Genomic DNA, 48613 nt, shown 5'->3' on the forward strand with positions numbered 1-48613 from the left:
GCGCAGTCGGCGGCGCGGCGCAGTCGGCGGCGCGGCGCAGTCGGCGGCGCGGCGCAGTCGGCGGCGCGGCGCAGTCGGCGGCGCGGCGCAGTCGGCGGGGCGGCGACCGCGGTGCTCGACCACGAGGGCCGGTACATCGCAGAGCGCGATGCGAGGGGATGCGCGCCTGCGAGATCGACGGGTCCGCAGCCACGGCCGGGGTCAACGCCGGAAGCCTCCCCCGGAGTCGATGACCTCACCCGTGATCCGTACGCGGTGCCGGACCGTGGAGCCCGAGCGGTCCTTGACGACCTCCAGCTGGGAGGGAATCCGCGCCTTGAGGTCGGGGACATGGCTGACGATGCCGACGCTGCGGTCGCGTTCGCGCAGTGAGTCCAGGACGTCCAGCACCTCGTCCAGGGTCTGTTCGTCCAGGCTTCCGAACCCCTCGTCGATGAAGAGGGTGTCCAGCCGGGTGCCGCCCGCCTCGTCGGTGACGACATCGGCGAGGCCGAGCGCCAGCGCGAGCGAGGCGAAGAAGGTCTCGCCGCCGGAGAGGCTGGAGGTGTCCCGTTCGCGGCCGGTCCAGGCGTCGATGACGTGCAGCCCCAGGCCGGAGCGCCGGGCGCCGCCGGCCCGTTCGTCGGAGTGGACGAGGGTGTAGCGGCCGGCGGACATCCGGTGCAGCCGGGCCGTGGCGGCGGCCGCGACCTGTTCGAGCCGGGCGGCGAGGACATATGACTCCAGACGCATCCGCCGCTCGTTCTCGGAGGACGTGCCGGAGGCGAGTGCGGCCAGGCGGGCGATGCGGGCGTGGGCGGCGCGCAGCGGGGCCAGTGCGCGGGCGTCGGCGTCGGCGCGGGCGGAGAGCCGGTCGAGCTCGGCGCAGCGTTCCCGGGCGGTGGCGTGGGTGGCCGACGCCGTGCGCAGTCGTGCCGCCGCGGCCTGGTGCGCGGTCTCGGCGCCGGCCGGGTCCGCGGGCGGCTGCGCCGCGGCGGCGGAGGCCTCGGGGTCGGCCAACTCCGCTTCCACCGCGGCGGATTCGGCTTGCCATTCGTCGAGCCGCTGTTGCAGCACCCGCCATTCGCCGTCCCGCAGCAGTGCCTCAGCGGCGGCCTGCGGGGTGTCGAATCCGGCGCGATGTGCGGCGTCGGAGAGTCCGGCGCCGGCGTCCTTGAGCCGCTGGGCGCAGGCGTCCGCCGTACGGGCCGCCTCCGCCGCCGCGGTGAGCAGGGCGATCTGCCGCTCCAGCCGCGCGGCCCGGTCGGCCACGCTCGGACAGTCGCCCCGCGCCCGGGTCAGCTCCTCCTCCAGGGCGGCCCGTTCGCGGTCCAGCGCCGCACGATGGGAGGTGCGGGCAGCGGCCCGGCGCTCGGCCTGCTGCTGCTCGTCGCGGCGCCGTTCGTATGCGTGCTCGGCGCGTCCGAGCGCCTCGCGGGCGGCCTGGAGGCCGGCGCCGAGCGCCTGGGCGCGGGCGAAGCCGGCCCGCAACTCCTCCGCCTGCGTGGCGAGTTCGGCGGCCGGGGTGTCCCCTGCCGTGGCGGCCGCGGCGGCCAGCGCCTCTTTGCCGGACTGCCAGCGGACCTCCGCCTGCTGCCGGGCCTCCTCGGCCTGGCGGTGGGCCTCCCGGGCGGCTTCCTCTGCCGTCCGGTCGACATGGTCCGCGTCGGCACGGGCCGGGTCGGGGTGCTCGGTCGCGCCGCACACCGCGCACGCCTGCCCCTCGCACAGCCCGTCCGCCAGCTCGGCGGCGATCCCGCGCAGCCGGCGGTCCTTGAGATCGAGCCAGTGCTCATGGGCGGCTGCGGACCGCTCCCGGGCGGCGAGCAGTTCCCCTTCCGCCGACCGCACCCCGGCATCCAGCCGGTCGCGTCGACGGGCCGCTTCCCAGCGTTCGGCGGCCGGTTCGATCCGGGCGCCGAGCTGTTCGGCCCGGCCGGCGGCTTCCTGCGCCGTCTCGATCCGCCGCTGGTGGGCGCGCTGGGTCTCCCCCCAGGTGGCGAGCCACTCGGCGGCGTCCAGCAGCGTCTGCTCATCGGCGCGCGCCTCACGGTCGAGGCCGGCCCGCTCCCGGCCGATGTCGGCGGCTCGCCGCTCGGCCCGCCGGGCCGCCCCGAGGGAGCCCAGCTCTTCCCTCAGCTCCCCCTCCCGGGCGGCGAGTTGATCGCTCTCGGCGTCGGCGAGGGCGGACGGCAGCGGGCTTCTGTGCCGACGCTCGGCGCGCTGCGCGGCGTCGAGTTCGTGCCAGGCGGCGTCGCGCAGCGCGAGTGCGGGCGCGACCTCCGCTGCCGACCGGGCCCGCTCCAGCCTCTCGCGGGTACGCTCCCGCTCGTCGGCGCGGTCCGCGAGCCGGGCGGCCCGCCGCCGGGCGTCCGCGTACCGCTGCTGGAGCCGGTCCCGCTCACGGGCCTCTTCCCACCGCCCGGCCGCCCGGTGCTCCGCGGTCTCGGCGGACTGCGCCGCGGACCGCGCCACCGCCAGCCGTTCCCGTGCGCTCACCCGGGCGACGGCCGCCCTGACCAGTACCGCCTCGGCGAAGCCCGGCTCGCCGGGGCCCGGTGTGGCGGGGTCCTGCGCGGCGGCGGTACGGCCCGGCGCGGCCTGCCCGCCTCGTCCGCCGCCCTCCACGGACCCGGCCTGACCCGGCACCGTCGCCCTCATCGCGGCCACCGCCGTGACGCGGCCGCGTCCACCGGCCGGCGCGCCCGCCACCGGCCCGCTCCGGTCCGGCGCCGGCACCGACGGATCGGTGAGATCGGCGCTCTCACCGGCCGCCTGCGCCATCCGGTGCGCCAGCGCCAGCAGTCGTTCGTCGCCTGCCGTGACCGTGTCCGCGGCGGCCTTCCGGCGCGCATTGAGCTGCTCTTCGAGGGCGGCGAACCGCCGGGTGTCGAAGAGCCGCCCCAGCAGCCGGGAGCGAGCCTCCGCATCGGCGCGCAGAAAGCGCGCGAAGTCGCCCTGCGGCAGCAGCACCACCTGGCAGAACTGCTCCTTGCTCATACCGAGCAGCTGGCCGATCTCCTCACCGATCTCCTGGTGCGAGCGGCTCAGCGCCTTCCAGTGGCCGGCCGAGCCGTCCACCGGCCCGTCGCCGTCCGCCGCTCCCCCATTGCCGTCTGCCGCTCCCCCGCCGCCGGACCCCGCCGGGACGAATTCCCGCAGCCTGCTCTGCGCCTTCTCCTTCGTCGTGCCGCTGCCCCGCTTCTTGGGGCGCGGCTGCTCGGGGAGCCGGGTGATCTCCAACCGCCGTTCGCCGACGGTCAGTTCGAGGACCACCTCGGTGAGGGTCAGCGGATCGGCCAGGTCGCTGCGCAGCGCCTGACCGCTTAGCCGCGCCCCGGGAACCGACCCGTACAGCGCAAAGCACACCGCGTCCAGGACCGAGGTCTTGCCCGCGCCCGTCGGGCCGTGCAGCAGGAACAGGCCGTCGCGCGAGAGCCGGTCGAAGTCGATGGTCTGGGAGCCGCCGAAGGGCCCGAAGGCGGTGAGGGAGAGCCGGTGCAGCCTCAACGCGCCACCTCGGCCGCCATCTCGTCGACGCGCACCTCGTCGATCGCCGAGCGCAGCTCGGCGCGCTCCTGCTCATCGGCCACCCGGCCGGACCGTACGTGTTCCACGAAATCCTCGGCGATCTCCTGGTCGCTGCGCCCGCGCAACCGCTGTGCATAGGAGGCCAGCGAACGGGTGGGCCCCTCGTCCGGGTCGAAGACGAGGCTGACGATGTGCGGGAAGCGCCGGGCGAGCCGGGCCATGGGCTCGTGCGGGCGGACGGTGTCGGTGAGCGTCACCTCGACCCAGGACTCCTCGTGCCGGGCCGGCTCCGGGTCCTCCAGCACCTGTTCCAGCGGTCCCCGGATACGGGCCAGCGGCCGCGGCACCGGGCAGTCCACCCGCTCCGCGCGCACGGCGCCCTCCGCGTCGAGATCGACGATCCAGGAAGACTTGCGGTGCGCGGCCTCGGAGAAGGAGTAGGCGAGCGGCGAGCCGGAGTAGCGGACCCGCTCGGTCAGGGCCTGACAGCCGTGCAGATGCCCGAGGGCGACGTAGTCCACGCCGTCGAACACGGCCGCGGGGACGGAGTCGACCCCGCCGACGGAGATATCGCGCTCGCTGTCGCTGACCGCACCCCCGGTGACAAAGGCATGCGCCAGCACCACGGAGCGGGTCCCGGCCGGCCGGCCGGCGAGGTCGGCCCGTACCCGCTCCATCGCCGCGCCCAGCACCTCCGCATGGCCGGCACGCCGTGCGCCGAGGGTGTCGCGCACCATGGCGGGTTCGAGGTACGGCAGCCCGTAGAGCGCGACCGGGCCGTGGTCATCGGCGAGCAGCACCGGGGTGCCGCACCCGGACGGGTCGGTACGGAGATGGATTCCGGCCCGCTCCATCAGTCCGGACCCGACGCCCAGCCGGCGGGCCGAGTCATGGTTGCCGGAGATCATCACGGCCGGGACGCCGAGACCGGCGAGCCGGTGCAGCGCGTCGTCGAAGAGCTCGACGGCGGCGAGCGGCGGCACCGCACGGTCATAGACATCGCCGGCGACCAGCACCGCGTCGATGTCCCGGGCGCGCACCGTCTCGACGAGATGATCGAGGAACGCACGCTGCGCGGAGAGCAGGCTCACCCGGTGGAAGGACCGCCCCAGATGCCAGTCGGATGTGTGCAGAAATCTCACCTAGCGGCTCCGACCTGCATGTTTTCCCCTCAGAGAGCCCTCGAACCTGCACCGGTACAACCGGGTCGGATACCCGGTCCCCGCCTGAGCGGTGGCCGACCGCACTCCGCCCGTCCCGGGCCCTCATTCTTGCACCCGCATCCGGGGCAGATGTGCGGGGAAGCCACTTCGCACCGAACGGCGCGGGACGGTCTCAGCCGTCCCCGGCGGCCCCTACCGTGTCCCCGGTTCCCGGTTCCCCCACATGCACGCCGGCTCGCCCGGTGTCCGGATCCGCGCCGTGCAGATACTCCTCGCTGATCCGTTTCGGCCCGAACGGCCACTCCTTTTCGTAACGGGCCCATGCGAGGAAGGCCACCACGCCCGCCCCGACCCACGCCAGCGACCATTCGACGGGGTCCCTGCCAGGTGAGTTGCGGTCCGCGAAGCCGTAGATCACCAGCCAGCCGGCCAGTGCCACGACGCTCGGCAGCGGATAGAGCCACATCCGGTACGGGCGGCGCAGTCCCGGCTGGCGGCGGCGCAGCACGGTCACCGCGGCGACCTGGGCCAGCGACTGCACGATCACCATGACGGTGGTCAGCAGCTGGATGATGGTGGCCAGGTCGGTGTGCCGTCCGATGAGGAAGCCCGCGGCCATCACGGCTCCCATGGTCAGCAGGCCCAGTACGGGGAAGCGGTGACGAGGGTGGAGCGTGCCGTACGGGCGGAAGAAGACCCGGTCGCGGGCGGCGTCGTAGGGGACCCGGGAGCCGCCGAGGAGGCCGGTGAAGACGGAGGCCACTGCGGTGACGAGGATGAGCACGGTGACGGTGTCGGCGGCGCCCGTGCCCCAGGCCTTTTCCAGTACGGCGGAGGCAACGGAGGAGGACGCCGTGGAGTGCGGGTCAAGCATGTCCTGCCAGTTCACCGTGCCCAGGGTGCCGATCTGCAGGAGCAGATAGATCGTCATGATGCCGAGGATCGAGGTGATGACGGCGCGGGGGATGGTGCGGCCGGGCTGTCGGACCTCGGCGCTCATGTACGCGATGGTGTTGTAGCCGAGGTAGTCGTAGATGCCGATCGTCAGGCCGGCCGCGAAACCGGCCCAGAAATGACTGGCCGTCAGCTCGAAGGCATGGGCGGGGTAGGTGAAGGCGCGCTGGGGGCTGAAGTGGGTGAAGGCGGCGGCGATGACCAGGACGACGGAGGCGATCATCACCGTCCACAGGACGACGGTGAGCTTGGCGATGTTCTCCACCCGCCGCCACAGCAGCACGATGATGCCCGCGGTGACGACGAGGCCGACGAGGTCGCCCTGCCCCGGGCTCATGTCCGGCCACAGATAGCCGAGATACTGCACAAAGCCGATCACGCCGGTGGACATCCCCAGCGGGATGAAGAGCATGGCCGTCCAGACGAACAGAAACGGCATCAGCTTGCCGGTCCGGTACTGGAACGCCTGCCGCAGATAGACATAGCTGCCGCCGGCGCCGGGCAGCGACGCCCCCAGCTCGGCCCAGATCAGTCCGTCGGCGAGCGCCAGGACCGCACCCGCGAGAAACCCGGTCACGGCTTGCGGTCCGCCGAACGCAGCGACCATCAGCGGGATGGTCACAAAGGGCCCGATGCCACACATCTGACTCATGTTGATGGCGGTGGCCTGGAACAGACCGATCCGGCGGACGAATCCCACGCGCTCATCGGGAAGTTCAGGCATGGGGAAGCCCTTTCTCGTGCCGGCCCGCGCACCGGTTTCGCGGCCTGTTCCCGCCGCGCCACAGGCTGACACGATCCGCGCCCCGGCGCACCGGTCCGCACCGAACTTTCCGTCCCCCGGTGCCGGCCTCGCCCCCCGTCGCCGAAACCGGCCCCTCCGCCGGAATGGCCCCGTCGGCGCCCCGGCCCCTCACCCGGCCGGCGCCCCCGGAACACACCGGCCGCCCAGCCGCTCAGAGCTCCCCGTACGCCTCGCCGCCGAGCTCCAGCCTCGCCGTGCCGGCGGTGGTGTCCGCGAGCCAGGCACGGAAGGCCTCCAGATCGGCTTCCGGCAGCCCGACCTCGATGCACACCTCCGCCCCGTAGGTCACCTCCCGCACCGCCCGTCCCGTCGTGCGCAGATCGTTCTCCACCCGGCCCGCGCGCCGGTGGTCGACGGTGACCGTCACCAGGCGGAAGCGCCGCCGGGTGACCGTGCCCAGGGTGTCCAGCGCCTCGCCGACGACACCGCCGTACGCACGGATGAGGCCGCCCGCGCCCAGCTTGACGCCGCCGAAGTAGCGGGTGACGACGGCGACGACATAGCGGACCTCACGGCGCACCAACATCTGCAGCATCGGTACGCCGGCGGTACCGCCCGGCTCGCCGTCGTCGCCGGCCTTCTGGATGCCACCGTCGGCGCCCAGCACATAAGCGAAGCAGTGGTGTCGCGCGGTGGGGTGCTCCTTGCGGATGCGCGCGATGAAGCCCTGGGCCTCGGCCTCGGTCGCGACGGGCGCGAGCGCGCAGAGGAAGCGGGACTTGTTGATTTCGATCTCGTGGACGCCCTCGCGCGCGAGCGTGCGGTACTGCTCCTGCATCGGACCAGCCTATGCGGCCCCTGTGACAAGCGGACACCGGCCGCTCCCCCGGACTGCGCCGCGCTGAGGTGTCCGCCGTAAGGGCGCGGGTGTCCGCCGTACGGGCGCAGTCCGCACGGCCAGGCGGCGTACCCACCCCGTCCGCACGGTGCGTCGGTGAGACGTCCGCCCCGCCCGTGGGCACTGTGAGGTCAGTGCGAGAGCCTCGTGTTCCGGGGCCCCGCTCGTACGTGTAGGAACGGCGGGTTTGCGGAGGGCGGCATGGAAGAGAGCACACAGTCGGCGATGACGGCGGGAGTTCCCGTGACGGGCGAGGAGATGCCCGAGCCCCCGCCGGAGGTCATCGAGGCGGCACGCACGGCACCCGACCACTGGCTGGCCATGGTGGATCTGACCTGGCGGGAAGAGGGGCCACCACCCCTCTGGGCACTGATCGGGCAATGGCGCTCGGACGCCACGGGCGAGATCGTGGAGTGGCGGGACAACCCGGAGTACCGGCCGTCGCCCCAGATGCTGGACTGGGCGGAGCCGGCCGATGCGGTCGACAGCGCGATCCAGCTCGCCGCGACCGGTTACGGACCGGGAGAGGCCGTCTCCGAGGCGCTGGCGCGCGCGGAGGTCTCCGTACTGGTCACCGCGACCGGTACGCCGCTGGCCGCCGCCTCGCCCGAGGGCACCCCGGTGATCCCCGTCTACACCTCGCAGAGCTACCTCGAATCGGTGGGCCGTCTGCTGTACGACCGGCGGCCGGTGGCCGAACTCGTCGAGCAGCTGCCGCCGGGCCATGCGCTGTACCTCAACCCGACCGGCCCGGTGAGCATGCTGGTGGACACCGAGGAGCTGCGCGCGACGCTGGCCGGGTCGTCCAAAACGGCGGACGAGCCGCGGGAGGCGGCCGTGCCCGTGGCGCCGCGCCCGGGTACCGGCGCCGGCGGGGCCGAGCCGGTGGGCAGCGGCCGGGGCATCGGCAAGCCGGCCCGCGCCGCGAAGGGCAGTACCGCCGTCGGGGCCGGGCTGGCCGGCAGCGGAATGGCCCGCGGCGCGAACTGAGCCGCCGGCCCCGAGGACCCGCCCCGCCCGTCTTCCCCTTCGGGCGGGGCGTCTGCCGTGCGGCGCGCCCACCGGTGCACGCCGCACGGCCTTGTCGTCTCCCGCGGCGGGAATCTCCGGGGCGCACCGTCCGTTGACCGCACAAGTCCCTTCCCTTCGCAGGAGGCAGTGCGTGTACGGCGACACCGGCACCATCCGCAGGATCCTCACCGAGCTCGGCGACACCTGGGCCGTCGTGGGCCTGTCCCACAACGAGCAGCGCGCGGCGTACGGCGTCGCGGAGGTGCTGCAGCGCTACGGCAAGCGGATCGTGCCGGTGCATCCGAAGGCCGAGACGGTCCACGGTGAGCAGGGGTATCCCTCCCTGGCCGCGATTCCCTTCCCCGTCGATGTGGCGGATGTGTTCGTCAACAGCGAGCATGCGGGCGCCATCGCCGATGAGGCCGTGGCGGTCGGGGCGAAGGCCGTCTGGTTCCAGCTCGGGGTGGTCGACGAGGCGGCCTGGGACCGGGTGCACGACTCCGGGCTCGACATGGTGATGGATCGCTGTCCGGCCATTGAGATTCCCCGTCTGGGCTGAGCGGCGGGTGCATGGACGTCCGGGCACGGTCGTCGCCCGAGCCGCTCGGGCGTTGCGCGGGTGGTGCGCCGAGCGGGGCGTGACCCGGGTCGGTCTGCCTGCCTGCCTGCCTGCCTGCCACCGACGGTGCCGAACCGCCGTACCGCAGCCCGGGTTTCACGGAGCACTCCACAGCGCTCTCGCTGAATCTGCGGTCCGGCGCGTTCGTCCCGTAGGGCCCGGCCGACGAGCTACGGCCCGACCGCCGTCCACCGTCCGCCGGACCGGCTCTAAGCGATACCCAGCCCGTCCAGGACCGTGGCACCGGGCAGTTCGGCCAGTGCCTTGCCCGGCACGATGAGCTTGCCGCGGCGGCTGCCGCTGCCGATCAGGGCGTAGGGGATATCGGCGGCGGCGGCATCCACCAGCAGTGGCCAGCCGGCGGGCAGGCCGATCGGGGTGATCCCGCCGTACTCCATCCCGCTGTCGCCGACCGCCTTGTCCATCGGCGCGAACGAGGCCTTGCGGGCTCCCAGTTGACGCCGCACCGCACCATTGACGTCGACGCGGGTGTGGGAGAGGACGACGCAGGCGGCCAGGGTGACGTCGCCGCCGCGCTTGCCGGCCACCACCACACAGTTCGCCGACTGGTCCAGGAGCCAGGGCCCGTAGCGCTCGACGAGCAGGGCGGTGTCCGCGATGGCCGGGTCCGTGTCGACATAGCGCAGCTCCCCGACCGGTACGGATCCGCTCCAGGCGCGGATCGCGGCGGCCACCGGCCCGGTCAGCAGGTCCAGGCACTCGGCAGCGGGGCGGACCTCGTCAAAGGCATCCATCGGCACGGGCATGACGCCAAGTTAACAGTCGCGCCGGAGGGGCGGCGGACCGTCTCAGCGGGCGAGCGGGATGATCACCGACATGGTCATCTCGACCGGTTCCCCACCGTCGTTGCGGTAGCCGTGCGCGACCTTCGCCTCGAAGGACGCCGAGGCCCCGGCGGGCACCGTGTGCTCCTCGTCGTCCACGACCAGCGTCAGCGTGCCGGACCGGACATGGAGCAGCTCCACGGTGCCGGGCGGATGCGGGTCGGAGGTGCTGCTGTCGCCGGGCATCAGCCGCCAGTCCCACAGTTCGTACGGCCCGGGTGCCTCGGCGCCCACCAGGAGCGTGGTGAAGCTGCCGGCCTCGGTGGACCACAGGCGGACCGCCTCACTCGGCGCCACGATGCGTACCTGCGGCCCCTGCTCGTAGTCGAGGAGCGTGGTGATGCTGACGCCGAGCGCGTCGGCGATCTTGACAGTGGTCCCCACGCTCGGATTTGTCCGGGCCTGCTCAATCTGGATGATCATTCCACGGCTGACCCCGGCACGGGCCGCCAGCGCATCGAGGGTGAAGCCGCGCTCGGCGCGCCAGTGCTTGAGGTTGCGGGCGAGCGACTGCGTGAGCTGGTCGAGGTCCGTCACGGTCCGTCCAAGTCGATGGGCAATATATTGAATGCCGCGATGCAGTCTGTTGCACTACGGTGTGGTGTACTTCAGCGTCCGGTTCACTGTACTGCGAGGTTTCACCATGACAGCGGTCTTCGCCTTGGCCACCAGTCTTCTGTGGGGGCTCGCCGACTTCGGCGGCGGACTGCTCACCCGACGCCTGCAGGCACTGACCGTGGTGGTCGTCTCGCAGACGCTGGCCGCCGTGGCGCTGGGCGCCGTCGTGCTGGCCACCGGCGGCTGGCGGGAGGCCGGACCGCAACTGTGGTTCGCGGTCGGGGCGGGCGTCGTGGGTCCCGCCGCCATGCTCTGCTTCTACCGTGCGCTGGCGCTCGGGCCGATGGGCGTGGTCTCCCCGCTCGCCTCGGTCGGCACCGTCCTCGTACCGCTCGGCGTCGGGATCGTGGCGGGCGAGCGGCCGGGGCTGCTGCAGGCCATGGGCATGGTCGTGGCCGTGATCGGCGTCCTGCTGGCGGGCGGCCCGCGGATCAGCGGCGCTTCCGTGGCCCGCCAGACCGTTGCGCTGACGCTGGTCTCGGCGCTCGGGTTCGGCGCGGTGATGGCGCTGATCTCGGAGGCGTCCACGACCGTGACCGGGCTCTTCCTCGCCCTGTTCGTCCAGCGGGTGTGCAATGTCGCCGTCGGCGGCGCCGCCCTGTACGCGTCGGTACGGCGCGGCACCCCGGCACTGCCCGAGGGCGGTCTCACGGCCCTTTGCGGCGCGCTGCCCGCACTCGGCTTCGTCGGGATCGCCGATGTCGCCGCCAACGGCACCTACGCCCTGGCCGCCCAGCACGGGCCGGTCACCATGGCGGCGGTGCTCGCCTCCCTCTACCCCGTCGTCACCTCGCTCGCCGCCCTCGGCGTCCTCAAGGAGCGGCTGCGGGCGATCCAGACGGCCGGGGCCTCCCTCGCGGTGGCCGGCTCGGTCCTGCTCGCCTCCGGGAGCTGACGCGGACCGGGGCCGACGGCGGGCCCCGGCCCTGCCTGACGGCGGCTCAGGACGCCTCGTACGTCTCCTTGGCTTCCTGCGCCTGCCAGGCCCGCAGCGCGAGCAGCTGGTCCGGGGTGACGCCCTCGGGGATCGGCACCGGCGCCGGCGTCCGCAGCGGCGGCTGCCAGCCCTCCCGGGGATCCCAGCTGCGGACGACCCTCGCGGGCGCGCCGGCGACCACCGCATGGTCCGGCACCTCACCGCGGACCACGGCCCCGGCCGCGACCACCACATTCCGGCCCAGCCGCGCCCCGGGCAGGATCACCGCCCCGGTACCGATCCAGCTGCCGGCGCCGATGGCCACCGGATCGGTGCGCGGCCACTGCTTGCCGACCGGCACCTCGGGGTCGTCATAGCTGTGGTTGGTGGTGGTGACGTACACACCGGGGCCGAAGAAGCAGTCGTCGCCGATCGTCAGCCGGACATCCGCGATCACATGGCTGCCGCGGCCCAGCACCACACCGTTTCCCAGCGTGAGGATCGGGTCCGGGCCGAGATCGAGGTCCGGCATCATGCCCGCCGTCAGCGTCACGTCCTGGGCGATGATGCAGTGGTCGCCGAGCTCGATCCACGGGTCACCGAAGACCGTGCCCTGCGGGAAGGCGAGCCGGGTGCCGGTGCCGATCCGGCGGAAGCGGTAGGGGCCCGGCCGCTCGGCCGTGACGGCCGCGGCCTCCCTCACCCAGCGCGCGCCACGGTGGACGGCACGCGACACGGCCCGGCGCCGCCAGGCCGCGACGGATGAGAACACGTTCTGGTTCATCGGCACTCGCACACCGTACTCAGCCGGCCGGCCGGCGGGCCGCACGGCAGGCTGTGATCTTCGCCCCACCGACGGCCGCCCCTGCCCGGCGCAGCGGCCGTCGTCTACGGTGCTGTTGGCGCGGCGCGGAACAGCGAGGAGATGCAGAGATGACGGGACGGGCGTTGATTTCACCGGTGGGCGGCAAGGAGCCGAGGGTCGACCAGGAGGCATTCACCGCCCCGACGTCCGTCGTGCTCGGCGAGGTCACCATGGCGGCGGGCGCCAGCGTCTGGTACCACGCGGTGCTGCGGGCCGACTTCGGCCCGATCGTGCTCGGCGCCGACAGCAACATCCAGGACAACTGCACGGTGCATGTGGACCCCGGTTTTCCGGTGACCGTCGGCGCGCGGGTCTCGGTCGGTCACAATGCCGTCCTGCACGGCTGCACCGTGGAGGACGACGTCCTGATCGGCATGGGTGCCACGGTGTTGAACGGGGCCCACATCGGCGCGGGCTCCCTGATCGCCGCGCAGGCACTGGTCCCCCAGGGCATGCGGGTGCCGCCCGGCTCACTGGTCGCCGGGGTACCGGCGAAAGTCAAGCGGGAGCTGACCGGCGAGGAGCGCGAGAGCATCAAGCTGAATGCCGCGATGTATCTGGAGCTGGCGGCACGGCACCGGGAAGACGTGCCGGACGCCGGGGGCTGACCCCGGCCGGTCGGCCGGGGTCCGGCGGGCACGACCGGGCAGGAACCGCACCCGTACCCGCACTGCCTCCCCTGGCGCCACGTCAGCCGAGCGGTTTCGACCCGGTGGCCGCCAGCACCGACGTCAGCATCTCCGCGTCGAAAAGGGTGGCGTCCGCCAGACGGTTGGCGCCCGCGTAGGCGTTCATCATGAGCTTGGCGGTCCGCAGGGCCAACGGAGACCTGCGGACCAGCGGCCTGGTCCACCGCGCGATGACCTCGTCCAGCTCGTCCTCGGGAACGACCTTGTGGAGCAGGGCCAGCTCGGCCGCCTTCGCCGCATCGAAGCTCTCACCGGTCAGGATCAGCTCGCGGATCCTGGCGGCTCCCGCCTCGTTCAGCAACCGTGGCAGCACGCCTCCCCAGGCGGGCGGCAGGCCCAGCGCGAGCTCCGGCAGCCGGAAGCGGCAGTTGTCCGCACCGGCCCGCAGATCGCAGAACACCGCGAGCGCGATGCCCGCGCCGATCACTCCGCCGTGCAGCCGGGCGATGGTGACCGCGCTGGTGGCCGCGAGCCCTTCACACACCCGCCGCGCCTTGTTGCCCAAGGAACGAAGGGCCGCCCCGGAGGGGTCCGCGGCGAGGGATTCCGCGAACTCCCGGCGGTCTCCGCCCAGGCAGAAATCCGCTCCCGCGCCGGAGAGAATCACCACCCGTATCTCGGGCCGGTCGTGCAACGTCGCGCACACCGTCAGCAGTTCGTCGAGGATCGGCTCGCAGAGCGCATTGCCGGTTTCCGGGCTGTTCAACTGGACGTTGAGTACGGGGCCCTGCTGGGTGACAGCAAGGGTCTTGTAGCTATCGATCACGACTTCTTCTCCTACGGCGCTGTCAGGACTCGACCACGGACAGCGCCACGAGCCGTCGGAAGGCCACTCGCGGCTCCCATTCGGGCGTACGGCCCAGCCGCAGGCCGGGGAAGCGTCGGAGCACGGCGGTCAGCAGAGTCGTCGCTTCCAGCCGGGCCAGCGCGGCGCCGAGACAGTAGTGGATCCCGCCGCTGAAGCTGAGGTGGGTGGCCTTGCGGCAGACGTCGAAGAAGGCGGGATCGGCGTACTGCGCGGGATCGTGGTGGGCGGCGCCGACCATGAGATGCACCATCTCGTCCTTCGCCACGGGGACGCCCGCGAGCACGGTGTCCTCAGCGGCGACCCGGCTCACCACATGCGTCGGGGCGTCGTAGCGCAGGATCTCTTCGACGGCCCCCGGTATGTATTCCGGGTTGGCACGCAACCGCGCCATCTGGCGCGGGTGTTCGGCGATCAGCCACCCCATCGTGGACAGCAGGTTCGAGGTGGTCTCCAACGACGCCAGAACCACGAACAGGGCGAGTCGGAAGACGGCCTCGTCCGCGGCATCCTGATGTGGTTCGAACTCGTCCCAGGTCCTCAGCCACCCCGAGATCGGGTCATTTCCCGGCGCCCGGCGGCGTTCCCGCACCAAGGCGATGAAATACTCGCGCAGAGTCTGGGTTGCGGCATCCGCCTGCGCCAGCTGACTCGCCGAGGGCAGCAGTTCCTGGGCGAATACCTGGTCCCGGGCGAGTGACCGCAGCAGCGGATAATCCGCGGTCGGCAGGCCGAGCCATTCCCCTATCGTGATCACCGGCAATTCGTCACTGACGAGGACACCAAAGTCCGTCTCGCCATCCTTCAGACTTTCCGCGAGCCGATCGAGTAGTTTCTCGGTGGTGCGCTCGACCGAAATTCTTATGCCGTCCAGGGACTTCCGGTCGAATATATTGCCCGCCGCCCGCCGGACCTGTGTGTGGTGCGGTGGATTGAGGCCGGGCAGCGAGTCTGCCATTTGCTGCGAACAAAGGGTCGTCCAACGGGTCGTCGCACCCTGCCGAGCCCGCCAGTCGCTGTCCGGTACCAGCCATGACTTGTTGCGCAACACGTGACAACACAGGCTGAAAGAGGTCACCAGTTGGCCGCCCCAAGGTGCCGGAACAATATCGCCCATCGATCGGAGTTCAGCATAGTGTGCCCAGGGATTCGCTTGACCATCCGATGACCGAAGGCGAGAAAGTAGCCTTACCACAGAGCGCCGGTCGACGGACGAGTCAATTGACGGGACAACCACGGAGGGTTCCACTTGAGAACTCCTTCATTCAATCCATCAGGCCAGGAAGACCAAACCTAACTACCCAAGCGACTGAATGTTTACACCCATGGGAAAGCTCACCCTTGTTGCGAATTTCACACCTTCCACCAAGAAAGGAATGAGCTCCACCACTTACCTTTTTGACCCCCCATCCGGTCCTGTCCAGAGGCGCCTTCTGCCGTGTGGTGAACCGTCGCGGCGGAAGCGGAGGCACGCCGCTCGGGCCGCACCGGGGTGAAGCGGGCGGGCAGCGCTTCCAACGCCCGGTGGAACGGACCCGGTCGCCAGGTCAGGCTTTCCGCAGGCAAGGCCAGATCGATGTCCGGCAGGGCGTTGAGCAGTTTCTCGATGGCCAGGACGGACACTAGCAGGGCGGGATCCTTGCCGGGGCAGGCGTGCGGGCCCGCGCTCCAGGCGAGATGCGCCCGCTTACTGAGCATTTGACGACCCGTCGAGAGGTTCGGGTCGGTGTTGGCGGCTGCGAAGCTGATGACCACGGGATCGCCGGCCGGCAGCTTGGTGCCCCCGAGATCCACGTCGTGCACCGGGTAGTGCACACCGTAGTTGGCGATCGGAGCGCTGTTCCAGAGCACATCGTTGATGGCATCGTCGACCAGCAGTCCGGCCGCGTGCTGGCCCCCGGCGTACTTCTCATCGGTCAGCAGCAGTCGCAGCGCGCTGGAAATGATGTTCTGCGTGGGTTCCGTACCCGCCGCCATGAGGGTGACGAGCTGATGGACCATCTCCTCGTCGGAGAGCCCGGACGGGTGCTCCATCAGCCAAGAGGTGACGTCCTCGCCCGGCGACCGCCGCTTGAGCGCCACGAGTTCCAGCAGCGCCTCGGTGAGGACTTCGTTTGCCTTCTCCGCGTCGACTCCGTCAAAAATGCCCGATATGCCAAAGACCAGGCGGTCACCGATCTCGGCAGGGCAGCCGAAGAGGTCGTTGAAGACCAGCAGCGGCAGCAACTGGGCGTAGTCGGCGACCAGATCCGCTCGGCCACGACTGCTGAACTGGCTGATGAGATACGCAGCAACGCGGTCGACATGACGGCTCAGCCGGTGTGTGTCCACCCGGGCCAGACTCGCCGTGACCGGCTGACGCAGCCTCATATGGTCGGCACCGTCGGAAAACAGACAGTTCGGCCGGTACATCATCATCGGCAGGACCGGGCTGTCCAGCGGCACGCGGCCCTCGTTCAGTGCACGCCAAAGGCGAGAATCCCGCGCAAAGACATCCGGATTCTGCAGCACATGGAGCGCCGCTGCGTAGTCCGTGACGAGTTCGACGTCCACTCCGGGGGCCAGCTCGACGGGCGCGCTGGGTCCGTACTGCCGCAGCATGTCGTAGAAAGCGTCCGGCGCGGCGGCGAACTCCGGCCCGTGCAGCGGCACCCTTTCGCCGTCGGCGTGCGCGGGGCAGCCGGGCGGCGGAGTCTGGAATTCCGAGTGAAATTGCATTCCTGTGCTCCTAGTTGACGCGGGACTGTAGGTATCGGACGAGCGCGATCAGAGAATCCGCCGAAGAACGCTGATCCCGTGCGTCACAGTGGACGACGGGCGTCTCAGGAAGCAGGTCCAGCGCCTCCCGTATCTCATCGAGCGAATGCGAGGGAGTCCCGTCGAACCGGTTCACGGCGATGGCGTACGGGATTCCGTAGTGCTCCACCAGGTCCATGACAGGGAAGGACTCGTCAAGCCGGTGTGGGTCGACCAGGACCAGCGCACCGAGCGCCCCCCGCGTCATGTCTTCCCACACCTGAACGAACCGCTGCTGTCCGGGCGTTCCGAACAAGTAGAGGACGAGCTCCTCGCTGAGCGTGAGCCGGCCGAAGTCCATGGCGACCGTGGTCGTGGTCTTGCTCGGCGCACCTTTCGGATCGTCAATTCCGGCGCCGGCCTGCGTCATGATCTCTTCGGTCCGCAGCGGCGGAATCTCGGACATCGTCCCGATGAACGTTGTCTTACCCACCGCGAAATGTCCGACCACGAGGATCTTCGCCGCGGTCTGCACTGAATTGCGCAGGTACACGCCGTCATCCAAAGCGGGCCTGGAGCCCATTCAGCACCTCCTCAAGGATTTTCCGGTCGACAAGCTGAGCGCTCGGTATGGGGGCACGCGAAAAAAGATGGCCCTCCCTCGCGAGATCGGACACCAGAATCTTGACGACACCCACCGGCAGCCGGGTGTACCCGGCTATCTCCGCGACCGAGAGAAAGCCCCCCGAACACAGTTCCAGCAGACGGAGCTTCTCCGGATCGAGAGGCTTCGTCCGGGGTGGTTCCGCATGCACGGTGACCAGAGTGATCAGCGAGAAGTCGCTGCCGTCAAGAAGATCCCGGCCGTTGGTGATGACGTACGGCCGCACTAATTCCGCTGCTTCGTGTTCCAGCTCCGGCTCGTCATCGGTGGTCATGGCTGAATATCAGCCCTCTCACGCGGCGGGCTGGTCAGTGCCTTGCCGAGCTGGCCGACCAGCTGTTGCATACGGAACGTGATCTCCGCCATGTCGACGTCGGGCGACGCCGAGAGCGCGAGATACGCGCCTTCACCGGCCGAGATGAGAAAGACCCAGCCGTGGTCGAATTCGACCAGCGTCTGCCGCCATTGTGCCCGGCTGGTGGATGCGCCGCCGTGACAGAAGTCGGAAACCGTCCGGCTCAGCGACTGCATTCCGCTCATCGCGGCGGCGACGGTATCGGCGTGATCCCGGCCGACCTCCTTCGAGCGTGCCATGAGCAGGCCATCGGCGGAGACGAGAATGGCATGCTGCGCTTCGGGCAATTCCAGAGCACTGTCAAGCATCCACGACAGATCGTAGTTCACTGAACCTCATGCCCTTCATCGCTTGCATTGGTGGAACGACGGCCGGATTGCGTACCGCGCTGGAATGCGCCCATGACGGACGCGGCTCGTGCGCTGTCGAAGGCCGGGGCCGGGGTTTCCGTGCTCTCGGTTTCGGTCGGCACGATGGATATCGCACCGCGGCGGCGGCGCTTCGGCAGCCCGCCGGCCGTCGTCTCGGGAGCCGGCGGGGCGGGCTCCGGGTGCCCCAGGGACGGGGCGGCTCCGGGAGCCGGGTATCCGGGTGCCTGGTGCCGGGGGGCGGCAGGGACCGGAGCGGGGCCGCCGGGGGCCGGTTGGCCCGGATAATTCTCGGGCGGCAACGGGGCGGACGCGGCCACGGCAGGACTCTCCTCGGGCTCGTGCAAGGACGTCAGTAGATCGTCGGGGAGCAGGACGACCGCGCGCACACCGCCATAGGGAGAGGTCGAATCCACCGAAACGCTGAACCCGTAGCGGGCGGCGAGCACACCGATGACGGTGAATCCGAACTGCGGCGGGTTACCGAGGCTGGAGACGCTGGCCGAGTTCTCACTCGACAGCAGCTGGGCGGCCCGCGCCTTCTCCTCCTCGTTCATACCGACACCGGCATCGTCGACGACGATGCACACGCCCCGGGGCACCGGTCGGATATTGATCTCGATCATCGTTTCCGGCGCCGAATAGCTGGTGGCGTTGTCCAGCAATTCGGCAAGCACCAGCGCAACCGGTTCCACGGCGCGGCTCACGATGGCGAAATTGCTCTGCGACCGGATCTCGACGCGCGTGAAATGCCGGATACGGCCCTTCGCGCTGCGGACCACATCGTAGAGCGAGGCATTGTGCCGTCGCCGGCCGAGCCAGCCGTCGCAGAGCACCGCGATGGACTGAGCGCGCCGTGCGAACTGCGAGTTCATGTGATCGATGTCGAGCAGATCCTGAAGGATCTTGTGCTCGCCATAGGTCTCCTGCAGCTTGGAAATCGTCAGCTGCTGCTCGCTCGCCAGACCCTGAAGGGTCCGCATGGCGGCCTTCAGCGTGGTCTTGGTGGCCTCCTCGGCCCGGTCCTTGGCCTCTTCCACGGCCTCCGTGTAATGGTTTTCCAGATTGGCGTAGCGCTGCTTGAGCTCAGCCTTTTCTGCTCGAAGCTCCGTGATCTTCTTTCTGCCGCGAATAATCGCGGTTGCGGCGACAGGGGTACCAGCGATCAAACCCCAGAGCGCTGGATCCTGGAAGTATTGCGTCATAGAACTCTCTTCGGACGACGGAGCCACCAGGTGTCGCATGTCTGGCCGCGAGGTTCAGCATCCATCGCGCTCCCAGACCTACGTGAACGGCCACGCGCAATCGCCTGCCAGAAAGCCATCAAAGGGCCGGCTAATGGCATAGTTCTCCCCGGGGTGGCGGTTTTCTTATGGCCAATGCACGGAATTTCTTTTTGCCATAGCAGGTGACTACCCCGTTGGCAAGTGCGATGATCTTAGCATCACAGCAACACCCGTCGTCCAACGCCGATCTGAGCACCGGACACACCTGAATGAGGTTCAACAAAGGCCAGTTTTGGGGCCATTGGGGGCGCTGCGGGGCCTCCGGGCAAGCGCGTCGCGCCACTCTTGACGGGCCATTGGCGCGTACTCATGTGACCTGGACCACACAAAATCAGGGGCCGGGTCAGCGAAAGTCAGCGATGCGGGGTGTCGTGGACATAAGTGATCTCACCGCCGCGGACCCGGACGACGCGTACGGTCATGCCGCGGTCGGTCCCCCGCAAGTAGTGCGCCGTGCAGTGGGTCCACGCCCCCTTGACCGCGCGCAGATCCCTGGCGCAGTCGACCGAGCGCGGCCCCCGGGGGATCACCGGAAGCGACAGATGGCCCGAGATCGAGCGGGCAACCTCGGCGCGCGGGACGGTATCGGCCGCCCCGCCCACCTCACTGGTCGCATCCCGCTCCCCCAGCCACCGGCTGCCCGCCGTGAGGCTCCCTGCCAGCAGAGCCGTGCCGGCCAGCGCCACACCGACGACTCGCATACTCCGCACGGGTCTCCTTCCAGCGGGCAGACCTCCCGCACCGGACGCGTCCAACGGCCGGGGCACGGACAATTCTTACGGGTGGCCCGGCGTCGGCAACAGGAGAACCCTGCCGTACCACCACCCGGGCGACGGTGCGTCAAACGGACGGCACAGGGCCCTGCATCTGCTCGCTGATCCAGTGCAGCGAGTCGGCCATCCGCCGGATATAGGTGTGACCGCTGTGCACACCGTCCGGTATTTCGAAGAGCGTGGAGTGGACCGGCCCGCCGGTGTAGTCGTTGATGAAGCGCTTCACATCGGGCACCGCCACCTCCTTGCTGCCGAGTTCGAAGGCCAGGTAGACGGGCAAGCTCTTCCGCGCGGCCAGCCGGCGCGCCAGGTGGCGTGGGTCATTGGCCCGCATCTCGGCCGGATGCCCCTGCCACAGCGGCGAATCCGGCGCCGTGTCGGGACCGTTGACGATGGCCGCCTTGAACTTCTGCGACTCCTTGAGCACGGCCTTCAGCGCGGCGAAGCCGCCGGACGAGGACCCCATGAAGGCCCACCCGTCACGGCTGTCGTACGTACGGAAGTTGGCCCGCGCGAAGTCCGGTACGTCCTCGGTCAACCAGGTACCCATCTTCGGCTGCCCCGGGATGTCACTGCCGTCGTAGTACCTCTTGCCCGGATTGAGCACCGGCATCACGACGATGAACGGCAGCGTCTTGCCCTGCCGCGACCATTCCGCCATCCGCTCCTCCAGGCCATAGGTGTCGCCGGCCCAGTAGTTGAACGGGTAGCCGTAGGCACCGGGCAGCGCGATCAGCACCGGAAAAGCGCTGCCTGCGTACTGCGGCTGGTGGTACTCCGGCGGCACCCAGGCCCAGATGTCGCCGGTGAAGCCGGACTTGCGCCCGTGCCATTTGGTCGTCACGACCTGGGTGCCGTTGGCATCGGTCGTACGGAACGGGGTGAAGGTGGAGCGCGGGCCGCGGGGCTCCACCACCCGCGGCTTGCCGTTGAGGGCGTCCGCGGCGTGGGCCCGCAGCCGCGGCACGCTCGAGGCGTCGACGATGTCCCGGCCGCCGCCACCGCAGCCGGCCAGCAGCCCCAGGGCCACCACATTCACCGCAGCACTGACGCGCAGGCACTTCATCGGGACGTTCTCCTCGGGTTCTTGGGCCGGGACCGCGGGCAGCCACGCTGCCACTGCGCTGCCGGTCGAAAGACACCACTCTAAGATCGCCCGGAGCGCCCTCGACGCCGACCCCGGCCGCCGTGACCTGGTGGTCCCTGCTCCCGGGTTGCGGCAAAGACATCCGGTCACGTCAAATGCGGCGACGGCGTTTCCCTCGTTCGATGAGCCCACGCGTGGTTTACCGGTCGGTCGGTTCTGGCATCGTTGGTGCCCAGTTCGCAAGGGCGCGGCGCTGTGCCCTGGTTGGGGATGACCGATGACCGCGTGGGCCGATGGCCGGCCACCGCCCGGCGTAGTGGGGCGGGTGGTTGAGCATGAGCAGGTGGCCGGGCTGCTGGACGGTGCTCCGCTGGTGACGCTCACCGGAGCCGCGGGGGTGGGCAAGAGTGTGCTGGCCCGCGCCGTCCTGGAGGAGCACACCGCTCGGCACGGCGGCAGGGTGGTCCGGGTCGGCTGCTGGGACGGCCTGGCCGAGGGCGGTCTGACCGACGCACTGCTCCGGGCGGCCGGGCAGGCGGACACCGCCTGCCGAGACGCCGCAGGCAGGCTCGCCGGGCGTACCGCCGGTCCCCGCGTCGGCACCACGGTGCCCGGCCGGGCGGGCCGGACGGATGCCGCAACGGGGTGCGCCCCCGCGGGCGGAACGGCCCTCGCGGCGCTCACCGCGCACTGCCGGCGGCATCGCGTGACCGTGCTGCTGGACGACTGCGACCCGCTGCGTGCCGAGTGCGCACAGCTGGTGCGACGGCTGCTGCGGGCCGACCCGACGCTGCGCATCGTGGCGACCGCGCGCTGCCCGCTGGGCCTGGCCGAGGAACGGGTCGTCGAGATCCCGCCGCTCGCGGTGACGCTGGGCGAGGGGATCGCCGGACCGGCCGTCGAACTGCTGGCCGCACGGACCGGTGCCGCGGCGCCCGAACTGCTGGTCGCGGTGTGCCAGGCCCTGGAGGGCTCACCACTGGCGATCGCGCTGGCCGCACACCAACTGGACCGGATGTCCTTGCCGCAGCTCGCGGCGCAGGTGGGCACGGACGGTGCGCTGTTCTACTCGGGACCGGCGGCGACCGCACGGCACACCTCGCTGCACGCCGCGCAGGCCGCGGGCTACGCCCTCTGCTCTCCCACCGACCGACGGGTGTGGGCGAGGCTCTCGGTGCTGCCCGACGATTTCGATCCCTGGCTCGCCGGATGTGTCTGCACGAGCAGTGACCTTTCGGCGGCCGCGGTCGACGGCGCACTCGAACGGCTCCGTACGGCCTCGGTCGTCGAACGCGTACGGGACGCGGGCGGCGCCCACGAAGGCACCGGGACCGCGCTGCCGCCGCGCTACCGACTGCCGCGCGCCGCCCGCGACTTCGGGCGGACGCAGTTGCGCGAGGCGGGCGAGGAGTCAGCGGCGCTACGGCGTTTCCGGCAGGCGTGTGCGGCGCTCGCAGCCGAGGCCCAGATCGCCTGGCAGGGCCCGAACCAGCAGGTCGCGGTGCGGCTGGTGGAGGACGAACAGGCCAATCTCGACGCGGCGCTGACCCGGCCGCCCCAGGACGCGGAGGATGCGCTCGGCGCCCTGGAGATCGCGGTGTCGCTGTGGTTCCACTGGGCCGCCTGCGGCTTCCGCCGGGAGGGGCGGGCCCATCTGGACCGGCTGTTGCTGCTCTCCCGGGACGACACCGCGCTGCGGGCTCGGGCGTTGTGGCTGGCCGGCTATCTCGCCGCGCAGGAGCACGCCCCCGCCGCCGCGGAGACGCTGCTCGACCAGGCGTGGACGGCGGCCGTGATGCATGCCGACGTCGACGGGCTGGCCCGTATCGCGCATGCGCACGGAGTGCTGGCGCTGTATCGCGGGAACACCACGGCGGCCGTGGCGTGTCTGGAGGAAGCGGCACAGCACCACTCCAGGGATCCGTGGTTCGGTCCGGGACCCGCCCACAGCTGGGCGCTGCTCGCCATCGCCCGCTCGCCGCTCGATGCGCAACGGGCGAGGGCGGCGGCCCGCCGCGCCTGGGAGACGCGGCACTCCGACGGCGATTTCTGGCTGTACTCGACGGTCCTCTACGCCCATGCCCTGACCGAGAGCGCCCACGGAAAGCCGACGGCGGCGCTGCGGGCCTGCCACAAGGCGCTGGTGGCCAAAAAGCTCATCGGTGACCCGCTGTTCATCGCGGGGGTCCGCAACATGCTGGCCGTGCTGCGGCGGACGGTGCGCGGCGGGGCGCCGCCGCGGGACGGCGCTGAGGAGCTGCCGTGGTGGCAGCCCGGCGGGCGGCCGCGGCCGTTCCTCTCCCGGCTGCGGGCGCGATCCTGAGGGCCGGTGCCGCGAGCGGCCGGTGGACACGTTCCGTGACGTACCGACCGCGTTCGGGATGCGGGAGCGGCGGGCCGGTCACATGCTGGGAGGCATGAAGCGTGCCCCCGTGATCGTGCATCCGCCCTCCTCGGGCGGTCGCCGTGTGACGCTCTACGGACAGGATCTGGGACGGGCGCTGCGTCCCGGTGATGTCGCCGCGATACTGCGCCGGGCCGGTTTCTGCACCACGAAGTTCCTCTGGGACGACACCGGTGTCTTCGAATGGCGCGACGGCGGACCCGACGTCTGGCTGATGCCCTGACGCGACGCCGCTTCGCAACCGGTCCGCCGCGGCACGCGAGTTGTGCCGGGTGAACGTCCGACTGCCGCCACAGGCCGAACGGGCCGGGCGTGGCAGCCGCGAGGGCGGTCAGTCGACCGTCGCGTGGGCCGGGGCCTCGGCCGCCTCACGCGCGGCGGCCGCCTTCTTCGCGCGGTGCTTCATGAGGAAGAAGGAGCCGACGCCGAACAGCAGGGCGGCGACCAGTCCGAGCCAGGAGAAGCGCTTGAGCCACGACTCGGCGACAATGCCCACGGTGTAGATCAGCGCGGTCGTACCGCCGGCCCAGATGATGCCGCCGAGGACGTTGGCGATCAGGAACTTCCAGTACGGCATCTTCAGCACACCGGCGAGCGGGCCGGCGAAGATGCGCAGCAGCGCGACGAAACGGCCGAAGAAGACCGCCCACATCCCCCACTTGTCGAACTTCGCCTCGGCCATGGCGACATGGTCGGGTCCGAAGTGCTTGGGGAACTTCCGGCCCGCCCACTCCAACAGGGGCTGGCCCCCCTTGCGTCCGATCAGATACCCGATGGAGTCACCGACGATCGCTCCGGCGGACGCACAGGCGCCCAGCACGAACGGATTGATGTGGTCCTGGGTCGCCGCGAGTATCGCCGCGCTGACGAGCACGATCTCGCCGGGCAGCGGGATACCCACGCTCTCCAGTCCGATGACCACCCCCACCAGGAGGTAGACGCTCACGGCCGGTACGGTCTCCAGCCACTCCTGGATGTGCAACGCCGCTTCCTCCGCTGGTGTAAGGCCCCCGTGGGCCGTGACCCGGCAGCCATGACACCGGCGCCGGTCGATCCCCTGGCGCGCCGCAGCACGCCTGGGAAGCGTACTCGATCGCGCCGTCCGAGGGCCGGATCCAGGCGCGGTGGGCAGCACCTGCCCCGCGGCCCGGTCCGGCGCCGCGCGGCCTCCCGTAACGGCGACGGCCCGACGTGCGGGGCACGACGGGCCGCGGAGGGGAACCCCACTGTGGGGCAGCTCACTTATTGGGGCGCAGGGTCCACACCATGCTCATCTCGCCGGTGACCGCGCCGTCCTCGCGGGTGAGGGCGATGTTCACCGGGAACTCCGGGCGCTCACCGGCGTCGAGCTCGGCGACCACCTCGGCCACCGGCCGGCCCAGCTCCGCGGTGGCGGTGACCGGCCCCATGGCGAGCTTCTTGTAGCCGATCTCGGCGCGCACCGCCAGCGGCACCGCCCGGCCGAGCTGGTCGCCGAAGGCCGCCATCACGATGGCGCCGCTCGCCGACTCGGCGAGGGTGAACATCGCGCCGGCGTGCGGTCCGCCGACGTGGTTGTGGAAGTCCGGCTGGTCGGGCATGCGGACCACGGCACGCTCGGCGGTGGTCTCGGCGAACTCGAGGTTCAGGGTGCGGGCCATCGGCACGGATGCCGCCATCATTTCGCCGATCGACGGCAGGGTCTCGGAGGACATGGGGGTCACGTTACCTAGCGGTAGCTTAGGTGTGAAGGGGTGGGCGCTTCTGCCCCGGGCTTCAGGCACATCCACCCCGGGCTTCCACCCCGGCCTTCCACCCCCGGCCATGGGAAACCCGGCCGTCACCGGCGCCAGGGGTCCCGACGACCGCCCGGCGGACCGTTGCGGCCCGCTGCGGCCACCGCGCGAAATCCCTGTGCGGCCGGTGCACCACCCTCCGTATCGTTGGCGCGCATGTGGCCAGGACAGCAGCACGGCGGAGACGGACGGGTGACGTACCCCGTACGTCGCGTGTACCCGGCAGCGGACGCCCCGGGCCAAAGACGGTCTCTCCCGGTGCCCTCCCTGCGGGTGGTGTCGTGGTGAGGGCCCTCCCCGCGTGGGCGGGGCGCAACTATCTGCTGCTCACCGGCGCCACGGTGATCGCGAACCTCGGCAGCTCCGGCGCGCTGATCGCCACCGCCTTCGCGGTGCTCGCGGCCGGCGGCTCCGCCACCGATGTCGGCCTGGTGGCCGCCGCGCGCACGATCCCCCTGGTCCTCTTCCTGCTGATCGGCGGCGCGGTCGCCGACCGCCTGCCCCGGCATCGCGTGATGGTCGCCGCCAACGCCCTTAGCTGCGTCTCGCAGGGACTGTTCGCGCTGCTCGTCCTGGCCGGTGAGCCGCGGCTGTGGCAGATGGCGCTGCTGGCCGCGCTCGGCGGCACGGGGCAGGCGTTCTTCGCGCCCGCCTCCGAGGGCATGGTGCTCGCCAGTGTCTCCGGCGAGCAGGCGGGACGTGCCTTCGCCGTGTTCCGTATGGGCATGAACGGCGCGAACATCGGTGGCACGGCGCTCGGCGGCGCCCTGGTCGCCGCGGTCGGCCCCGGCTGGGTGCTGGCCGTCGACTCCGCCGCCTTCGCCCTCGCGGCGGTGCTGCGCGCCTTCCTCGACGTCAGCGGCGTCGCCGCGCGTGCTCCCGGCGGCGGCGTGCTGCACGATCTGCGGGACGGCTGGCGCGAGGTCGTCTCCCGGCCGTGGCTGTGGGCGGTGGTGCTGCAGTTCGCCGTCGTCAACGCGGTGGTGTCCGCCGCCGAGGCGGTCTACGGGCCGCTGGTCGCCGAGCAGCATCTGGGCGGCCCCGGCCCGTGGGGCCTGGCACTGGCAGCCTTCGGCGCGGGCACCGCGGGCGGCGCCCTGATGATGACCCGGCTCAGACCGCACCGCCTCCTGCTGACCGGTGCGCTGTGCGTCTTCCCGCTCGCCCTCCCGTCCGCCGCGCTCGCCGTCCCCCTTCCCGCCACCGGGCTCAGCGTGATCATGTTCGGCACCGGGATCGCGATCGAGATCTTCTCAGTCGCCTGGATGATGGCGCTGCACCAGGAGATCCCCGAGGAGAAGTTCTCCCGGGTCTCGTCCTACGACTGGCTCGGGTCCGTGGCCATGGTCCCGGTGGCCACCGCGCTGGCCGGCCCCGTACAGGACCTCATCGGGCGGACGGCCGCGCTGTGGAGCTGCTCGGCGCTGATCGTGCTGCTGACGGCGGCGGTGCTGTGCGTGCCCGATGTACGGCGGCTCACCCGGCGTACGGGGGCGGAGCGGGCAGCCGGCGCAGGGGGCTCCCGTGCGGCCGGGGCGGCGCAGCCGTGCGCCGCCCCGGCGGAGTGAGCGGCCGTCTCGGGCCTGCTGCGAAGCCGCGGTGCACCGCGCTCAGCCGACGCTGAACGCGCCGTCCGGCGGCATCGGGGACGCCACCGCCTCGGCATCGCGTACGGGGACCGCAGCACCGATCAGCCGCCGCAGCGCCGCACCGTGCTCGACCCGGGCCGGGAACGCGTCACCGGCCGCCCGCCGGGCCAGCGCGGCGACCGGGAGCGGCGCGCGCGAGGCGAGCAGCACGGCGTTACCGAACCGGCGACCGCGCAGCACCGAGGGCTCGGCGATCAGTGCGAGATGCTCGAAGACCGTGGCGAAATTGGCGAGTTGGCCACGCAGAAAGCCGAACGGCGCGCCGTCCGCGAGGTTCGCGGCATAGCAGCCGTCCGGGCGCAGCACCCGGGCGGCAGCCTGCGCGTACTCGACCGAGGTGAGATGCGCCGGCACCCGCGAGCCGCCGAAGACGTCCGCCACGATGACATCGGCACTGCCCTCCGGCGCCGCCTCCAGCGCCGTACGGGCGTCCTCGGCGTGCACCGTGATCCCGCAGTCGCCGGGCAGCGGCAGATGTTCGGTGACCAGCGCGAGCAGCCCGCGGTCGGCTTCGATGACGTCCTGCCGGGAGTGCGGGCGCACAGCGGCGAGATAGCGCGGCAGGGTCAGCGCCCCGCCGCCCAGATGCAGCGCATCGAGCGGTTGCCCAGGATCGGCCACCTCGTCCAGGACGTGTGCGAGCCGGCGCACATACTCGAATTCCAGATGTGCGGGCGCTTCGAGATCCACGTACGACTGCGGTGCGCCGTCCACGGTGAGCAGCCAGGCGCGCGGGCGGTCGACGTCCGGCAGCAGCTTGGCGGTGCCGCAGTCCACGGTCCGGGTGACGGGTATCGGCTCGGGTGCTTCGTCCACCGTCCCATTGTGCCGGTGCGGCCGCGGCGTCCCGGCTGCGGCCGCCGCGGGGTGGCGGCCGGGCGTCCCACGGGACGGCGGGCGGCTGCGCCCCGCACCGAGAAGGGTGCCGGACGCAGCCTGATGACCTGCGGTGTCCTACTCCTCGACGGTGCGCACCGTGCCCGCGCCGACGGTGCGGCCGCCCTCGCGGACGGCGAAGCCCAGGCCCCGCTCCAGCGGCACGTCCCGGCCGAGTTCGACCGACACCGACACCGTCTCTCCGGGCCGGGCGATGCCCCGCTCACCGAGGTCGAGGTCGCCGACCACGTCCGCGGTACGGATGTAGAACTGCGGTCGGTAGCCGGTGGACAGCGGTGTGCGGCGGCCGCCCTCCTCGGTGGAGAGCACATACATCTCGGCGGTGAAGCGGCGCCGTGGTGTGACGCTGCCGGGCGCCGCGACCACATGCCCGCGGCGCACCTGGTCACGGTGCAGACCGCGCAGCAGCAGCGCGACATTGTCCCCGGCCTCGGCGGACTCCATGGGCTTGCCGAACGTCTCCAGCCCGGTGACCGTCGTCTCGGCCTCCGCGCCGAGCACCGCCACCCGGTCACCGACCCGCACCGTGCCGCGCTCGACGGCTCCGGTGACGACGGTGCCGCGTCCGGTGATGGTCAGCACGTTCTCCACCGGCAGCAGGAACGGCGCGTCCACATAGCGCTCGGGCATCGGGACATAGGTGTCCACGGCGTCCAGCAGCGCGTCGATCGCCTCCGTCCAGCGCGGGTCGCCCTCCAGGGCGCGCAGCCCCGAGACCCGGACGACGGGTACGTGCTCCCCGTCGTAGCCGTGCGCGCCCAGGAGTTCGCGCGCCTCCAGCTCCACCAGGTCGGTGAGCTCCGGGTCGCCGGCGTCGGCCTTGTTGAGGGCCACGACGATGTGCCGGACGCCCACTTGCCTGGCGAGCAGCACATGTTCGGCGGTCTGCGGCATGATCCCGTCGAGCGCGGAGACGACGAGGATCGCGCCGTCGAGCTGCGCGGCACCGGTCACCATGTTCTTGATGAAGTCGGCGTGGCCGGGCATGTCGACATGGGCGTAATGCCGGGTGCCGGTCTCGTACTCGACGTGCGAGATGTTGATGGTGATACCGCGGGCGGCCTCCTCCGGGGCCCGGTCGATCCGGTCGAAGGGCACGAACGTCCCGCTCCCCCGGTCGCTGAGGACCTTGGTGATGGCCGCGGTCAGCGTGGTCTTGCCGTGGTCGACATGGCCCATGGTGCCGATGTTCAGGTGCGGCTTGGTGCGCACATATGCCGTCTTGGGCATGGTGTTCTTCCTCGCAACAATGCGGTGAGGACGGCGACTTGGCGCCGTGGGGACCCCTGAGTCCGGCCGACCCTCCCCCTGTGGGGTCCGCCGGACGATCCGGAGAGGGTCAGCTTCGTGCGCCGTCGGCCGCTGCGGCGGCCGGGACGGTGGCCGCTGCGGCGGCGGTGACTGCGGGCGCGCAGTGGGCCGCGGCGACGGCCGTGAGGAGACCGACGGCAGCCTTCGGCTCGTCCGCGACTGCGGACGGGAGCGGGAGGAAGGCGTGCCGGAACATGCGTCCTATGGTGCCGGGCGACCGCTGTGGAGTCGAACGGTTTATCCGGCCGCCGTCCGGTGCGCCGCGGGCGGATACCCGGCGGTCAGCCGGGACGGGCGGGCACCGGCCGGCGCACTCGGCGGCCCGGTTCCGGTTGCGGGGCCGCGCGGGCAGCATTGCGGCTCCTGGGCCCTCTCGTCGGTTACGCTCCCGAGATGCTCCCGCCCGCCGCAACGCCCGACGGCCTCGCCGCGCGCTGCACGCGTGTGCTGTTCTCCCCCTGGTTCCGGCTGGGCCTGCTGCTCACCCTGCTGGCCTGCGCCGCGACCGTGACCGTGTGGTGGCAGCCACAGCACCTGCTGACCGACGGACGGCCGGCGCAGCCGTCCGGCCCGGCCGCCCTCGTCATCTTCGCGCTGGCATACGGAGTGTTCGCCACCGCTTTTGTCCCGCGCCCGGTCCTCAATCTCGCGGCGGGAGGCCTCTTCGGCAGTCAGGCCGGGCTGGCTGCCGCGCTCGCCGGTACGGTGCTGGGCGCCGCCCTCACTTTCGGGCTCGGCCGGTTGCTCGGGCAGGACGCCCTGCGCCCGCTGCTGCGTGGCCGCTGGCTGGCGGCCGCCGACCGGCAGTTGAGCGAGCACGGATTCCGCTCGATGCTGGCGGTCCGTCTCTTCCCCGGCCTGCCGTTCTGGGCCATGAACTACTGCGCCGCGGTCTCCCGTATGGGCTGGATCCCCTACCTGATCGCCACCACACTCGGCAGCATCCCGAACACCGCGGCATACGCCGTTGCCGGCGCGCGGGCCTCGACGCCCACCTCACCGGCGTTCCTCCTCGCCCTGGGCTTCCTCGCCGTCAGCGCGCTGGGCACGCTGGTGGTCGCCTGGTGCAAGCGTAAGGCGCTGCGCGGACGCTGACAGCGGGTCGGGCGAACGACGCATGGCCGTCGACGACCGAGGGGCGGGCACGGTACGTCCAAGCCCCCTTGACCACCCGGACATCTTCGGATATTACGCCGCCCGTCCACAATGATCCGGATTCGCCCCGATCATCCGCTATATCCGTCTTGCGCGGGTCGGCACTTGACCATATTTGGATAATGTATTTTCCATGTCTTGGTTTGAATCTTTCGTCCTCGGACTCGTCCAAGGGCTGACCGAGTTCCTGCCGATCTCCTCCAGCGCGCATCTCCGTCTCACCGCGGCGTTCGCCGGCTGGCAGGACCCCGGTGCGGCGTTCACCGCCATCACGCAGATCGGCACCGAAGCGGCCGTCATCATCTACTTCCGCAAGGACATCGGGCGGATCATCTCGGCCTGGGCCCGTTCCCTCTTCCAACGGGAGCTGCGGCACGATCACGACGCCCAGATGGGCTGGCTGGTGATCGTCGGCTCGATCCCGATCGGCGTTCTGGGCATCACGCTCAAGGACGCCATCGAGGGCCCGTTCCGCGATCTGCGGCTGATCGCCACCACTCTCATCGTGATGGGCGTGGTCCTCGGTATCGCCGACCGGCTGGCCGCCCGCGACGAGACCGGCGGCCGGCACCGCGCCGCCACACAGCGCAAGACCCTCACCGACCTCAGCGTCAAGGACGGCCTGCTGTACGGCATCTGCCAGGCCATGGCCCTCATCCCCGGCGTCTCCCGCTCCGGCGCCACGATCAGCGGCGGCCTCCTGATGGGCTACACCCGCGAATCCGCCGCCCGCTACTCGTTCCTGCTCGCCATCCCCGCCGTACTGGCCTCCGGCGTCTTCGAACTCAAGGACGCCGGCGAGGGCCATGTCGCCTGGGGCCCCACCCTCTTCGCCACGGTCATCGCCTTCGTCGTCGGCTACGCCGTCATCGCATGGTTCATGAAGTTCATCTCCCACAAGTCCTTCATGCCCTTCGTCATCTACCGCATCCTCCTGGGCATAGCCCTGTTCGCCCTGGTCGCGGCAGGCACCCTGACGCCGCACGCGGGGGAGACGGCGGGCTAGGCAGCTCACATCGGGGTCTGGCGAAGGGCCATGTGCAGCGCTCCGCAGCCTCCTCTGTCGAAGTGGTCCACCCACAGGGCCGTGCCGGTGCCCCGGCCTCGGCGATCAGTTCACCGGTCTCCTCGATCGTCTCCGGCCGGTTGGTCTCCGAGCAACCACGGTCCGGCTGCTGCGCCCGGTGGCGTACACGGCGGCGCCCGCGGGGGCGAGTTCGGCCGCGATCGCCCGGCCGGCACCTCGTGTGGCACCGGCCACCAGCGCGACCTTCCCGTCCGGCGCACCGGCCCGTCCGTCGCCCGTCGCCATGGTCCCGGCCTGCCTCCTGCTCACCGTCCCCCGCTCAGGAACCCGGGCGGGGACGCATCGTCCTCGGTACGGCCGGAGCGGCCGACAGGGAGGGCAGAGTAAGTACGTATTGCCAGGGAATCGTGCCTGTCAGGAACTGAGGTGGTATTGGGCCCAGGGCTGATGAGCCGGTGCGGCATCCTCGTGCGAGGGCGTGAGGGTCCCCCATGGGGCGAGAGCGTTGTCCCACTCCGAGGCAAGTGCGGTCATGTCCGGGACGGACTCCGCGGACGGCATCGTGCCGGTGTGCCAGGCGGACGCCATCGGGTGCCCCGACGGTGCGGCGTTCCAGGCTGTCGTCTGCTGTGCGGGGATGGTGTATTCGGCCTCGTGCACCTCGCCGGGGCCGCGCCGGTGCCGTCCCGCATGGTTCTCCGCCGGACCGGGATAGAACCGCCCCTGGGCGGACAGCTGTTGGGCACGGGTGACCAGGCGTGTGAGGTCGAGCCCGAATTCGGCGGCAAGTTCGCGCAAATCCACCCCGGTCTGCCAACTGCCGATGAGCACCGCGTCCATCGCCGGGGACCAGGTCTGTTCCGAGGCCCCCGTGCCGCCGGCACCCTCACGGGGCAATCCGGTGGAGCGCATCCCGGCAGACGGGTTCTGGTGGGCGTAATCGGCCGCGGGATCGGGCACCGGCGATGCCTCGTCCGGCTCCCGCGGTGGCGCGGCGGGCGTGGCGGCCGCCAGCAGCTCTTCGGCGACGGCGCGGGCGTCGTCCTTGCCCACCGTACGCCGGGCGATCCGCACTTCCCGCTCGTTCAAACCGAACAGGCCGGCCACCGCGCCGGTGCTGCCCACCGTTACCGCGAACGCTGCCAAAACCCGTGACCGGTCGGCCTGCGCCTCGTCAAGTCTGGCCTGCGCCTCGCGCACCCGCTCATCGCCCAGACAAAACGCTTCTGCCAGCACGGCGTTGCGGTCCCACAGCTCTCTCGGATCCATACTCATTCAACGCCTCTTGGGCAGAGGTGTCCCGATCTGGCTCAGCAAAGCACCCCAAAGCACCCATCGAACCACCAGATGAAAATCACCCCGGATGCCCGGCCCTTGGCCGCTCCCCGTCTCGTCCGGATGTCATATTCCCTGGTCACGCCGCTGCGTAAATACTCAACGCGGATTGTCAGTGCCGTGAGTTACTGTCGTGATCGATGACATTTTCATCGTTCTATGTGCTCATGGGGGGACCATGACTCTTTTTTCCCGTACCTCTTCCCGCGTCGTGGGGGCACTGCTCACCGGAGCGGCACTGTCCGGCACGGCGGCCTGCACGGCGTCCGGCGGCACATCCGACGGGCACACCGCCGCGTCGGGGAGCATCCACGCCGCACCGGTCGCCGCGGTACAGAAGGCCACCGACAAGGGCGCCGAGCTCAACTCGGTGTCGTATCGCCTCTCCGGCAGGGTCCCGGGCCAGGGGACCGTCGAGAGCACGGTGTCGTTCAGCGTCCGCCCGCGCACCGTCGATATGCGGATGAAGGCCTCCGGAGGCAAGGAGGAGGGCGAGTTCTCGGTGCGGCTCGTCGGGGACGCGGTGTATCTCGGCGGGGGCGGCAAGGCGGCGGCCGCGATGGACGGCAAGCACTGGATCAAGTTCGCCATGAAGGGCAAGGGGGCCGACGGCCTCGGGGGGATGCAGCAGCAGGCCGACCAGGATCCGGCAGCGCAGGCGTCCTTGCTCTCCCAGTCCGACGACGTCAAGAAGGTGGGCGAGGAGACCGTCGACGGAGTGCGGACGACGCACTACACCGGCATGGTCGATGTGGCGGATCTGCTGAACAAGAGGGCCTCCAAGAGCGCGCTGAATGCCGAGCGCCGCAAGAAGGTGATCGAGCAGTACAGGCAGCTCGGGGTGAGCAAGCTCAGCCTTGACATGTGGGTCGGTCCCGACGACCGCACCGTGAAGTTCCGTGAGCGTGCGCAGGCGGCCCAGGGGCCGCTGGACATGACCATACGGTTCTTCGACGTCAACAGGCCGGTCTCGGTCCAGGCGCCGCCCGCATCCGACACGGTGGATCTGGAGCAGAAGCTCAAGGAGGCCGGAGAGCGGCTGGGTTAGCGGGTGGTGCCGCCGCGCGGCGTGGGCTCGTCGAGGTGCGGAAGACCGATCGGGTTGGGGAACGGCAGCACATCCGCGGCCAGGATGCGCCGGACCACGGGTTCCAGCATCTGCAGCATCCCCGCGGTCTCCGCTTCGGTCAGCGAGTGGAGCAGCCGGCCGGCCAGCCGGTCGGTCGCCGCCTCGATGCGCCCCCGTTCGTGCCGGCCGTAGCCGGTCGCCTCGCCCTGCGCGTCCACGAGTCCGCGGGAGCGCAGCCGGTCCGCCGCGGCGGCCCACTCCTCCTCGCTCCAGCCGCGATCCTGTCGCATGGTGTCCCCGGGGACACGGCCCGATGCGGCGGCCAGCACGAGTGCCTCGCAGCCGTCGAGGCCTTCGTCAGCGAGCACGGCGAGATGCGCATCACCCCTGAACTCCCGTACGGCGGTGACCAGTTGCCACAAGCGCTCGACAGGGTCGGCGTGGTCGCACAGCACACGGTTGGCGGCGAACAGCGGCCGGGCGGTGGCCGGCGTCTCGTCGACGACCGCCTGGAGCGGGGGCAGGATTGCGGCGGCTGCACGGTCCAGCTCGGGGTCGATCGCGCGCAGTGCGTGGGCCGCTCGGCTGCCGCGCTCGTCGAGGACATGCGCCGGACTGGTGACGCTCCAGGCCGCGGGCAGCGCACGGGCCACCATTCCCGGGGCGAACACCCCGAGTACGGCCGTGGCCGCCGCGGGTTCCACGGCACCCAAGGGCGCCGTGCGCGAAGCGAAATACCCCGTCCAGAAGCCCTTGAGGCCGAGATCTTTGCCCAGACGGCGGCACCGGTCGTCGAAGTAGCAGACCGCATGCAGCGGCTCGGTCAGCAGCCAAAGCGATCGTGCAGACAGCTCCATGAACCGCACGCTACCTGCGGCGGACATCCGGCGCACCGCACCTGAGCCCCAGGGCCACTCGCACCGGTGCCCTCAGCGCACCCGGCCGAATCGAGGATCCGTCCCCGCCGACAAGGGGCGGGAGACGGCTCACGGGGAAGCGAGGAAGCGGTCGGTGTAACGGGCGCGGTGACGACAGGGAGCGGCGCGTCGCGCAGACCTGCGAACACCTGGCAGCACGCGCAGACCTGGGGGCACCCGGCAGCATGCGCAGGGCTGCGGGCACCCGGCGGCGATCCGGTCCTCGTCGCGGGTCCGGCACGGCACTTCGCTGCCCCGGCGGTTCCGCCCTCGGTAGTCCGGTGCCCGGCAGTTCGGCGGCCCCGTGCCCCGCGGTCCGGCGCCCGTTGGCGGCCCGCCGTCAGGCGCCTTCAACCGCCGTCAGCCGTCGGCGCGGCCGCCCGCTCCGAAGCCCGACTGCCAGGCCCACAGGTGGGTGCAGTTGGGGCACTGCAGATGCAGCACGCTGCCCTTGTTCGACAGGAGGTAGCGCCAGTGGTCACCGCAGGTGCGGCCGTCGAGGCAGGTTTCGCAGTCCTCGTGGTCCTGGCAGCTGGGGCACGGCACCCAGGCCCGGCGGCCGATATCGGCGGTGGGGTCGAGCGGCAGCATGCTCAGCCCTGTCCGGAGGCGGGCAGCACCCCGGCGGCAACCAGCATGTCGTAGGTGTCCTGCTGCTGCGCGTCCAGGTCCGAGTAGAGGAGCCGGTACGCGCTCTCCTCGCCCTCCATCACCGCGAGGGGATCCCAGGTGTCGCCCAGCGCCGCGAGGACTTCGGTCCGCCGCCGGGCTTCGTGAGCGGCGAGGTCGAGCTCGAATATCTGGTGGTCAGAGGTGTTGCGGTCGTTCATGGTGCGCGTCCTGTGCCACTTGCGGATGATGCGCACGTGTCTATCAAGCGAGGCGGCACTGAGGAAGCGTCAGACGGAGAGCACCGGAGCGGGAGGGCGGCAGGGGGGGAAGGGCCGATAGCGGAGCGTGATGCCGCAAAATACAAGCAAAGCGGGCAATTCGGAATTTCCGGATGGAATATTGCCCGCGATATGACCTGATATGGGCGATATGCTCCTGAATCCGAGGTGTGACGCACTTCATCCCTGTGATGTCGGATCATCCATAAGGCCCCTCCCCCGCGCCTGGAGCTAGTGCGGCACGTGCGGCACGTGCATCGAATCCAGCGAGCGCAGTGCCGCAACCGCCGGCGAGGACGGCCCACCGCCGGGCGCCGGGGTTGTGCGGGCCTGCTCCTGCGGACCTGCCCCTAGGGAACGCCCGGACCCGCGGCAGGCGGCTGCCGGCCGGGCAGGCGTCGCACCGCGACCGCGGCGGCGTCATCGCCGAGCCGGCCGTTCGTATGCGCCAGCAGATCGGCGCGCAGCCGGCGCAGGACCTGCTGCGGACTGCCGTTTCCCCAGGCGCCGGCGCGCTCGGCAAGGGGGTAGAAGGCGCCCTTGTGGTCACGGGCCTCGCTCACCCCGTCCGTGTAGAACAACAGCAGATCTCCCGGCCGGAAGGGGAAGGTCTCGACCTCGTAGTCCGGGGCGCCGGCCAGGCCGCCGAGGCCGATGGGCAGCGCGGTCCGCTCCGTGTACAGCGGGACGGCCTGCCCGTCGCGCAGCAGCAGCGGGGGCGGGTGGCCGCAGTTGATGAGGCGAAGGACGGGCCAATGGTCGGGGATGTCCAGCAGCTCGACGGTCGCGAAGGTCTCGTCGACATCGACATCGACATCGGCATCGGCATCGGCATCGGGGTCGGGACCGGGGCGAGGGCCAGGGCAGAGGCCGAGGTGAGGGTCGGCGCCGGGGGCGGGATCCGGGGCGGCGGCGCCGGGGAGGAGGTCGGCGCCCGGCGCCGTGTACCACTGGCTGCTGTCCCAGCGGACGGCGCCGTCGAGGTGGATGGCCAGTTTGGGCAGGGTGGCCTGGCGGTGGGCGGCCGCCCGGAAGGCGCCGAGGATGAGGGCGGCGTGACCGTAGGCGGGCAGCCCCTTGCCCCGGACATCGCCGATGATCAGCCGGGTACTGGTGGTGGTGCGCGCCGCGGCGAAGAGATCACCACCGATCTCCGCCTCCTCCTCGGCCGCCAGGTAGAAGGAAGCGATCTCCAGGGCGCCCGTGCGCGCGGGCAGCGGCCGGAGCAGGACCTGCTGGGCGACGGCGGCCACCGAGCGGCTCTTGGTGAGCCGGCGCTCGTTGCGTTCCCGTACGACGGTGAAGAGCACCACCAGCCCGGAGACGACCACCAGCGCGGCGATCTGGGCCTGGAGATTGCCGGTGAACAGGACATGGCGCACGATGCCGATGATCACTTGGGCGGCCACCGCCAGCGCACCGATCGCCGCTGTCAGCCAGGGCCCGGCGAGGGCCGCGGTGATCGCGGGAGCCGCGACAAGAAGCGGGCCCAGATGGATGTACGGCGGCGCGAGAACATCGATCACGCAGACCGCCGCGACAAGCCCGATCGGGATCAGCACCAGGACAAGACTCAGTTCCCGTCGTCCGCGCAGCTGCATCCGCCATGGAAAGGGCATGCTTCATGTTTGCACCCGCATGACCGGAATGCCTCGATAGCCCCCTTCACTCTTCCCGCTCCGTCGCTTCCCTCCGCATGGCCGCGACGAGCAGATCGAGCGCCGGCTCCACGGCCGAGCCCGCCATGAGCGGAAGGTGCTCCCGTACGCGGTGCAGACTGGGGAAATCGTCCGCGGGCAGGCCGGCGTACTCGTCCTGCCAGGTCTGCTCGTCCGCCGCGCGCTGGGCCGGTGCCAGCCGCAGTACGCCGGCGTCCAGGGCCGCGTGACCGAGGGCGGTGTCGACGAGTGCGTGGTAGTGGCGGACGGCGGTGGCCTCGTCGAAACCGGCCTGGAGCAGCAGGCCGATGCCGGTGTCGACCGCGTGCTGTTCGTGGGGCCGGCCCGTGACCCGGACGGTACTGAATACGGCGATCTGCGGATGGCGCAGCGCCGAGCGGTAGGCCCGCAGACCGAAGTCGTGCAGGTCGGCAGCCCAGTCGCCACTGGGTGCGAAGCCGGTCATGGACTCACCGATGAGGCGGTCGGCCAGCGCCAGCAGCAGATCCTCGGTGTTGCGGAAGTAGCGGTAGATGGCGGACGGATCGGCACCGAGAGCCGCGCCGAGTTTGCGCACCGTGAAGGCCTGTGCCCCCTGGGCGTCGATCAGTTCGCGGGCGGCATCGACGATGAGGTCGGCCGACAGGACCACGCCTGAACTCGTCGGCCGGCGCCGCTTGCGCTCGACCGGGACGCGCTCGCTCTCCACCACGCCGAACCCCTCCGCTCCGCTCCGCCCCGACCCCCGGGCCCTCTCGGGGTCAGTTAATCACCAGGTTACGTCAACACCGTTGACACAAGGGGGAAGGGCCTGTTTCATCGGCGGACACGCACGGTTCACCGCGGTGCCGCATCCCGCACCCACCCCCTCCCGTACGACGCGGCCGGACCCCGATCCCGGGCCCGGCGCGCGCCGCCCTGCCCCGCCGCCCCCCCACACCGCACCTCCGCTTCCCCGGCCCGGCCGAGACCGGTGTCCGGCCCGCCGTCCAAGGAGTGAGTGCCATGCCTTCCGCAGTGCAGCAGGACCCCGGCCCGGCGAGAATGAGCCGCTCGCTGGGGGTGAAGGACGGGGTGGCGATCGCCGCGTCGAGCACCGCCGCGACCACCAGTATCGGCATCGGAATGGGCACACTGGCCGCATACACCGGCCGGCAGACGCCCGCCCTGCTGCTGTTGGCCTTCCTGCCCATCCTCGGCATCGCGCTGTCGTACGCGCGGCTCAACCGCACCGAACCGAACTGCGGCAGCGGCTACACCTGGGTGGGCCGGTCCATCGGCCCCTGGCCCGGGTTCCTGACCGGGTGGGTGGTGCTGGTCGGCAATGTGATCTTCATGGCGTACACGGGGGCGGTGACCGGCTCCGTCGTGCTCCAGTTCCTCAACAAGATGGGCCTGTACAGCGTGTGGGGGCTCCGGCTGGATCCGGCTTCGACGGGCATCAGCACCGCCGTCGGTCTGGTCGCGCTGGTCCTCGTCACGGTCACCGCCATCACGGGCGTGCGGGCCGCGACCAGGCTGCAGATGTGGCTGCTGATCTTCGAGTACTCGGTTTTGCTGCTCTTCTGCGGTTACGCCCTGTTCACCGGCGACCAGCCGTTCTCGCTGTCCTGGCTCAACCCCTTCGAGATCTCCTCACCCCAGGCGCTGGCCCAGGGGATGGTGCTGGCGGTGTTCTTCTACTGGGGCTGGGACGCCGCCTTCAGCGTCAACGAGGAGACCCGCAACGCCACCGACGCGGCCCGCGGCGGACTGATCGCGCTGGTGGCGATGCTGGGACTGTTCCTCATCGGTGCGCTCGCCTTCCAGCGGGTGATGAGCACGGGCGAACTCATCCACAACGGCCCGCAGGCGCTCACCTTCCTCGGCAGCGCCCTGGCGCCGGAACCCTGGGCCTCGCTGCCCCTGGCCGCCTTGATGTGCTCGGCCTTCGCCTCCCTCCAGTCGAGCGTCATCCCCACCGCCCGCGGCGCGCTGGCGATGGCCCGTGACCGGACGCTGGGCCCGGTGTGGCAGCGGCTGCACCCGCGCTACGGCTCCCCCGCCGTGGGCACCCTGCTGGTCATGGCCCTCGCCGCGCTGCTCGCCGTGCTCGCGGTCGGCATCCCCAAGCTCAACGACATGATCCTGACGGCCGTCAACTCGATCGGGCTGACCGTGGCGCTCTACTACGGGCTCACCGCGCTCGCCTGCGCGGTGCGCTTCCGCGACAGCCTGCGCGGCGGAGCGGTGCGCGCGCTTCGGGACGTGGTCATCCCGGCGGCCAGCGCGCTGACGCTGTTCGGGCTCGGCGGCTACCTCGTCTGGGACTACGCCACCATGAGCGACCACTTCGAGGCGAACCCCGACAACGGCTGGTTCATGCTGCTGCTGCCCGCGCTGTTCATCCTGCTGGGCCTGGCCACCGCCGCCTGGGCCAAGTGGGTGCGCCGGGCCCCGTACTTCCGTACCGGCCGGGGGACGGATGCCGATGCGATCAGTCTGCCGATGGATGCGGACGCGGCCGCGCTCCCCAGCCCTTCGGAGGGCTGACGGCGCGCCCGGCCCTACCCGGCCCTGTCTGCCTGGGCTGCCCTCCGCCCGGACGTCCCCCTCGGCCGCCCGAACCGTCCCGCCCCGTCCGCCCGAACTGCCCTGCCTCGTCCCGCCCGCCCGCACCTCTTACCACCACCACGTCACATCCACCCAACACACCTGGAGCAGCAACCACATGGATCTCAGCACCACCGTGGACCCGGAGCCGAACCCTGACGCCGCCGGCCGCGGCGCCGACGGCCCCGCCGACCTCGTCTTCCTCTCCGGTCCCGTGCACACCGTCGACCCCGCGCGTACCCGGGCGAGCGCAGTGGCGGTGCGCGGGGACCGCATCGTCGCCGTCGGCCACGACGCGGAGGTCCGCGACCTGATCGGGCCCGCCACGGACGTCGTCGATCTGCGCGGCAAGCTGCTCATCCCCGGTTTCCAGGACGCACATGTCCATCCGGTCGGCGGCGGGCTGGAGTTGGCGCTGTGCGATCTCAGCGCCGCCGACACCGCCGAGGCATACCGCGAACTGATCAGCTCGTACGCGGCGGCGCATCCGGAGGCACCGTGGATCACGGGCGGCGGCTGGTCCCTGGAGGCATTCCCCGGCGGCATGCCGACCCGGGAGTTCCTGGACGCCCTCGTGCCCGACCGCCCGGTGTTCCTCGTCAACCGCGATCACCACGGCGGCTGGGCCAACTCCTGCGCCCTGGAACGGGCCGGCGTCACCTCCCGTACGCCGGACCCGGCCGATGGACGCATCGAGCGGGACGCCGACGGCCGCCCCACCGGCATGCTGCAGGAGGGCGCCATGCAACTGGTGGGCGACCTGATCCCGGAAGCCACGCTCGCCGAACAGACCGCCGGACTGCTCCGGGCCCAGCGTCTCCTCCACGGGTACGGGGTCACCGCATGGCAGGACGCGATGCTGGGCCGCGGCCCCGGATCGATCGATTCCATCCCCGCGTATACGGCCGCCCGGCGTGACGGGAAGCTCACCGCGCGGGTGACGGGGGCGCTGTGGTGGGACCGGTCTCGCGGAGCCGAGCAGATCCCCGAACTCCTCGCCCGCCGGGAGGAGCTGACGGGCGGACGCCTCCGGGCCACCAGCATCAAGATCATGCAGGACGGGATCGCCGAGAACCACACGGCCGCCATGCTCAGCCCCTATCTGACCGCCTGCGGCTGCGCCTCCGACAACAGCGGCATTTCGTTCATCGACCCCGAGGACCTGCGGACCTACGTCACCCTGCTGGATGCGGAAGGCTTCCAGGTGCACTTCCACGCCCTGGGCGACCGGGCCGTACGCGAGGCGCTGGACGCCGTCGAGGCGGCCCGGCGGACGAACGGCCTGCGCGACACCCGGCCGCACCTCGCCCATCTCCAGGTGGTCCACCCCGATGACGTCCCGCGCTTCCGCCGGCTCGGGGCGACGGCGAACATCCAGGCGCTCTGGGCGGCCCACGAGCCGCAGATGGACGAGCTGACCATCCCCTTCCTGGGCCCCCGACGGGCGTCCTGGCAGTACCCGTTCGGGGATCTGCTGCGCTCGGGTGCCACCCTCGCAGCGGGCAGCGACTGGCCGGTCAGCTCCCCCGACCCGATCGCCGCCCTGCATGTCGCGGTCAACCGCCGTACGCCGGACGGCCCGCCCTCGGCACCGGTCTTCCTGCCCGAGCAGCGCATCGACCTGGGCTCGGCGCTCGCCGCGTACACGGCCGGCAGCGCCTACGCCAACCACCTCGACGACACCGGCACCATCCAGCCGGGAAAGCTGGCCGACCTGGTCGTTCTCGACCGTGATCCGTTCGACGGCGCCGACGAGGAGATCGCCGCGACGCGTGTGCTGCAGACGTTCGTCGGGGGGCGCCGGGTCCACGCGGCCGAGGACGCCTGAGCGGCAGGCGCAGGGCGCTCGCCGGTCGGCGGGTGCGGCCGGCCGGCGCGCCGCCCCCGTCCGGCGGGCTCAGGCCTCCCGCCCGCGCGCCGGGCCGGCCCGGCGCTCACCCGTTCCCGCGCCGTGCCCGCCCGCCGGCGCCGTGCGCCCTCCCCGCCCGGCCCAGCGCCTTGGCTCCGTTGCTGAGGAAGGAGCCCACGCCGTCGGGGAGGCCGACGGCGTCGCACAGCAGCGCTTCCAGCGGTATGGCGTTCCAGCCGATGGTCCGGCCGTGGACGACGGTGCCGCCGGGCCCGCCCCGGTCGAGGGTGCCGGGGACGCCGACGCCGATGCCGAGCAGCCTCTCGGGGACCACACCACTCTCCCGCAGCACGGCGGCGATGCCGTCGGCGATATGGCGGACGATGAGGTGCACGTCGTAGCCGTGCTGCGTCAACAGGAGGCCGGAGCGGGCGAGTTCGGTCATGGCGAGGTCGAAGGGTTCGACCCGGATCCGGGTTTCGCCGAGGTCCACGCCGATCAGTGCGCCGCTCGCCGGGGCCACCCGGAGCAAGGTGCGCGGCCGGCCACCGTCGGATTCGACCGGGCCGGCCTCCTCCCGCAGGCCGCCGTCGCCGAGTTCGGCGACCACATGGCTGACGGAGCCTGAACTCAGGCCCGTTGCGGGTCCGAGCTGCTGCCGGCTCATGGGTCCGTCGGGCCGGATGGCGCCCGGTCTCACGGATCTCACGGCGGCCGTGCGCGCCGCGCCGCGGCACCCCGCGCGCGGCCTGATCCGTACATACCCGGCGGACCGGCCCCCGCGACCTCCGCGGGGCCGGGCACGCCGGGCACGCCGGGCACGCCGGGCACGCCGGGCACGCCGGGCACGCCGCTGGTGCCTACTCGATGACCAGCTCGACATCGATGTTGCCGCGGGTGGCCTTGGAGTACGGGCAGTACTGGTGCGTCGCCTCGACCAGCCGGCGTCCGGTCTCGCCCGCGAGGGCGTCCGGCAGTTCCACCCGCATGACGACGGCCAGACCGAAGCCGGTGTCGTCCTTGCCGAGGGAGACCTCGGCGGTGACCGAGACGTCCTTGGTGTCGAGCTTCATCTGACGGCCGACATTGCCCATCGCGCTGGCGAAGCAGGCCGCGTAGCCGGCGGCGAAGAGCTGCTCCGGGTTGGTGCCGGCGCCGTTGCCCCCGAGCGCCGGAGGCATGGCCAGGGCGAGGTCGATCCGGCCGTCGGAGCTGACGGCCCGGCCCTCGCGGCCGTTGGCGGTGGCGACGGCGGTGTACAGCGCGTCCATCACGATTCCCCTTCGATAGCACGGCGGCCGTTCCCCGGCCGCCCGATGACCATCACAGTGACACACATTTAAATTGCCTGCAACTAAGTTGCGTACAACTAAATGCCTCACGGCGAGCTAACCTGGACCCATGACCCCGATGACCAGGCCTCCGGTACCCGACGCCGAACTGCTCCGCCTCGACCACCAGGTCTGCTTCTCGCTGCACGCCGCCTCGCGGGCCTTCGGCAGCGTCTACCGGGACGCCCTGAAGGACCTGGGCCTGACCTACCCCCAGTACCTGGTCATGCTGGTCCTGTGGGAGCACGGCTCCCAGCCGGTCAAGGCCATCGGCGAGCAGCTCCGGCTGGACTCCGGCACCCTCTCCCCGCTCCTCAAGCGGCTGGAGTCGGCCGGTCTGGTACGCCGCGAACGGAGCACCGAGGACGAACGCTCGGTCACCATCCACCTCACCCCGGCCGGCGACGACCTGCGCGAGGCGGCCCTGCCGGTCCCCCGCCGGATGCTGGCCGCGACCGGCCTCACGATCGAGGAACTGCGCACGCTCCAGGGCCTGTTGGGGCGTGTGACAAGCGCCCTCGACAACGCCTGACGACGGAAGTTCCCGCAGTCCGCCGACGTCCGGCCCGTACCTCTCACCCCTCCGCGGCGTTACGTACGTAGGTGCTTTCCGCGGCATCCGCAAGGCGGGGCGCCCACGCCCTGCCCACCCCGGTGCGCTCATCACCCCATTGAGCTACCAAGGTTGGGGAGTCATCGGGACAAAGGCGTATAAAGGGTGGTCAAACCAGCCGGAGCCGCCGGTGAAATCCCGCCCACGACGCGGTTGGCAGCATCGCCTACGAAAAGCGGAGGAGCGCCACGTGAATGCGGCAGAAGTTGTCAACGCCTTGCTGGTCCAACGGTTCGGGGTCTCCTCGGCCGACATCACCGACGAGGCTCCACTGCGCGGCCTGCGCCTCGACTCCCTGGCACTGGAAGAGCTCCGCGTCCTCATCGAGGAGCGGCTGGACATCGACCTCGACGAGGTCTCGCTGACCCCGCGGAACACCGTGGGCCAGCTGGTGGCGGCCGTCGACGGCAAAGTTCCGGCATGACCGCCCGCCAGGAGCCGTTCTCCGCGGCCGTGACAGGACTGGGGCTGGTGACCGCGGCGGGAGTGGGGGCGAAGGCCACCTGGCATTCCGTCACCCAGGAAACCGTGCCCAGCGGTGTGACCCATCAAGAGGAACTCGCGGATCTGCCCTGTGACTTCATGTACACCATCGCCGGTCTGGACACCACCGGGCGGCTCGGGGTGGCCACCCAGCGGCTGATGGACCGCTTCGCGCAGCTTGCAGTGATCGCCGCCCGGGAAGCCGTATCCGATGCCGGGCTCGACCCGGAGTCCTGGGACCGCAGCCGCGTCGCGGTGGTCATCGGCTCCGCGCACGGCGGGCTGCCGTTCTACGACCAGCAGCATGTCGCGATGGCCGGGCGCGGCGCCCGCCGGGTCTCCCCCAAGCTCGCCCCGCTGACCGTCGTCAACAGCGCCGCCAGCAGCGTCTGCATGGATCTCGGCGCACACGGCCCCAGCCTGGGCGTGGCCACGGCCTGCTCCTCCGGCACCGTCGCCCTGGGCACCGCGCACCAGCTGCTGCGCGCCGGGGTCTGCGATATCGCCATCGCCGGCGGCGCGGAGTCGGTCCTCTCCCGGCTGCTGATCGCCAGCGCCTGCCAGATGAAGGCGGTCTCCACCCGCCGGGACAACCCGGCCGCCGCCTGCCGCCCCTTCGACGCGGGCCGGGACGGCTTCGTGGTCGGCGAGGGCGCCGGATTGCTCGTGCTGGAGCGGCCCGAGCACGCCAGGGCCCGCCGCGCGCCCGTCCGTGCGCACCTCCGCGGCTACGGCGCGTCGAGTGATGCCTACGCGGCGGTGGCCCCGGATCCCGAGGGCAAGGGCATCGAGCGGGCGCTGCGCACCGCGCTGGCCGACGCGGGGGTGCAGGCCGGCGACATCGGCCACGTCAACGCGCACGGCACCTCGACGGTCGCCAACGATCACATCGAGGCCGCGGTGCTGCAGCGGGTCCTCGGCGACCACCCGCTGGTCACCTCGACCAAGGCGATGACCGGGCACGCGCTGGGCGCGGCCGGCGGGATCGAGACCGCGCTGACCGTGCTCGCCCTGGAGGCGCAGCTGGTGCCGCCGACCGCCAACCTCGAGGTACTGGATCCGCGGATCCCGGTCGATGTGGTGCACAAGGAGGCCCGGCCGGCGGCGTTCGACTGCGCGGTCAAAACGTCGCTCGGCTTCGGCGGGCACAACGCCGCACTGGTCCTGACCCGCTAGGGCCGTCTTCCGCCCACCCCCGCGCGCCGCGTCGGCGCGCCCGTTCCGGCCGGTGCCCCGAGAAGGAATCTGAATGTCCGAGGAAACCATCCGCTCCTTGTCGGTGCACGGGGTGTCCTATTCCTACCGCCGGCTGCGGCAGCCGGCGCGGATCACCGAGCCCGTCGTGGTGCTGGGCGGCGCGCTCCAGGGCATGTTCGGCTGGCCGCAGATGGAAGATCACGTGGGGCCGTTCGCGGATGTGGTGACCGCCGATCTGCCGGGCATGGGGAGCGCCGACCCGCTCCCCCCGGGGCCGAGCATCGATGTGGTGTGCGCGGCGATCGAGGGCATCATCGACGATCTGGCCGTCCCGCGGGTCAATCTCTTCGGCTTCTCCTACGGGGCGGGCCTGGCCTACGGGTGCGCCCGGCGGTTCCCCGGGCGCATCGCACGGCTCGCCCTGGGCGGGGTTCCCGCCCACATCAGCGAGGCGCAGAAGGAGCTGTGGCGACGGGCGTCCGACCATCTCGCGCACGGCGACACCGAGGCCTTCGCCACCCTGGTCACCGAGGGCCTGATGTGCCTCGACGACCGCCGGCATGTAGCGCACCGCAAGCTGGCGTACCGCTATGTCCGGCGCTCGATGCTGCATGCGGCCCGGAACTCCCGGCACGCCGTCGACTCACTGCGCCGCGGGATCTCGGACCGTCCGGACTTCTCCGGCGGCCTGACCGATGTCCCCACGCTCGTCTTCAGTGGTGAGCACGACACGGTCACCTCCCCCGCCCGGCAGCGGGCCTTCGCGGCCACCATCCCGGACAGCCGCTTTCTGATGATTCCCGACGCCGATCACTGGGTGGTGCTCGAACGGCCGCAGGAGGTCGCAGACTTGGCGGCGCGGTTCTTCACCGACGGGCCGCTGAGCTCGGCGCCCTGCCTCGCGCCGGTGGTGCGTGAGGAGGAGCCGGCGGCCGATCCGGCGTGCGTGTGATCCACCGGACGATCGAATTCCCTTGCAGTTATATAACCTCAGAGGCATGCTGAGTCCATGCCCCTACCGTTCGACGTACTCGCGGAGCCGAGCCGGCGCAAGATCCTCGATCTGCTCCTGGAGCGCCCACGGCTGGTCGGCGAACTCACCGAGCAGCTCGGCCTGAGCCAGCCCGGCACCTCCAAGCATCTGCGGGTGCTGCGCGAAGCCGGGCTGGTCCGGGTCCGACAGGACGCCCAGCGCCGCTGGTACGAGCTCCGGCCCGAGCCCCTGGCGGAGCTGGACGCCTGGCTCGCGCACTACCGGCATCTGTGGACCGGGAGCCTGGACGCCCTGGAACGGCATCTCGACGCCATGGAGGACGACCCCCGATGAACCCGCACTCCGACAGTCTCACCACCGCCGACGGCCGCAATGCCCTGCGCATGGAGCGTCGGCTCGCCCATCCGCCCGCGAAGGTCTGGGCGGCGATCACCGACCCGGACCGGATCGGACAGTGGTTCCCCTCCGAGGTCACCGTCGAGCTCCGGCCCGGCGGGGCGATGACCTTCACCATGCCCGGCGTGAGCAAGATCGCCATGACCGGCACGGTCACCGACGTCGAGGAGCCCCGGCTGTTCGCCTTCTCCTGGGGCGAGGACCATCTGCGCTGGGAGATCACACCGGACGGCGACGGCTCGCTGCTGACCTTGGTGCACACCTTCGGCGACCGGTTCGGCGGTGCGAGCTTCGCCTCCGGCTGGCATCTGTGCCTCACCGCGCTCGCGCAGCTGCTCGACGGCGGCCCGACGGCCGTGCCCCGCGACACGGGGGAGCTGCACGAGGCGTACGTCGAGCAGTTCGATCTCGGTCAGGGCATGATCGAGGACACCCCGGACGGCCCGCGGGTCCGCTTCGAGCGTCAGCTCGTACGGCCCGCCGAGTCCGTCTGGGCGGCTCTGGCCTCGGGAAACGAGCCCACGGCAGGCGCCCGCGCGCCGGACGGCTTCACCGCCCGGAAGGCACCGGCCGGGCCCGTCACCGAGGTGCGGGCCCCCGCGGTGCTCGCCTATCGCTGGCATCCGGACGGCACGGTCCGCTGGGAACTGGGCCGGGGCACCGGGCATGGCGCCCGGCTCGTCCTCACCCAGACCGGCCCGCAGGGATTTGACGCGGAGGCCGCGCGGAATGCGTGGCACGAGCGCATCGGGCATCTCGCGGCACAGTTGCTGGCGGACTGAAATACCGCGCCCCTCCGCCGTTCACTCGCGCCCCCTATGGACTCCGTAGGGGGCGCGAGCGCGATACCCCCTCGCCACGGTGGTCCGCCGACGCCGCCCGCGGAATTGCCCTTTCTTCCGTGTGAGCCAGGCAACTCCGCGGTATCGCGGAGCGGCTTTTGAGGACGGCGCCGGGTGATGCCCGGCACGCGACGTACGTCACGTACGAGCACACCTAGTCGATGCCATTCCCCGCACTGCGAGCGAATTGCGGCATTTACAACGGACATCTCGCCCTATCTCACGAAGAGAGGTAGTACAAGGCATCTTTGCCACCCTCCAGGGCCCGCGCTAACCATGTTCCGCGTAGCACCGAGAACGAGCCTGCGACCTCGGCCGGAACGGCGAACGTGGCCACGACCCTCGGTCTCACGCGCCAACCGAAGGCCGTCTCCCCCCGCCACCAAGCCCTGGAAGAGGTCACCTCCACATGCCCGGTTTCACCCTGCCCCGCCCCGCCCGCATCACCCGTGCCCACAAGGTTTCCGCGGCGCTGGTGGCCACCGCGAGCTGCGCCGCCGCCCTGGCGTTCACCGCGGCGCCGAGCAATGCCGAGACCGCCGCCGCCCATGCGCCGGCCACGGTCAAACCGGTCAGCGCCAACGGCCTTCCGCTCACCGCGAAGGACCGCGCCGACGACGGCAAGAAGGACCAGCAGACCGCCTCGTCCGTCGCCGCCGGCCTCAAGGTCACCGCGGTCGACAAGCAGAACCATGTCGCCAGGCAGGCCGCCAGCCGGTCCGTCGAGCGCAAGGCCATAGCCACGCCGAAGGCCGCTCCCAAGCGTTACGCGAACAACCTCGACGGCTGGATCCGCGAGTCGCTCGACATCATGAAGGCCAAGGGCATCCCGGGCTCCTACCAGGGCCTGCACCGCAACATCATGCGGGAGTCCAGCGGCAACCCGAACGCCGTCAACAACTGGGACATCAACGCCATCAACGGCATCCCGTCCAAGGGCCTGCTGCAGGTGATCCAGCCGACGTTCGACACCTACCACGTCTCCGGCACACCCCATAAGCTCACCGACCCGATCGCCAACATCACCGCCGCCGCCAACTACGCGGCCCACCGGTACGGCTCGATCGACAACGTCAACTCGGCCTACTGAGCCGGAGGGACGCGGCCGTGAGAACGGTCGGAGCAGACTGATACGGGTGCCGCACTGCGGCCCCCGGCATGGGGGGGCGACGGGGGGCGGCCCCCGGGGGCCGGGGGGGGGCCCGGGGGGGGGCGGGGCGGGGGGCCCGGGGGGGGTGGCGGGGGGGGGGGGGGGGGCCCGGGCCGGCCGGGGGGCCGGCGTCGGTGGGGCTCGCGACGGGCGCGGGGGCGCGGACCTGCGT

General features: G+C 71.2%; 47 protein-coding genes and 1 pseudogene. 19 read left to right on the forward strand and 29 right to left on the reverse strand.

The features are described 5' to 3' along the window. Positions 1-201 precede the first annotated feature (201 nt). The 4 genes from ACWGJY_RS28170 to ACWGJY_RS28185 all read right to left on the reverse strand — a co-directional run bounded on the left by ACWGJY_RS28170 (position 202) and on the right by ACWGJY_RS28185 (position 7210). Positions 202-3489, reverse strand: a complete 3288-nt coding sequence (locus tag ACWGJY_RS28170; protein ID WP_453263666.1) for an AAA family ATPase — start codon at positions 3487-3489, stop codon at positions 202-204. Then, a complete protein-coding gene (locus ACWGJY_RS28175; protein WP_453263667.1) occupies positions 3486-4652 on the reverse strand; it encodes an exonuclease SbcCD subunit D in 1167 nt (388 codons plus the stop codon). The genes ACWGJY_RS28170 and ACWGJY_RS28175 overlap by 4 nt, the downstream gene beginning before the upstream one ends. A 193-nt stretch (positions 4653-4845) precedes the next feature. Beyond that, positions 4846-6351 (reverse strand): APC family permease, encoded by a 1506-nt coding sequence (locus tag ACWGJY_RS28180; RefSeq protein ID WP_453263668.1) that lies wholly within the window; start codon positions 6349-6351, stop codon positions 4846-4848. Between the two features lie 232 nt (positions 6352-6583). Beyond that, positions 6584-7210 (reverse strand): YigZ family protein, encoded by a 627-nt coding sequence (locus tag ACWGJY_RS28185; RefSeq protein WP_453263669.1) that lies wholly within the window; start codon positions 7208-7210, stop codon positions 6584-6586. A gap of 261 nt (positions 7211-7471) precedes the next feature. Here ACWGJY_RS28185 and ACWGJY_RS28190 point away from each other — a divergent pair, with 261 nt between their 5' ends. Beyond that, positions 7472-8260 (forward strand): type VII secretion system-associated protein, encoded by a 789-nt coding sequence (locus tag ACWGJY_RS28190; RefSeq protein ID WP_453263670.1) that lies wholly within the window; start codon positions 7472-7474, stop codon positions 8258-8260. Between the two features lie 172 nt (positions 8261-8432). After that, positions 8433-8840, forward strand: coding sequence for a CoA-binding protein (locus ACWGJY_RS28195; protein WP_453263671.1), 408 nt, complete (start codon positions 8433-8435; stop codon positions 8838-8840). 269 nt (positions 8841-9109) lie between these two features. On the opposite strand, the gene ACWGJY_RS28200 is transcribed toward ACWGJY_RS28195, so the two are convergent. Together ACWGJY_RS28200 and ACWGJY_RS28205 are read right to left on the reverse strand one after the other, a co-directional pair. Next, positions 9110-9667 (reverse strand): YbaK/EbsC family protein, encoded by a 558-nt coding sequence (locus ACWGJY_RS28200; protein WP_453263672.1) that lies wholly within the window; start codon positions 9665-9667, stop codon positions 9110-9112. Positions 9668-9709: 42 nt separating this feature from the next. Next, on the reverse strand, positions 9710-10282 hold the full coding sequence (locus ACWGJY_RS28205; RefSeq protein WP_453263673.1) for an XRE family transcriptional regulator: 573 nt from the start codon (positions 10280-10282) through the stop codon (positions 9710-9712). Positions 10283-10388: 106 nt separating this feature from the next. Here ACWGJY_RS28205 and ACWGJY_RS28210 point away from each other — a divergent pair, with 106 nt between their 5' ends. Then, positions 10389-11258, forward strand: a complete 870-nt coding sequence (locus tag ACWGJY_RS28210) for an EamA family transporter (protein WP_453263674.1) — start codon at positions 10389-10391, stop codon at positions 11256-11258. Between the two features lie 46 nt (positions 11259-11304). Here the strand turns inward: ACWGJY_RS28210 and ACWGJY_RS28215 are convergent, their stop codons facing one another. Continuing rightward, a complete protein-coding gene (locus ACWGJY_RS28215) occupies positions 11305-12063 on the reverse strand; it encodes an acyltransferase (RefSeq protein ID WP_453263675.1) in 759 nt (252 codons plus the stop codon). Positions 12064-12212: 149 nt separating this feature from the next. On the opposite strand from ACWGJY_RS28215, the gene ACWGJY_RS28220 reads away from it, so the two are divergent. Beyond that, positions 12213-12752, forward strand: coding sequence for a gamma carbonic anhydrase family protein (locus ACWGJY_RS28220; protein WP_453263676.1), 540 nt, complete (start codon positions 12213-12215; stop codon positions 12750-12752). Between the two features lie 82 nt (positions 12753-12834). On the opposite strand, the gene ACWGJY_RS28225 is transcribed toward ACWGJY_RS28220, so the two are convergent. The 9 genes from ACWGJY_RS28225 to ACWGJY_RS28265 form a co-directional block, all read right to left on the reverse strand. Continuing rightward, positions 12835-13599 carry an enoyl-CoA hydratase/isomerase family protein gene (locus tag ACWGJY_RS28225; protein ID WP_453263677.1) on the reverse strand — a complete coding sequence of 255 codons (765 nt, stop codon included), beginning with the start codon at positions 13597-13599 and terminating at the stop codon, positions 12835-12837. Positions 13600-13621: 22 nt separating this feature from the next. Next, positions 13622-14755, reverse strand: coding sequence for a cytochrome P450 (locus ACWGJY_RS28230; protein WP_453263678.1), 1134 nt, complete (start codon positions 14753-14755; stop codon positions 13622-13624). Between the two features lie 236 nt (positions 14756-14991). Further along, positions 14992-16356: a cytochrome P450 gene (locus ACWGJY_RS28235; RefSeq protein WP_453263679.1), complete on the reverse strand. Its 1365-nt coding sequence runs from the start codon at positions 16354-16356 to the stop codon at positions 14992-14994. A 10-nt stretch (positions 16357-16366) separates the two neighbouring features. Then, positions 16367-16957 carry a GTP-binding protein gene (locus ACWGJY_RS28240; protein WP_453263680.1) on the reverse strand — a complete coding sequence of 197 codons (591 nt, stop codon included), beginning with the start codon at positions 16955-16957 and terminating at the stop codon, positions 16367-16369. After that, the gene (locus ACWGJY_RS28245; protein WP_453263681.1) at positions 16932-17312 is read right to left on the reverse strand and encodes a DUF742 domain-containing protein; all 381 of its coding nucleotides are present in this window, start codon (positions 17310-17312) and stop codon (positions 16932-16934) included. Before ACWGJY_RS28245 ends, ACWGJY_RS28240 begins: the two co-directional genes overlap by 26 nt. Beyond that, positions 17309-17722 carry a roadblock/LC7 domain-containing protein gene (locus ACWGJY_RS28250; protein WP_453263682.1) on the reverse strand — a complete coding sequence of 138 codons (414 nt, stop codon included), beginning with the start codon at positions 17720-17722 and terminating at the stop codon, positions 17309-17311. The genes ACWGJY_RS28245 and ACWGJY_RS28250 overlap by 4 nt, the downstream gene beginning before the upstream one ends. Continuing rightward, positions 17719-18966, reverse strand: coding sequence for an ATP-binding protein (locus ACWGJY_RS28255; protein ID WP_453263683.1), 1248 nt, complete (start codon positions 18964-18966; stop codon positions 17719-17721). Before ACWGJY_RS28255 ends, ACWGJY_RS28250 begins: the two co-directional genes overlap by 4 nt. A 434-nt stretch (positions 18967-19400) precedes the next feature. Continuing rightward, entirely contained in the window at positions 19401-19748 is a 348-nt protein-coding gene (locus ACWGJY_RS28260) for a DUF4333 domain-containing protein (RefSeq protein WP_453263714.1), read from the reverse strand. 139 nt (positions 19749-19887) lie between these two features. Further along, positions 19888-20886 carry an alpha/beta hydrolase gene (locus ACWGJY_RS28265; protein WP_453263684.1) on the reverse strand — a complete coding sequence of 333 codons (999 nt, stop codon included), beginning with the start codon at positions 20884-20886 and terminating at the stop codon, positions 19888-19890. Positions 20887-21184: 298 nt separating this feature from the next. Here ACWGJY_RS28265 and ACWGJY_RS28270 point away from each other — a divergent pair, with 298 nt between their 5' ends. Both ACWGJY_RS28270 and ACWGJY_RS28275 read left to right on the forward strand, forming a co-directional pair. Continuing rightward, the gene (locus ACWGJY_RS28270; protein ID WP_453263685.1) at positions 21185-23230 is read left to right on the forward strand and encodes an ATP-binding protein; all 2046 of its coding nucleotides are present in this window, start codon (positions 21185-21187) and stop codon (positions 23228-23230) included. Positions 23231-23324: 94 nt separating this feature from the next. Further along, entirely contained in the window at positions 23325-23534 is a 210-nt protein-coding gene (locus ACWGJY_RS28275) for a hypothetical protein (protein ID WP_453263686.1), read from the forward strand. A 108-nt stretch (positions 23535-23642) separates the two neighbouring features. Here the strand turns inward: ACWGJY_RS28275 and ACWGJY_RS28280 are convergent, their stop codons facing one another. Continuing rightward, the gene (locus ACWGJY_RS28280; protein ID WP_453263687.1) at positions 23643-24293 is read right to left on the reverse strand and encodes a DedA family protein; all 651 of its coding nucleotides are present in this window, start codon (positions 24291-24293) and stop codon (positions 23643-23645) included. A gap of 256 nt (positions 24294-24549) precedes the next feature. Further along, a complete protein-coding gene (locus tag ACWGJY_RS28285) occupies positions 24550-25005 on the reverse strand; it encodes a DUF4442 domain-containing protein (protein WP_453263688.1) in 456 nt (151 codons plus the stop codon). A gap of 365 nt (positions 25006-25370) precedes the next feature. Here ACWGJY_RS28285 and ACWGJY_RS28290 point away from each other — a divergent pair, with 365 nt between their 5' ends. Then, positions 25371-26654: an MFS transporter gene (locus tag ACWGJY_RS28290; protein WP_453263689.1), complete on the forward strand. Its 1284-nt coding sequence runs from the start codon at positions 25371-25373 to the stop codon at positions 26652-26654. Between the two features lie 42 nt (positions 26655-26696). On the opposite strand, the gene ACWGJY_RS28295 is transcribed toward ACWGJY_RS28290, so the two are convergent. From ACWGJY_RS28295 to ACWGJY_RS28305, 3 genes are all read right to left on the reverse strand, one after another. Beyond that, positions 26697-27551, reverse strand: a complete 855-nt coding sequence (locus ACWGJY_RS28295; RefSeq protein ID WP_453263690.1) for a spermidine synthase — start codon at positions 27549-27551, stop codon at positions 26697-26699. Between the two features lie 138 nt (positions 27552-27689). Next, positions 27690-28862 (reverse strand): elongation factor Tu, encoded by a 1173-nt coding sequence (gene tuf / locus ACWGJY_RS28300; RefSeq protein WP_453263691.1) that lies wholly within the window; start codon positions 28860-28862, stop codon positions 27690-27692. 109 nt (positions 28863-28971) lie between these two features. After that, on the reverse strand, positions 28972-29139 hold the full coding sequence (locus ACWGJY_RS28305) for a hypothetical protein (RefSeq protein WP_453263692.1): 168 nt from the start codon (positions 29137-29139) through the stop codon (positions 28972-28974). Positions 29140-29336: 197 nt separating this feature from the next. Between ACWGJY_RS28305 and ACWGJY_RS28310 the strand changes: the two genes are divergently transcribed. Together ACWGJY_RS28310 and ACWGJY_RS28315 are read left to right on the forward strand one after the other, a co-directional pair. Beyond that, positions 29337-30038 (forward strand): TVP38/TMEM64 family protein, encoded by a 702-nt coding sequence (locus tag ACWGJY_RS28310; protein ID WP_453263693.1) that lies wholly within the window; start codon positions 29337-29339, stop codon positions 30036-30038. Between the two features lie 193 nt (positions 30039-30231). Next, a complete protein-coding gene (locus ACWGJY_RS28315) occupies positions 30232-31104 on the forward strand; it encodes an undecaprenyl-diphosphate phosphatase (RefSeq protein ID WP_453263694.1) in 873 nt (290 codons plus the stop codon). Positions 31105-31539: 435 nt separating this feature from the next. Here the strand turns inward: ACWGJY_RS28315 and ACWGJY_RS28320 are convergent, their stop codons facing one another. Beyond that, positions 31540-32400: a hypothetical protein gene (locus tag ACWGJY_RS28320; RefSeq protein ID WP_453263695.1), complete on the reverse strand. Its 861-nt coding sequence runs from the start codon at positions 32398-32400 to the stop codon at positions 31540-31542. Between the two features lie 238 nt (positions 32401-32638). Here ACWGJY_RS28320 and ACWGJY_RS28325 point away from each other — a divergent pair, with 238 nt between their 5' ends. After that, positions 32639-33508 (forward strand): hypothetical protein, encoded by an 870-nt coding sequence (locus tag ACWGJY_RS28325; RefSeq protein ID WP_453263696.1) that lies wholly within the window; start codon positions 32639-32641, stop codon positions 33506-33508. On the opposite strand, the gene ACWGJY_RS28330 is transcribed toward ACWGJY_RS28325, so the two are convergent. From ACWGJY_RS28330 to ACWGJY_RS28350, 5 genes are all read right to left on the reverse strand, one after another. Beyond that, the gene (locus ACWGJY_RS28330; RefSeq protein WP_453263697.1) at positions 33505-34386 is read right to left on the reverse strand and encodes an SCO6745 family protein; all 882 of its coding nucleotides are present in this window, start codon (positions 34384-34386) and stop codon (positions 33505-33507) included. The genes ACWGJY_RS28325 and ACWGJY_RS28330 overlap by 4 nt on opposite strands. A 420-nt stretch (positions 34387-34806) precedes the next feature. Next, positions 34807-35037: a hypothetical protein gene (locus ACWGJY_RS28335; RefSeq protein ID WP_453263698.1), complete on the reverse strand. Its 231-nt coding sequence runs from the start codon at positions 35035-35037 to the stop codon at positions 34807-34809. A 2-nt stretch (positions 35038-35039) separates the two neighbouring features. Continuing rightward, positions 35040-35276, reverse strand: a complete 237-nt coding sequence (locus ACWGJY_RS28340) for a DUF6400 family protein (RefSeq protein WP_453263699.1) — start codon at positions 35274-35276, stop codon at positions 35040-35042. Positions 35277-35686: 410 nt separating this feature from the next. Next, entirely contained in the window at positions 35687-36955 is a 1269-nt protein-coding gene (locus ACWGJY_RS28345) for a PP2C family protein-serine/threonine phosphatase (RefSeq protein WP_453263700.1), read from the reverse strand. Between the two features lie 46 nt (positions 36956-37001). Next, on the reverse strand, positions 37002-37706 hold the full coding sequence (locus ACWGJY_RS28350; protein ID WP_453263701.1) for a helix-turn-helix domain-containing protein: 705 nt from the start codon (positions 37704-37706) through the stop codon (positions 37002-37004). 293 nt (positions 37707-37999) lie between these two features. Between ACWGJY_RS28350 and ACWGJY_RS28355 the strand changes: the two genes are divergently transcribed. Together ACWGJY_RS28355 and ACWGJY_RS28360 are read left to right on the forward strand one after the other, a co-directional pair. Further along, complete coding sequence (locus ACWGJY_RS28355; protein WP_453263702.1) at positions 38000-39526, forward strand: APC family permease; 1527 nt, start codon at positions 38000-38002, stop codon at positions 39524-39526. A gap of 178 nt (positions 39527-39704) precedes the next feature. Further along, positions 39705-41414, forward strand: a complete 1710-nt coding sequence (locus tag ACWGJY_RS28360; protein WP_453263703.1) for an amidohydrolase — start codon at positions 39705-39707, stop codon at positions 41412-41414. Positions 41415-41535: 121 nt separating this feature from the next. Here ACWGJY_RS28360 and ACWGJY_RS28365 read toward each other — a convergent pair. Both ACWGJY_RS28365 and ACWGJY_RS28370 read right to left on the reverse strand, forming a co-directional pair. Further along, positions 41536-42102 (reverse strand): annotated as a pseudogene (locus ACWGJY_RS28365) (sugar kinase); the annotation flags it as partial. A gap of 193 nt (positions 42103-42295) precedes the next feature. Next, complete coding sequence (locus ACWGJY_RS28370; protein ID WP_453263704.1) at positions 42296-42706, reverse strand: organic hydroperoxide resistance protein; 411 nt, start codon at positions 42704-42706, stop codon at positions 42296-42298. 130 nt (positions 42707-42836) lie between these two features. On the opposite strand from ACWGJY_RS28370, the gene ACWGJY_RS28375 reads away from it, so the two are divergent. The 7 genes from ACWGJY_RS28375 to ACWGJY_RS28405 all read left to right on the forward strand — a co-directional run bounded on the left by ACWGJY_RS28375 (position 42837) and on the right by ACWGJY_RS28405 (position 48381). Beyond that, positions 42837-43298 carry a MarR family winged helix-turn-helix transcriptional regulator gene (locus ACWGJY_RS28375; protein ID WP_453263705.1) on the forward strand — a complete coding sequence of 154 codons (462 nt, stop codon included), beginning with the start codon at positions 42837-42839 and terminating at the stop codon, positions 43296-43298. Positions 43299-43569: 271 nt separating this feature from the next. Further along, positions 43570-43803, forward strand: a complete 234-nt coding sequence (locus ACWGJY_RS28380) for an acyl carrier protein (RefSeq protein WP_453263706.1) — start codon at positions 43570-43572, stop codon at positions 43801-43803. Beyond that, positions 43800-45038, forward strand: a complete 1239-nt coding sequence (locus tag ACWGJY_RS28385; RefSeq protein WP_453263707.1) for a beta-ketoacyl-[acyl-carrier-protein] synthase family protein — start codon at positions 43800-43802, stop codon at positions 45036-45038. Before ACWGJY_RS28380 ends, ACWGJY_RS28385 begins: the two co-directional genes overlap by 4 nt. A gap of 73 nt (positions 45039-45111) precedes the next feature. Beyond that, positions 45112-46011 (forward strand): alpha/beta fold hydrolase, encoded by a 900-nt coding sequence (locus tag ACWGJY_RS28390; RefSeq protein WP_453263708.1) that lies wholly within the window; start codon positions 45112-45114, stop codon positions 46009-46011. 57 nt (positions 46012-46068) lie between these two features. Continuing rightward, positions 46069-46386 (forward strand): ArsR/SmtB family transcription factor, encoded by a 318-nt coding sequence (locus tag ACWGJY_RS28395; protein ID WP_088801373.1) that lies wholly within the window; start codon positions 46069-46071, stop codon positions 46384-46386. After that, entirely contained in the window at positions 46383-47231 is an 849-nt protein-coding gene (locus ACWGJY_RS28400) for an SRPBCC family protein (RefSeq protein ID WP_453263709.1), read from the forward strand. The genes ACWGJY_RS28395 and ACWGJY_RS28400 overlap by 4 nt, the downstream gene beginning before the upstream one ends. A gap of 469 nt (positions 47232-47700) precedes the next feature. Beyond that, a complete protein-coding gene (locus ACWGJY_RS28405; RefSeq protein ID WP_453263710.1) occupies positions 47701-48381 on the forward strand; it encodes a transglycosylase SLT domain-containing protein in 681 nt (226 codons plus the stop codon). The last annotated feature ends 232 nt before the right edge of the window (positions 48382-48613 follow it).

The sequence above is a fragment of the Streptomyces sp. NPDC054765 genome (assembly GCF_053612065.1).

What these genes read in the sequence shown, in the direction of transcription:
- ACWGJY_RS28395 (WP_088801373.1), top strand. Translation starts at nt 46,069, where the DNA reads ATGCCCCTACCGTTCGACGTACTCGCGGAGCCGAGCCGGCGCAAGATC.
- ACWGJY_RS28370 (WP_453263704.1), bottom strand. Translation starts at nt 42,706, where the DNA reads ATGGACGCGCTGTACACCGCCGTCGCCACCGCCAACGGCCGCGAGGGC.
- ACWGJY_RS28180 (WP_453263668.1), bottom strand. Translation starts at nt 6,351, where the DNA reads ATGCCTGAACTTCCCGATGAGCGCGTGGGATTCGTCCGCCGGATCGGT.
- ACWGJY_RS28255 (WP_453263683.1), bottom strand. Translation starts at nt 18,966, where the DNA reads ATGACGCAATACTTCCAGGATCCAGCGCTCTGGGGTTTGATCGCTGGT.
- ACWGJY_RS28335 (WP_453263698.1), bottom strand. Translation starts at nt 35,037, where the DNA reads ATGCTGCCGCTCGACCCCACCGCCGATATCGGCCGCCGGGCCTGGGTG.
- ACWGJY_RS28320 (WP_453263695.1), bottom strand. Translation starts at nt 32,400, where the DNA reads ATGAGTATGGATCCGAGAGAGCTGTGGGACCGCAACGCCGTGCTGGCA.
- ACWGJY_RS28345 (WP_453263700.1), bottom strand. Translation starts at nt 36,955, where the DNA reads ATGCCCTTTCCATGGCGGATGCAGCTGCGCGGACGACGGGAACTGAGT.
- ACWGJY_RS28190 (WP_453263670.1), top strand. Translation starts at nt 7,472, where the DNA reads ATGGAAGAGAGCACACAGTCGGCGATGACGGCGGGAGTTCCCGTGACG.
- ACWGJY_RS28325 (WP_453263696.1), top strand. Translation starts at nt 32,639, where the DNA reads ATGACTCTTTTTTCCCGTACCTCTTCCCGCGTCGTGGGGGCACTGCTC.
- ACWGJY_RS28270 (WP_453263685.1), top strand. Translation starts at nt 21,185, where the DNA reads ATGACCGCGTGGGCCGATGGCCGGCCACCGCCCGGCGTAGTGGGGCGG.
- ACWGJY_RS28265 (WP_453263684.1), bottom strand. Translation starts at nt 20,886, where the DNA reads ATGAAGTGCCTGCGCGTCAGTGCTGCGGTGAATGTGGTGGCCCTGGGG.
- ACWGJY_RS28330 (WP_453263697.1), bottom strand. Translation starts at nt 34,386, where the DNA reads ATGGAGCTGTCTGCACGATCGCTTTGGCTGCTGACCGAGCCGCTGCAT.
- ACWGJY_RS28405 (WP_453263710.1), top strand. Translation starts at nt 47,701, where the DNA reads ATGCCCGGTTTCACCCTGCCCCGCCCCGCCCGCATCACCCGTGCCCAC.
- ACWGJY_RS28360 (WP_453263703.1), top strand. Translation starts at nt 39,705, where the DNA reads ATGGATCTCAGCACCACCGTGGACCCGGAGCCGAACCCTGACGCCGCC.
- ACWGJY_RS28400 (WP_453263709.1), top strand. Translation starts at nt 46,383, where the DNA reads ATGAACCCGCACTCCGACAGTCTCACCACCGCCGACGGCCGCAATGCC.
- ACWGJY_RS28390 (WP_453263708.1), top strand. Translation starts at nt 45,112, where the DNA reads ATGTCCGAGGAAACCATCCGCTCCTTGTCGGTGCACGGGGTGTCCTAT.
- ACWGJY_RS28305 (WP_453263692.1), bottom strand. Translation starts at nt 29,139, where the DNA reads ATGTTCCGGCACGCCTTCCTCCCGCTCCCGTCCGCAGTCGCGGACGAG.
- ACWGJY_RS28340 (WP_453263699.1), bottom strand. Translation starts at nt 35,276, where the DNA reads ATGAACGACCGCAACACCTCTGACCACCAGATATTCGAGCTCGACCTC.
- ACWGJY_RS28220 (WP_453263676.1), top strand. Translation starts at nt 12,213, where the DNA reads ATGACGGGACGGGCGTTGATTTCACCGGTGGGCGGCAAGGAGCCGAGG.
- ACWGJY_RS28210 (WP_453263674.1), top strand. Translation starts at nt 10,389, where the DNA reads ATGACAGCGGTCTTCGCCTTGGCCACCAGTCTTCTGTGGGGGCTCGCC.
- ACWGJY_RS28200 (WP_453263672.1), bottom strand. Translation starts at nt 9,667, where the DNA reads ATGCCCGTGCCGATGGATGCCTTTGACGAGGTCCGCCCCGCTGCCGAG.
- ACWGJY_RS28235 (WP_453263679.1), bottom strand. Translation starts at nt 16,356, where the DNA reads ATGCAATTTCACTCGGAATTCCAGACTCCGCCGCCCGGCTGCCCCGCG.
- ACWGJY_RS28385 (WP_453263707.1), top strand. Translation starts at nt 43,800, where the DNA reads ATGACCGCCCGCCAGGAGCCGTTCTCCGCGGCCGTGACAGGACTGGGG.
- ACWGJY_RS28245 (WP_453263681.1), bottom strand. Translation starts at nt 17,312, where the DNA reads ATGACCACCGATGACGAGCCGGAGCTGGAACACGAAGCAGCGGAATTA.
- tuf (WP_453263691.1), bottom strand. Translation starts at nt 28,862, where the DNA reads ATGCCCAAGACGGCATATGTGCGCACCAAGCCGCACCTGAACATCGGC.
- ACWGJY_RS28310 (WP_453263693.1), top strand. Translation starts at nt 29,337, where the DNA reads ATGCTCCCGCCCGCCGCAACGCCCGACGGCCTCGCCGCGCGCTGCACG.
- ACWGJY_RS28315 (WP_453263694.1), top strand. Translation starts at nt 30,232, where the DNA reads ATGTCTTGGTTTGAATCTTTCGTCCTCGGACTCGTCCAAGGGCTGACC.
- ACWGJY_RS28275 (WP_453263686.1), top strand. Translation starts at nt 23,325, where the DNA reads ATGAAGCGTGCCCCCGTGATCGTGCATCCGCCCTCCTCGGGCGGTCGC.
- ACWGJY_RS28260 (WP_453263714.1), bottom strand. Translation starts at nt 19,748, where the DNA reads ATGCGAGTCGTCGGTGTGGCGCTGGCCGGCACGGCTCTGCTGGCAGGG.
- ACWGJY_RS28285 (WP_453263688.1), bottom strand. Translation starts at nt 25,005, where the DNA reads ATGTCCTCCGAGACCCTGCCGTCGATCGGCGAAATGATGGCGGCATCC.
- ACWGJY_RS28355 (WP_453263702.1), top strand. Translation starts at nt 38,000, where the DNA reads ATGCCTTCCGCAGTGCAGCAGGACCCCGGCCCGGCGAGAATGAGCCGC.
- ACWGJY_RS28215 (WP_453263675.1), bottom strand. Translation starts at nt 12,063, where the DNA reads ATGAACCAGAACGTGTTCTCATCCGTCGCGGCCTGGCGGCGCCGGGCC.
- ACWGJY_RS28375 (WP_453263705.1), top strand. Translation starts at nt 42,837, where the DNA reads ATGACCCCGATGACCAGGCCTCCGGTACCCGACGCCGAACTGCTCCGC.
- ACWGJY_RS28185 (WP_453263669.1), bottom strand. Translation starts at nt 7,210, where the DNA reads ATGCAGGAGCAGTACCGCACGCTCGCGCGCGAGGGCGTCCACGAGATC.
- ACWGJY_RS28240 (WP_453263680.1), bottom strand. Translation starts at nt 16,957, where the DNA reads ATGGGCTCCAGGCCCGCTTTGGATGACGGCGTGTACCTGCGCAATTCA.
- ACWGJY_RS28230 (WP_453263678.1), bottom strand. Translation starts at nt 14,755, where the DNA reads ATGGGCGATATTGTTCCGGCACCTTGGGGCGGCCAACTGGTGACCTCT.